The sequence below is a fragment of the Clostridia bacterium genome, from assembly GCA_017410375.1.
Lineage (GTDB): Bacteria > Bacillota > Clostridia > RGIG6154 > RGIG6154 > RGIG6154.
The window spans coordinates 1-57,671 of record JAFQQW010000040.1 but is presented as its reverse complement, the minus strand read 5'-3'; the positions used below and the strand labels follow the sequence as shown (position 1 = coordinate 57,671).

Here is a 57,671-nt window from a genome sequence, read left to right as displayed (position 1 = left end):
GGCAATCCGTAATGTAGTTAAAATCGGAGATGATGTATTGCGAAAAAAATGTCGTCCCGTGGAAGTGTTTGATGCAAAGCTTCATTTGCTTTTAGACGATATGTATGAAACCATGCAGGCGGCTGACGGTGTAGGACTTGCGGCACCGCAGGTCGGCATTTTGCGTCGCGTATTTATCATAGAAACAGAGGATACAGGTCTGGTTGAATGTATCAATCCTGAGATTTTGGAAACACTGGGCAAGCAAACAGGAGAAGAAGGCTGTTTGAGTGTGCCCGGAAAAAGTGGTGTGGTGGAAAGACCTGCCATTGTAAAATTCAAAGCATATAACCGTAACGGTGAACCGTTTGAGATGGTTGTGAAAAAGCTTGCGGCAAGAGCCATCTGCCACGAAAACGACCATCTGGACGGTACGTTGTATGTAGATAAAATGACAGAGGAAATTATTCATGAATAAGATAAAAGTTTTGTATATGGGAACGCCTGATTTTGCTGTCCCTGCCCTTTGTGTGTTGGCAGAGCGGGAAGATGTTACACTTGTGGGCGTGGTTACCCAGCCGGATAAACAAAAGGGAAGAGGCTATAAGTTGCTTCCGCCGCCTGTAAAAGAAAAAGCCCTGGAGCTTGGTCTTGAGGTTTATCAACCGCAGACATTAAAGGACGATGCTTTTGCGGAATTACTGCAATCGCTTGCACCTGATTTGGTGGTGGTTGCGGCATATGGAAAAATTTTGCCTCCTTTTGTGATTCATTATCCCAAATACGGATGCATAAACATCCACGCCTCCTTGCTCCCGAAATACCGGGGGGCAGCACCCATTCACTGGTGCCTAATCAACGGAGAAGAAAAAACAGGTGTAACCATCATGCAGATGGACGAAGGACTGGACACAGGTGATATGCTTTTGAAAAAAGAGTATGTTATCGATGAAACAGATACAACGGGGATCTTGTTTGACAAAATGGCAACTTTGGGCGGAGAAGCACTTGCTGAAGTGTTGGATTTATTGCAAAAGGATGCACTGAAGCCCGAAAAGCAGGATGACAGCCTATCCTGTTATTCACCCATGATTCAGAAGTCTATGTGTGGCATTGATTTTGAAAAAGATGCAAAAGATATAGTGAATTTGATTCGCGGATTGAATCCGTTTCCCGGTGCAAAGGCATATCGGGTAGACGGTAAAATGCTTAAAATCCTTTTTGCAAAGGTATGCGATGAGGTAACAAGCAAAAAGCCGGGCACTGTACTGGAGGGCAAAACAAGTATTAAGATTGCCGCAGGTAATGGTACTGTGCTTGAGGTGTTACACTTGCAGCCTGAGGGCGGTAAAGCAATGAGCAGCGTAGATTTCCTGCGTGGTCGTTCGCTCGAAAAAGGAGAAGTGCTTCGCAGCTCTATATGATTTTAAAGAAAGGTAAATGACTATGTGGTATATAGATTACTCTTACATTGTTTTTGTATTGCCGGCAATTTTGCTTGCAATGTGGGCACAAATGAAGGTGAACAGCACATTTAAGAAATACAGCAATGTTTTCTCGGCGCGTGGAATTACGGGTGCAGATGTGGCGCAAAGACTGCTTGGCGCATATGGGATTCATAACGTAAGTGTAGAGCGCGTAGCAGGCAATTTAACCGATCATTTTGATCCGCGCACCAATGTTATCCGTCTGTCTGATTCTGTGTACGGCTCTAATTCTGTAGCGGCAATCGGTGTTGCGGCACATGAAACGGGACATGCGATACAGCATCATCTCGGGTACAAACCCATTAAGCTTCGGAATGCCTTTGTACCGATAACCAATATCGGTTCGCACCTGGCAATTCCGCTGGTTATTTTAGGACTTATCTTATCTTTCCCGGGACTTGCATATTTTGGAATCATTTTATTCTCGGCGGTGGTACTGTTTCAGCTGATTACCTTACCTGTGGAGTTTGATGCAAGTCATCGTGCCATTAAAGTTTTAGACGAACAGGGAATACTGGAAAACGAAGAACTGAAGGGTGCAAGAAAGGTTCTTTCAGCAGCGGCGATGACCTATGTGGCGGCAGCAGCTGTTGCAATCGGTAATTTGCTTCGTTTACTTTCGATTGTAGGAAACAGAAGAGATTAATATGAATGCACGGGAAAAAGCAGTGCTGATTTTAGCACAGATTGATAAAGAAAAAAGTTATGTGGGTCTGGTTTTAAAGCATGCGTTATCGGATGTTCCGGATGCGCGGGAAAAGAGGCTTGTAACCGAGTTGGTTTACGGCTCTGTCCGCTATAAAAAACGTCTGGATTATATTCGGGATGTTTTTTCGAATATCAAGGTATCCAAATTACATCCTTTAACGGTACAGATTCTTCGCATTACGTTGTATCAGATTCTGTATTTGGAGAAAATTCCGGAATCTGCGGCTTGCAATGAAGCGGTTGCACTGACTAAAAAGCTGGTGAATGCCGGCGCGGCAAAATTTGTTAACGGACTGATACGGACGGTAATTCGTCAAAAAGACAACCTGCCTTGTCCCGAAACAGAGATTGAAGCTTTGGGGATGGAAACCTCCTTTCCGAAAAGCATTTTAGATATCTGGATTTGTGATTACGGCTTAGAACAGGCGAAACAAATTGCAAGACAGTCCAATATTCCGAAAAAAACGGCGTACCGTATAAATAAGTTGAAGGCGGGCGCAGATTTTGTGATGCCCGATGAACCGGAATCACCGCAAAATGAAAAACTATTTCAGCAGGGCGTTTTAACTGTTCAGGATATGGGCTCGCGGTATGCGGTAGAAGCACTTGCACCAAAAAAAGGCGCAAAGGTACTGGATTTATGTGCAGCACCCGGCGGAAAAAGCTGTTATATGGCAGAATTGATGGGAAATACGGGTGAAATTATCGCCTGCGATATACATGAGCACAGACTGAAACTGATTGAAGAAACTGCCAATCGTCTGGGTGTACAAATCGTTTCTGCTGTTTTGAATGACGGTACGGTTTACCGTGCCGAATGGGAACAAAGCTTTGATTTTGTACTGGCAGATGTTCCTTGCTCCGGGCTGGGGGTTATCTCCGGAAAACCGGACATTAAATGGCGCAAGCAGGATTACAATACATTATGTGCATTGCAGTTTGATATTTTAAATCAGGCTATGCGCTATGTCAAGCCGGGCGGGCGATTGGTTTACAGTACCTGCACGGTACATAAAGCGGAAAACGACTGTGTGGTGGAAAGGGCGCTAAAGGCACATCCTGAATTTGAGATGGAGGAGGCACCTGTTCAGCTTTTTCCAACAGAAACACATGATGGATTCTATATTTGCAAAATGAAAAAGAGGTAGTAATGGGAAAAGTCAGATTAAAAGATTTAACATTTGATCAGCTAACTGAATATTTATGTTCTCTGGGTCTGTCTAAGTTCCGTGGCAGACAGGTTTTCGAGTGGTTGTACAGAGGCGTCACTTCCTTTGATGAAATGACAAATCTCTCAAAGGATTTACGGGCACAGCTTGACGAATTGTGTGAAATCACAACCCTTGAGGTAGTCACAAAGCAGGTTTCGTCAGACGGAACGATAAAATATCTGTTCCGCCTGATGGACGGGGAAACCGTTGAGAGTGTTCTGATGGATTATAAGTACGGACATCCTATTTGCATCTCCACGCAGGTGGGCTGCAATATGGGATGTAAGTTTTGCGCATCCACCATCGGCGGTAAGGTCAGAGATCTGACAGCAGGTGAAATCATAGACCAAATTTTGTTTGCACAAAAGGATAGTGGCGAGCAGGTGTCGAATATTGTACTTATGGGCATCGGAGAACCGATGGACAATTACGAAGCGGTGACCACTTTTATTCGCAATGTAAACCACTTTGCCGGCTTAAATATTGGTGCAAGACACATTTCACTTTCGACCTGCGGACTGGTTGACGGTATCCGCAGACTTGCAGATGAAGGAATTCCGGTTACCCTTTCGGTTTCTTTGCATGCACCGAATAACGAATTACGTTCTTCGCTGATGCCGGTCAACCGGAAGTATCCCATTGAGGAACTGATGCAGGCGATTCGGGACTACATAGAAAAAACGAACAGACGTGTTACCTTTGAATACTCTTTAATAGAGGGTGTAAATGATAATAAGGAGCAGGCTTTTGAACTGGTAAAGCTTACAAAAGGAATGCTGGCGCATATTAATCTGATTCCGGTTAATCAGGTCAAGGGTAAAACATATGTAAAAAGTAATCCGGAGAGAGTACAGGCTTTTCGGGATATATTAGAGCAAAACGGATTGACTACCACGGTCAGAAGAGAGCTTGGTAGCGATATAGAAGCCTCTTGCGGACAGCTGCGACGTGAGAACAGCAGAAAGCAGGATGCTTGAAAAGGGAGGGATGTGGAAATGCATATTGCAGGCAGGACAGATGTCGGACAGGTCCGAACGCACAACGAAGACAATTACTGCGTGGGTGCAAACTTTGCGGTGGTTGCGGATGGTATGGGCGGACATAATAAAGGGGAAGTGGCTAGCAGTATGGTGGTAGAACTTCTGGAAGCTGCCTTCTCGAAGGACGCATTCAAAGCATCTGCACAAAGTATAAAAAAAATTATTCGTGATGTTAACAGAGCGGTGTACAAGCAGTCGCTGAGTGAAAGCACATATAACGGTATGGGTACAACGCTTGTTGCTTGTATCTGGAATCAGAATACGGTTTATGTCGCAAACATCGGAGACAGCCGATGCTATCAGATTACAGATGAGGGTATTTTGCAAATTACGAAAGACCATACACTGATTCAAAAATTATTGGATGACGGACAAATTACGAAAGAAGAAGCGTTGCATTCTCCAAACCGTCATGTAATTACAAAAGCCATTGGCACAAATAAGGAAGAAGAGGCAGATGTGGCTGAGATTCAGTTGAAGGAAAACATGAAGGTTTTCCTTTGCAGTGACGGTTTAAGTAACCATGTTTCTGACGAAAAAATATTGGAAATCGTATCCCAAAGTGCGGATGTGGACGAAGCGGTTGAACGGCTTGTGGACAACGCAAATTCAAACGGCGGTACGGATAATATAACAGCAGTTTTGATTCAGTTTTGATATAACCATTTTGGAAAGGTGGAGTTTTGAATGGTAGGAAAGCTTCTTGGACAGAGATACGAGTTGCTGGAATTAATCGGTAAAGGTGGTATGGCAGATGTTTACAAAGCCAGATGTACGCTTCTGAACCGAAATGTGGCAATAAAAATCTTGCGTGAAGAATTTAAAAATGATGAAGATTTTTTAAAGAGATTCAATGTTGAATCCCAGGCAGCAGCAGGACTTTCGCATAACAACATTGTTTCGGTTTACGATGTAGGTGTGCAGGGAGAAATGCACTATATTGTGATGGAATATGTAGAAGGCATTACCCTTAAAGAGTATCTGAATAAGCACGGTCGCTTAAGCTGGGAAAAGGCAGTGCACTTTGCCTGTCAGATTGCATCCGGCTTACAGCACGCACATCGTAAAGGTATTGTGCACAGAGATATAAAGCCTCAGAACATTCTGGTTACAAAAGATGAAACATTAAAGGTTACCGATTTTGGTATTGCCAGAGCGGTTTCAACAGTAACCATGAAGGTGGACGACAGCTCCATGGGTACGGTGCATTATTGCTCTCCCGAGCAGGCGCGTGGCGGTTACACGGATGAAAAGTCCGATATTTATTCGTTGGGTGTCGTGCTGTATGAAATGGTGACCGGCAAATTACCTTTCGAAGGTGAGTCTTCTGTATCGGTGGCACTAAAGCATATTCAGGAGGAGGTTCGTTCTCCCAGAGAATTTGTGCCGGACTTGCCGGAAGCATTGGAAAATATCATTTTGCATGCCATGAAAAAGGAACAGGCAGAGCGTTATGCAAATGTCAGTGAAATGTTTATTGAATTGAATATGTTGAAACAAGGAAAGAATTACACAGTGCCGACTGTGGAGGAGGAACCCTCGGGTGAAACCAAAATTTTCTCTCCTAAAGAGGTAAAAGAAGCAGCGGAGGCGTTGAAAAAAGTGGATAACAAGAAAAAAGAAACAACCCGTAAAAAGGGTAAGGCTACAAAAGAAGATAAAATTGCAACCTGGGCAGGTATAGGCACAGCATTGTTGTTGGTTGTGATTCTTGCGGTGTTCCTTGTACAAGGTGTTGCACCGAGTGTTTGCAGTGACAAACAAAGTTCTGACATTGAAGTGCCGAATCTTGTTGGTTATGATTTTGAAAAAGCGAAGGAAGCTTATCCAAACCTGAATATTATCAAAGATGACGAAGCTTTTTCTGATGAATACGAAGCCGGCGAAATTATTTCACAGAAGACAAAGGCGGGCATGAATGTAAAAACCTCTTACCCGATTTATGTAGTGGTAAGCCGTGGCGCGAAGACTATTACCGTTCCGAATGCTGTTGGCAGAAACTATCGTTCTATTGAAAAACAGCTGGATAAATTGGGCATTGTGTATATTACCGAATTGGTAAGAAGTGAAGACGTTCCGGAAAATGAGGTTATCTCTATTGATCCGGAGGCAGGCACCGAGGTGATTGCAGACGAGGACATTATCACACTGACCGTAAGTGCCGGTGTTGCCGGTGAAACCTATACCTACAGCAGTAAGGATAAGCCGGAGGAAGAAGAGGAAAAAGAGGGCGAAGAAGGAGAAGAGCAGGAAAATGGTGAAGCCGGAACAGAGCAGAATGGCAATACAGATGAACCGGCTAATCCCGGTACCGAACAGGTACCTTCAACATCTAATCCGACTCCGACTCCCGAGCCGACTCCTGCACCCACTCCGACACCTGAACCGACCCCGACTCCCGAACCTACACCTGCTCCGGCACCCGCACCTTCACAGAGTGGTACGGTGGATGATTCGTGGATTTAATGGAAGGTATTATTATTCAGGGCGTCGGCGGATTGTATCGGATTATGCTTCAGGATAATTTGATAGTTGAAGCCATTGCCCGTGGCAGAATTAAAAAAGAAGGCGTAAAGCCTGTTATCGGTGATAGAGTTTGTCTGGAAAAAGAGGCAGACTCTTTTGCCATTACAAGGGTTTTGGAACGGAAAAATGCGTTAATCCGACCCGCGGTTGCAAACATTGACCAGATGATTACGGTAATTGCTGCCGCTGAGCCTGACCCAAATTTTAAACAGACAGATAAGCTTTTGACGCTTTTGGAACATAAAGGGTTGGACATCATTTTATGTATCAATAAAACGGATTTGAATGATGGAAAAGCATTTGGCTCGGTTTACGAAAAAGCAGGGTACAAAGTGATTTATGCCAGCGGAACAGAAAAGTGCGGTGTGGAACGGCTTAAAGAAATTATGAAAGGCAAAATTACTGCGTTTTCCGGATGCTCAGGCGTCGGGAAATCTAGTCTGATCAATGCCATTGAACCTGATTTACAGCTCGAAACGGGTGAGGTCGGGAAAATTAAGCGCGGAAGACATACCACAACACATGCACGGCTCATTCCGCTTTCGTTTGGTGGGTTTATTGCAGATACACCGGGATTTAGTGTGGTGGATATCAGCGAAATTCCCAAAGAAGAACTTTATACCTGCTTCAAGGAAATGCGAGATTTGGCATCAGATTGCCGTTTTATGGGTTGTGCACATATCAATGAGCCGGATTGTGCTGTCCGTCAGGCGGTTGATTCGGGAAAGATTCCCAAAGAACGTTATGAAAGTTATGTTTCTTTTTACGAAGAACTGGCATCTATCTATAAATATTGAAGGAGAAGGATTATGAATAAGAAAATCATTGCCCCCTCGATTTTATCGTCGGATTTTGCAAAGCTTGCCGAGCAGGCGCGAATGGTGGTTGACGGCGGTGCGGAATATCTGCACATCGATGTAATGGATGGTCACTTTGTGCCGAATATTACATTAGGTCCTGTGGTGGTTTCTAGTCTCAGACCCTATACAAAGGCAGTTTTTGATGTGCATCTGATGATTGAAAATCCCGAAAAATACGTGGATGCCTTTGCAGATGCCGGTGCAGATATTATTGTGATTCATTTGGAATCCACAAAATGTCCCGACAAAGTTTTGGATAGGATTCATGCAAAAGGTATAAAAGCCGGACTGACCGTAAAACCCGGTACGCCTGTTGAAGATATGCTCCCCTTTATGGATAAGGTGGATATGGCTCTGATTATGACGGTTGAACCGGGCTTTGGCGGACAAGGCATGATTGAAGAATGTCTTGAAAAGGTTAAATTCCTTCGGGAACACTATCCTGATTTAGATATTGAAGTGGACGGTGGTGTTAAAACTTCCAATATCGACAAGGTGTATGAAGCGGGTGCGAATGTCATTGTGGCAGGCAGTGCTGTCTTTTTAAGTGATGATCCGGCAAAGGTTATTGCCGAAATGTTGAGCAAATGAAAGTTTTAATTGTTTTAAACGGAGAGTTGGAGTCTGCGGAATTTTTAAAAAGGCTTGCAAGTCAAGCGGATTATATTATTTGCGCGGACGGCGGATATGACAAGGCAAAAACGGCAGGTATACTGCCCGATTTGCTTTTGGGAGACATGGATTCTGTTGTTGCAAAGGATTATCACGGAAAAATATTAAAATATCCTGCTGAAAAGGACTGGACCGACTGTGAGCTTGCTTTACAGACCGCAACCGAAATGGGCGCAACCGAAATTACGGTTACCTGTGCCTTAGGGGGCAGATGTGACCATCAGATGGCAAACCTTTATGTGTTGTCTATGTTTAATCAGGCACGCATCTGCGAGCCGTCCGTCTCTGTTTATGCTTGTGAAAGCAAAACAGAGATTTCGGGAAAGGGTAAAACTTTTAGTTTGCTACCCTTGTCAGATGCGGTTATCTCAATCGCAGGCGCGAAATATCCCACAGAAAAAGCACTTTTCAAGGTAGGGAGCAGTTTCGGAATCAGCAACGAAATGACGGAGGATGTCACTCGTATTGTTGTGCACAGCGGTAAGTGCTTACTTTTTGTCAATGAATTGTAGCCGGTAACAAAAAACGCACTTTTGCTATATACTGATAATGAAGAAACGTAAAAAAGGATGGATCAGTATGTTCAGAAGGTGCAGGTGGTGGAGTTATTTAATTGTAGGGCTTGCGGCAGGGGTGCTGGTGTATTTGATTTTGCCCCTGAAGTGGCTTACCATGTTTCTTTGCGCTTTATTGCTCTACATAGGTTGTCAGGTTATGTTTCATTGAGGAGGGATTTTTGTGAAAATCGTTGTGGTTAAACCTTCGAAATTCTGGAGCAGAATACTTAAGACCTTATTTAAAATTTAAATTGTTTCGCGGAGGAAAAAATGGCGGATTCCTATTATACAGTTGAAAAGCAGGCAACGGGAGAGCTTACTGAAAAGCGCTCCCGGTTTATTGCCACCGTTCTTCCGGTACAGACGCAGGAAGAGGCAATGCAATACATTGATGCATTGCGTTCTAAATACTGGGATGCAAGGCATAATGTTTATGCCTATACATTGCTTGACGGACAGGTTAAGCGTTATTCGGATGACGGTGAACCGCAGGGTACGGCAGGGGTTCCGGTTCTGAATATACTTGAAAAAATGGAATTGCAGAATACATTGGTGGTGGTAACCCGATACTTTGGTGGTATTCTGCTTGGTACAGGCGGATTGGTGCGGGCTTATTCGCAAACCGCAAAGCTTGGAATTGAACAGGCAGGTGTAGTCAAGCGCTGTCTTTGTAATGAAATCAAAATTACCTGTGACTATAATCTGCTCGGAAAAGTACAGAAGTTTATTGAAAAAAATGAAATAAAGCTGAAAGAAATTTCTTATGCCGATTCGGTTTTTGTATCTGTTTATCAGAAAATTGAAGAAACGGACAAGCTGGTCGCACAAATCACCGAGCTTACCGATGCAAAGGCAACCTGTGAAACGGTGGGAGAGGCATACATCGACTTTTGAGAACGGGAAAACGGAGTGGGCGAACTTCGTTTTTCTTTTTTATAATTATTGGAAAAAAAGATTGACTTTAATTGAGTTCTGTATTATAATATTACTATGTGAAAAAATAAGGAGGAAACAAAACTATGGGTAAGAGTATAGCAAAACTGTTGGTTGTATTGCTCTTGATTGCCGCACTTTTAGCTGTTGCATTCGTAGACTTTACACTGATGGGCTATGACAATTACGGTGCTTTCAACAAAGAGCACGGCGTAAAAAGAGGTTTGGACTTAACAGGCGGTGCATCGCTCACATTTGAAGCGGATGCAGAAAGCGCAACTGCAGAAGAAATGAACACAGTTGTAAAAGTTATGAGAAACCGTCTGGACAGATTAAACTACACAGAAGCAAACGTGTCTAAGCAAGGGGACAAGCGTGTATATATCGAAATCCCTGATGTAGCAAACCCGGATGAAGCGAAAGCGCTTTTGGGTCAGACTGCACAGCTCACGTTCTGCGATGCAGATGAAAAGGTTGTTATGACCGGTAAAGAAGTTAAGTCTGCAAAGAAGATGTACGGTCAGTACAACGAAATGGGCGCGACCGGTAACTACATTGAATTAAAGCTTACACAAGAAGGCGTAAAAGCATTTTCTGAAGCAACTGCAGCAGCGGCTGCAAGAACCGACGGCAAAAACTACATCGCAATCAAACTGGACGATGAAGTCATTTCCGCTCCGTTTGTTGAAACCGCAATTACCGATGATACTTGTATCATCACAGGCGATTTTACTGCTGAAGCTGCTGAAAACTTAGCAAGTCTTATTTCTGCAGGTCAGTTGCCCTTTAACCTGAATCTGATTGAAACACGTACTGTTGGACCTACTTTGGGTGCAAATGCTTTGGAATCTTCCATGAAAGCAGCTGCAATCGGTATTTTAATCGTGTTGATTTTCATGATTATCATGTATCGCATTCCCGGCTTAGCAGCAAGCATTGCCCTTTGTGCGTATGTTGCAATCTTAGCATTTGTTATGGGTCACTTGCATTTAAACCTCACACTTCCGGGTTTTGCAGGTATTATCCTGTCCGTAGGTATGGCGGTTGACGCAAACGTTGTCATCTTCGAAAGAATCAAAGAAGAAATTAAGCTTGGAAAAACTATTCGTGCGGCTGTAGGTGCAGGCTTTAAGAGAGCTTTTACTGCAATTATCGACTCGAATATCACAACCCTTATTGCAGCGGCTGTACTGTACTTCTTCGGTACAGGTACCATTAAAGGCTTTGCGACAACATTGGGCTTAGGTATTATTGTCAGCATGTTCACAGCAATTGTAATCACAAAATTCATTTTGAACCAGTTGGTTGGTATCTGCGGTACAAACAAGGTTTTGTATGGCGGTAAGAAAAATAAGGAGGCTGAATAAAATGTTGAATATCGTTAAAAACAGATTTATCTATTATTCCATTTCGGCCGTAATTATTTTAATCGGTGTAGTTATGGCTTTTGTAAACGGTGGCTTCAACTTAGACGTTGAATTTGCCGGCGGTACAGAAATTTATGTTGAATTGGGCGAAAAATTCGATGCCAATGCAATGCAGAAAGCAGTGGATGCTGTAACAGCAAAAAATGCGAAAGTACAGACCGTTGACGGCACAAACGCATCCATTAAGCTTGCTGAAATTTCCGATGCGGAAATCACTGCAATCCGTGACGTTTTGGTTAAGGATTTCGGTGCGGACGAAAAAGCAATTTCCGAGAACACCATCAGCGAAACTGTTGGTAGTGAATTGAAGAAAAATGCTTTGGTTGGTGCATTGATTGCGGTTGTACTGATGCTCATTTACATCTGGATTCGTTTCGAACTGTTATCGGGTCTTGCTGCAGTTTGTGCCTTGATTCATGACGTTTTGATTATGATTTCCGCGTATGCAATTCTCCAGATTCCGGTTGACACCAGCATGATTGCGGCAATCCTGACTATCTTGGGTTATTCCATTAACGCAACTATTGTTTTGTTCGACCGTGTTCGTGAAACCACAAGATTGAAGCCGAAAATGGCATTTGAAACAGTTGTCAAAGATTCTGTAAAGGATACTATGGGTCGTTCCATCAATACTACTGTTACAACCCTTATCGTTTTGGCTGTACTTTGGATTTTGGGCGTTGACTCCATCAGAACTTTCACATTGCCGATTATTGTAGGCGTTGTTGCTGGTTTCTATTCTTCTGTATTCCTTTCGGGCAACTTCTGGATTATGTTCAAGAAGCTCCGCAAGGACAAGAATGTTGTTGCACAGGACTGATTGTTTGAATGCAAAAGGTTGTAAGCTTAAAGCTTGCAACCTTTTTTGTTCTATTTTTTTGCCTCTCCACATAGTATGTACAAAAACAAGTATGGAGGAGAAGGTATGGAGAATATTTACCAGGATATTGCAATGCGTACCGGTGGAGACATCTATATTGGTGTGGTAGGGCCGGTGCGAACAGGCAAGTCCACATTTATCAAGCGGTTCATGAATACTTTGGTGCTTCCCAATATGGATGATGCATACAAAAAACAAAGAGCAACGGACGAACTGCCCCAGAGTGCAGGCGGTAAAACCATCATGACCACAGAACCTAAATTTATTCCAAACGAGGCGGTAGGCATTTCTTTGAATGATGGTTTGAATTGTAAAGTAAGGTTGATTGACTGTGTGGGTTATGTGGTAAACGGTGCAACCGGACATATGGAAGATGGTGTACAGCGTATGGTAAGTACGCCCTGGGCGGATGAGCCTGTTCCGTTTGTACAAGCGGCAGAGCTTGGAACAAGAAAAGTTATTGAAGAACATTCTACTATAGGGTTGGTAGTAACAACAGACGGTTCAATTACCGAGATTCCGCGTGAGGATTATATTGAAGCAGAAGAGCGGGTTGTACGGGAACTTAAAGCTATAAAAAAGCCGTTTATTATGCTCTTAAACAGCACGGACCCGTATTCTGCTAAAACACAAGCGTTAGCTGAAGAACTGTCTGATAAATACGCAGTGTCGGTCATGCCGGTGAATTGCAGTACGTTAAGCGAGCAGGATATCCAAAAAATCATGGAAACCGTACTGACAGAATTCCCGGTCAGCGAAATCAAAATTCGTTTTCCTGCCTGGGTGGACGGTTTAGAGGACGCCCATTGGTTATGCACATCCTTAATGGACGCGGTAAAACATTCATTAGATGGCGTGAAAAAAGTACGGGAAATCAAACAGATGACCGATGTACTTTTGCAAAATGAATGGGTTGATCGGACCTATGTTCGTTCTATGGATTTAGGATGCGGTGCGGCAGATATTTCGGTTTCTGTTCCTGAAGCACTGTTTTATAAAATACTTGGGGAGTCCTCCGGTTTTGCAATTGACGGGCAGGCCGATCTGATTTCTTTGATGCGGTCTTTAGCAGATATGAAGAAAGAATATGATAAAGTGGCAAATGCGTTGCAGGAAGTCAAACAAAAAGGGTATGGTATCGTAACACCATCCATTGAGGAACTGCATTTGGAAGAGCCTGAAATTATCAAGCAGGGCGGAAGGTTTGGTGTGCGTCTCCGCGCCAGTGCACCCTCCATTCACATGGTGCAAGCTGTGGTAGAAACCGAAGTGAGTCCGATTGTAGGTACGGAAAAGCAATCGGAGGAGCTTGTGCATTATCTGTTGCAGGAGTTTGACAATGAGCCGACCAAAATCTGGCAATCCAATATTTTTGGTAAAACCTTGCATGAGCTTGTAAACGAAGGCTTGCACAATAAACTTTCGCACATGCCGGATGATGCGCAGATGAAGCTGCAGGAAACCTTACAGCGCATTATCAATGAGGGAAGTGGCGGACTGATTTGTATTATTCTTTAAAAAAGGCAATTTTGAACAAGAAAACGCGTTTTTAAACATTGCGGAAAGCGTTTCTTTGTGTTACAATAACAGTAACATGAAAAATGGGAGATGTTTATTATGCGCAAAAGACAAGTACATCTGGATTTTCACACCTCGGAACATATAGAAAATATTGGTGTGAAATTTTCTAAAGAAAATTTTCAAAAAATGCTTAAAACAGGACATGTGGATTCCATTACGATTTTTTCTAAGTGTCATCACGGCTGGGCATACCATCCGTCCAACGCCAATCAAACCCATCCGCATTTAAAATTTGATTTGTTGGGCGCCGAGATTGAAGCGGCAAAGGAAATCGGTGTAAAAACACCTATCTATTTGTCTGCAGGGCTGGATGAAAAGTATGCAGTTTCTCATAAGGATGAAATTGCATTGGGAATTCCGGATACCGAGCCGGACTTTTCTTTCCCGCACTATCACAGACTATGTATGAATACGCCTTATTTAGATACGTTGCTTGACCAGATTACTGAAGTGCTTCAGCGTTATGACGGAGACGGTATTTTCTTAGATATTGTGGGCGTACATAAATGCTACTGCAAAAGCTGTCTGCAAACTATGCAGGAACGGGGTTGGGCAGTAGAGGATGAAGAAAAAGCACAGGCGCTTGCTGAAGAAGTATACGCAAATTACACCCGTCGTGTGCGTGAAACGATAGATGCAGTAAAACCGGGGCATCCCGTGTTCCATAATGCAGGACACATTACAGCAGGTAAGCGGTACATTGCAGAAATGAATACACATCTGGAACTGGAAAGCTTGCCTACCGGCGGTTGGGGGTATGACCATTTTCCGTTGTCTGCCGCTTATGCAAGAATTCTCGGTATGGATTATCTGGGAATGACAGGCAAATTCCATAAATCCTGGGGTGAGTTTGGTGGTTTTAAACATCCGAATGCACTTCGGTTTGAAGCGGCACTTTCTATTGCAAACGGTGCCTGTGTTTCGGTGGGCGATCAGTTGCATCCCTCGGGCGAAATGGACGAAGCAACATATAAAACTATAGGTGAAGCTTATGCCGAAGTGGAAGCAATTGAGCCCTGGCTTCAGGAAGGGGAATTCTGTTCTGAAATTGCTCTTTTATCCCAGGAAGCGGTTATGGAATACTATGATCATCCCGATTTTGATAAAATCGGCAGAAATTTCAACGGAAATTCCGGTGCAGGACGTATTTTGCTGGAAGGGCAATACCTTTTTGATGTAGCAGATACCGACACGGACCTCTCCAAATACAAGGTGGTTATTTTACCTGACACCATTTTGCTGGACGAAAAACTTGCTGCAAAATTAAAAGAATTTACAGCCAACGGCGGTAAAGTGCTTGCGACGGGTATCTCGGGCGTGAACAAAGAAAAAACGGCATATGCACTTGATTTTGGTGCGAAATATATATGTGAATCGGAATACAACCCCGACTACCTGCGTGTAAAAGAAGATTTGAAAACCTTATATAAAACCGACTATGTCATTTACAGTCAATCACAGAAAATTGAGCTTGCCGGTGGTGAAGAACTTGCAGGGCATATCAAGCCGTTCTTTAACAGAACCTGTGAACATTTCTGTTCACACCGTCATTCGCCGTCTTCAGGCGAAAGCTACGGTGCAGGCGTTGTAGAGGGAAAAGACGGTATTGTTATTCCGTGGAACATCTTTGAAGAATATGCGGTGCATGGCGCACTGATTGCAAAGGAAATTGTGCATTTCGCCTTAAATCGTCTGCTTGGCGATAATAAGCGCGTGCAGACCAATCTTCCATCCAAAGGCATTACCACTTTAGTAGATTGCGGTACATTTTTCAGAAATCATCTTTTGTATGCATCGCCCATTAAGCGCGGTGACGGCATTGAAATTGTAGAAGAAATTCTGCCTGTTTACAATGTGGATGTAAGCGTTAAAGTGGGAGATAAGAAGATTCAAGCGGTGTACACCGTACCGCAAAAAGAAAAAATTTCATTTGTGCAAAATGGTGATACGGTTTCTTATACGCTACCAAAGCTTGAAAATCATCAGGTTGTAATACTGGATACAAAAACATTGGGTTAAAACCCAATGTTTTTTTTGACTTTTTTTCCATATTGTGGTATACTGACTATATAACTATCGGGAGGCGAAAACAATGTTAAGAGAGACAACTAAAACCAATTATTTTGCGTACAAAAAAGAAGAGGAACAAAATCCCTATATCGGTTTTTGCAGTTTTCAGCATTTCAGAGGTGAAAAACTGTACTCTGATATTGTGGTAAAGCCTGAGAACAATATGTGTGAAACCGAGGATGTGGAATGTTACCCAATTCCCGAATGGGTGCCGGAAAACGGCAGAGAAGAGGGATATTATCCTGACACCTCTATCGTGTACATCCGTATTCTTTGGAAAGAATTTGAACCGGAGCAGGGGAAATATAATTATCAGTTTGTGCAGGATATTTTAGATACGGCAAAGGCGCATAATCAAACGGTTGCGTTCCGTTTGATGGCACACAGTACCCGTGATATTGATGATGTGCCGGATTGGTTGAAAGAAATCATTCCGTGTCCTGCAAGACCTAAGGGCAAGCGCGTAAAGGATTCACCAACCGATCCGAAATTTTTACAGTATTTCACAAAGGCGGTGCGCGCGTTTGGCGAAAAGTTTGACAGCAATCCTGTTTTAGATACCATGGATATTTCTCTTCCCGGCTCCTGGGGAGAGGGACACAACTTAGAGCTTTATCCCGAAGAAGACATTGAAAATCTGTTTGACATGCATACTGAAGTGTTTAAAGAAACAAGACTTATCGGACAGCTCACAAAGCCTGGAATTGCCAAGCGTGCCAGCAAGGTTGTGCCGGTGGGCTTGCGCGGAGACGGCTTAGGTAATCCGTATCATTTACATGAAGTGTACGGCAAACAGTTGGAACAGTTCCCGGATGCCTGGAAATCGGCGCCCATTTCCTTTGAAGCCTTTTGGTGGCTTTGCGAATGGCAACGTAAGGGTTGGGACATTGATGAAGTGATTCAAATGACCTTAGGGTGGCATATCAGCTCGTTTAATGCGAAATCCATTCCCATTCCTTTTGAATGGAAGGACAAAATTGATTACTGGGTAAGCAAAATGGGATATCACTATGTCATTGATTACTTTAAATTCCCTGGTGAAGCAGAAGCGGGGGACGAGATTACATTAAAGCTTGGTATTGATAATGTAGGTGTTGCTCCTATTTACAGAAAGCTTCCTTTGCATATTCGTTTTATTGATGGTGAGAAGGAATACCCATTGGAAAATGATGTGGACATCACAAAGTGGATGCCCGGTAAAAATGCGGAAAAAGCCACTTTTGTTTTACCTGAGAACATGAAAAAAGGCACATATGCTATTGAAATCGGTATATTTAATCAGGACATTCCTGTGGTGTATTTTGCTTCCGATGCCAAACGAAGCGGTGCATATTATAAGGTGGGTGAGATAACCGTAAAGTAAGGAGACTTTTATGATAGAACGAGAATATACCTTTCGTTACAGCGATATTGATAAAAACGGACAGATTCGTTTAAGCTCTGTGATGGATATATTGCAGGATGTGGCAATTTATCATTCGGATACAAAGGGATATACATTAGAAGCGCTTTATTCTTTGCATATTGCATGGCTTTTGCAGGGCTGGCGAATTCGTTTCTTAAAGCCACTGGATGCCACAAAGCCGATTCTGGTTAAAACGGGCATTATGAACATTCACAAATTTTCCTCTGCAAGAAAGTCTGAAATCTGGCAGGACAGAGAGTTAAAAAGCATTGCAACTGCAGACTGGTTTACGGTAGATACTGAGCGCATGCGGGTGATTTTGGTGCCTGAACAGATTTTTAAGAATTATGAATCGGTTCAGGAGGAGGATAACGAATTGCCTTTTATCAAGCTCCGTCCCGAAAAGGATGTACAGATGCTTTCGGAGACGCGTGTTGAAAAGAGAGATCTGGATACCAACAATCACATGAATAACGTAAAGTCTGCGGAGGTTGCCATGGAGCTTCTGCCCGAAGATTTTGAAGTGAACGAACTGCAGATTACTTACAGAAAGGCGCTTTTGCCGGACGAAACCATTAAAATGTGCCGGAAAATCACCGATAACGGCATTTGGGTAGAGCTTAAAAACGGAAATGAAGAGACTTGCGTACTTCTTTTTGCAAAGGAAAAGAAAAAATAAAAAAACATTTGCTTTCTAAGTGGTAATGTGATATAATACTATAGATAATTTATAATTAGTTTTGGAGATGAAATTATGCAGTATATGGGCTTGAATGAATTAAGAGAAAAATTCCTTGCTTTCTTTGAAACCAAGGACCATTTACGTTTGCCGTCTTTTCCGCTGATTCCGAAAAATGACGCAAGCTTACTTTTGATTAACTCGGGTATGGCTCCCATGAAGGCTTGGTTTACCGGTGCGGAGGTTCCGCCCCGTAAAAGAGTAACCACCTGCCAGAAATGTATCCGTACCGGTGATATTGAAAATGTAGGTAAAACTGCCCGTCACGGCACCTATTTTGAAATGCTGGGCGACTTTTCCTTTGGCGATTACTTCAAGAGAGAAGCAACTGCCTGGGCATGGGAATTCTTTACAAAGGTTCTGGAAATTCCGACAGATAAGCTTTGGTGCTCTATTTATGAAGAGGATGACGAAGCATTTGAAATCTGGACCAAGGAAGTGGGCGTTGCGCCCGAACGTATTGTACGTCTCGGCAAAGCTGATAACTTCTGGGAACACGGTACAGGTCCATGCGGTCCTTGCTCTGAAATCTATTTTGACCGCGGTGAAAGCTACGGTTGCGGTTCTCCCGATTGTGGCGTAGGCTGTGAATGTGACCGCTTTATGGAAGTATGGAATCTGGTGTTTACCCAGTTCGATAAAGATGAAGACGGAAACTACAATCCTTTAGAGCATCCCAACATTGATACAGGTATGGGCTTAGAGCGTTTAGCAGTTGTTATGCAGGGTGTGGACAACCTTTTTGAGGTAGACACCGTGCAGGATGTTATGAAGCACATCTCTAAAATTGCAGGCGTGGAATATAAAACGGATGAAAAGAAGGATATTTCGCTCCGTGTTATTACCGACCACATCCGTTCTACTGTTATGATGGTATCTGACGGCGTTATCCCTTCCAACGAGGGCAGAGGCTATGTACTCCGTCGTTTGCTCCGTCGTGCGGCACGTCACGGAAAGTTATTAAACATCAACAAGCAGTTCCTGTTTGAGGTTGCGGAAACCGTGATTGAAACCTCTAAATCCGCTTATCCCGAACTGGAAGAAAAGAAAGAGTATATCACCAAAATCATTCAGAAAGAAGAAGAACGCTTCGATGCAACCATCGATAACGGTCTTATCGTTCTGAATCAGTATATTGAAGAAGTAAAGAACGCAGGCGGCAAGGCACTTACCGGCGACCAGGCATTTAAACTGCATGATACCTACGGCTTCCCGCTGGATCTGACCATTGAAATGGCAGAAGAAAAAGGCCTTTCTGTGGATGTAGACGGCTTTAATTCGGCTATGGATGCACAGAAAAAAGCTGCGCGTGATGCACGTGCAGACGGTTCGAGCTGGGATGCGGACGCAACCTATACTTTTGAAAATGCAGAGCCTACCGTGTTCTGTGGCTATGAAGAATTGTCCTGCAATGCAACCGTTAAGGGTATTGTAAAAGAGCAGGAGGTTGCACAGGTAATTTCTGCCGGTGAAAACGGTTTCTTAGTTGTGGACAGCACCTCTTTCTATGCAGAAATGGGCGGTCAGGTAGGCGATATTGGTGTGGTGCTTAAAGACGGCAAGGAAATTGCAAAGGTTGTAAACACCACTAAAACCGGTGACGGCTACTACATGCATGAAATTGAAGCAAAAGAAGAAATTAAAGTGGATGACAAGATTGTTATGGCGGTTGATACTGCAAACAGAAAAGCAATCATCTGTAATCACTCTGCAACCCATCTTCTGCAGCAGGCATTGCGTGATGTGTTGGGCGATCATGTTGCACAGGCAGGTTCGTTTGTATCTGCAGACAGACTCCGCTTTGACTTCTCGCACTTTACTGCGATGACAGCGGAAGAAATTGCAAAAGCAGAACAAATTGTCAATGAAAAAATCTTAGAAGCAATCCCTGTGTTAAAGCAGGAAATGTCTATTGAAGAAGCAAAGAAAACAGGTGCAAAGGCACTGTTTGGTGAAAAATACGGCGAAGTGGTTCGTGTTGTATCCATGTCTGATTATTCTATCGAATTCTGCGGTGGCTGTCATGTAAATAACACCAGCGAAATCGGCTTATTTAAATTGCTTTCTGAAAATGGCGTTTCTGCAGGTGTCCGCCGTATTGAAGCGGTAACATCCAAGGCGGTTTTGGATTACCTCAAGGAAAAAGAAGCACTCATTCAGCGTACTGCAGAACAGCTGAAAGCAAATCCCGCTGAAATTGATCTGAAAGCGGCATCTGTTGTTGCGGAAGGTAAGGAATTACAGAAGAAGATTGATACGTTCCGGGAAAAACTTGCAAAAGGCATGACTGATAATTTATTGGTTGGCGCAAAAGTTGTTGGAGATATCCGTGTTGTAACAGCAGATCTTGGAGAAGGCACAATGGACGAACTCCGTGTTACAGGCGACCAGCTGAAAGATAAAATGAAGAATCCGGGTGTGATTGTCCTTGCAAATCATATGGATGACAAAATCAGCTTTGTGAGCCTTGCAAACAAAGAAGCGATTGCACTTGGTGCACATGCCGGCATGATTATGAAAGAAATTACTGCAATTGCAGGCGGTAGTGGTGGCGGTAAGCCTGATTCTGCACGCGGTGGTGGTAAGGTTCTGGAGAAGGTTGATGATGCACTTGCTGTTGTCGACGAAATTGTTGCAAAACAAATCGCAAAATAAGAAAGGGGGAGCAGATGACAAATGGAAAACTGTCTCTTTTGTAAAATTGCAAATAAAGAAATACCGTCCTCGGTGGTTTATGAGGACGATAAGATTTTAGCATTTAACGATATCAATCCTGTAGCACCTGTGCATATTCTGGTGATTCCGAAAAAGCACATTGCAGGTGCGGATGCGATTGAAGCAGAAGATGCGGAAATTTTAGGATATATCTGGACCAAAATCCGTGAGATTGCAGAAAAAGCAGGCGTTGCGGAAAAAGGCTTCCGGGTTATCAACAATTGCGGTGAGGATGGCGGTCAGACTGTACGTCATTTGCACTTCCATATCATTGGCGGTGTGAAACTTACCGAAAAAATGATTTAATTATTTTGCAAAATCCTCTTGACATACCGCAAAATATGTTGTATAATATCTAAGTAATTCTTTTACGATGTAGTTATGTCCGTTCGAAAGGACGGCTTGTAAAGCGGAGGGAGGGAAAATAATGTCTGAGGTTAAAATTAAGGATAATGAGTCTTTGGATAGCGCTCTTCGCAGATTTAAACGTCAGTGTGCAAAAGCAGGTGTTCTTTCTGAAATCAGAAAAAGAGAACACTATGAAAAGCCCAGCGTAAAAAGAAAGAAGAAATCCGAGGCTGCAAGAAAAAGAAAATTCAGATAATGAAATCCTGCAAGATGCTGATATACTCAGCATCTTGTTCTTTTTTCGTAGATTTCGTACATGGATTCCCAGTTTCCCTCGGGCAGAGCGTAAGGATATCGCCAGTAAATACCGCTAAAACCGTTCTTTTTAATCAGATTGTGTTTTTCGGCAATGCTTCTGGTGTTTTCCAGCCACACAAGATGCGTTTCGTCTGCTTTGTATGTAAAATAGGCGCAAGCCGTGAGCGGATCATAGAATATCGGAGCACCTTTTAAAGAAGCTTTTAAAACTGCCTGGTTTCCGTTCATGGGAATGGAGAACCCTTTATCCAGATTAAAATCCTCTGCCATGGGAGATAATTCAATGAGTGTTTTTTCTTTTACTGAGTCAAAGTCCTTAAGAACCGCCTGAAGCTGTTGCAAGGTAACATAAGGGGCGTTTTGGTATCTGAAATGACGGAATGTAACAATGATTTTATCTGTTTTTTCGATATAAGATGCCCATGACGAAAAGCAGGGCGGGACAAGCGGAAGCATATCCTCCTGAAAAAAGGTTTTTGTAAAATATCGGAACAGTCTTTCGTTGCGTCGGTCATCTCTTTTAAAGGTTCCCCAAATTTCAAACATAGTAAATCCTTTCAAAAAGGTTGTTTTTTGTTTATAAATATGTTATAATAGTCAAAAATAGTACTTAAGAGGTGCAAAAGTGCGAAAATTCAAACCCACTCTGTATTACAAAACCATAGAAGACATAGATGTGTCTGTGTTGCAGGAGAAAGGCATCAAAGCCCTGATTTTAGACATTGACAATACTTTAGTGCCGCCGCATACGCCGGTTTGTGATGCGCGCGCTAAAGCTTTTGTGGATAAAATGCAGACAAAATTTAAAATTTGTATTGTATCCAATAACATCTATGCGCGTGCAAAAAAATTTGCAGATTCTTTTCCGGTGGATTTTATTTGTGACGGCAATAAGCCTGCCAAAAAGCCTTTTTTGCTTGCCCTCGAAAAACTACAGGTAAAGCCCGAAGAGGTGGCTGTAATCGGTGACCAGATTTTTACCGATGTGTGGGGTGCAAACCGTATGCATATGTGCGCAGTACTTGTGGACCCCGTTTGTGATAAAGAAGGGAAATTTGTAAAATTCAAGCGGATATTGGAAAATATTGTCTATAAGAGAGGATAATCAAATGGTACGATTCGGTACATCCGGTAACCCGGACAATTTTTATACCAGCGGAAAAAAGAAAAGCATAGAAATGCCCGGTTGGCTGAAGGAAATCGGGCTTTCTGCTTATGAATACCAATGCTCCAAAGGTGTTAAAATAACACAAAAGACAGCAGAAGAGTTGGGCGAAAAGGCGAAAGAAAATGACATTTATATGAGCATCCATTCGCCTTACTATATCAGCCTGTCTTCTGTAGAATCCGAAAAACGGGACAACAGCATCAATTACATTCTAAAAACCCTGGAGGCGGCAAAATTCTGTGGTGCAAAGCGTATTGTGGTGCATGCAGGCTCCTGCAGTAAAATGAGCAGAGAAGAGGCGCTTTCGCTTGCATGCGATACCTTGAAAAGAGCCTATGATGCGGCAAAAGATATGCATTTAGATGACATTCATATCTGCCCCGAAACTATGGGGAAAATCAATCAGCTGGGAACGGTTGACGAGGTGCTTGAAATGTGCAAGGTCAGCGAGAATTTTGTGCCCTGTATTGATTTTGGACATGTGAATGCCAGAGAAATGGGAAGCCTTAATGCGTTTTCGGATTTTGAGAACATTGTAAATAAAATCCATAATGTGCTGGGCGAAGAAAAGGCGAGAAAATTTCATGTGCATTTTACCCGTATTGCCTTTACGGCAGGTGGCGAGAAATGCCATATTCCTTACGAGGATGAAAGCTTTGGTCCTACGTTTGACCCTTTCGCAGAACTGATTTTAAAGCGGAATTTAGAGCCGGTTATCATTTGTGAATCTCCGGGCATGCAGGATGTGGATGCTTTGACCTATCAGTCTATTTTAGGAGCGATGGGCAAATGAGGATACAGAATTTATTGAGCAGGCTTCCCGAAAAGGCAGTTATCATGCTTTCCGACCCTGCGGATATGCGTTATTACGCATCCTTCTCGGGAGAAGGCTATGTCTTGCTATCGGAAAGTATCAGGCGTATTTATACCGATGGCAGATATACAGAGAATGCACAAAGAGAAGCACCTTCATTTGAAATCTGTGATATCCGCGGATTCTGGAAAGAGGTTAAACATTTAAATTGTCCTTTGTTTTTTCAGGAAGCGCATCTGGTACACAAAACCTATCTTGGTGCTAAAAAGCTTGAGATAGAGCTGATGCCCTCAGATATTCCTTTTGCGGAGCTTCGTTCTGTTAAAGAGGAAGCCGAGGTTGAAGCATTAAGACAGGCGGCATCCATTGCAGAAAAGGCGTATCAGGAGACTTTGAATTTTATCCGACCCGGTCAGAGCGAGCAGGAAATTGCGGCATATCTGAATTATAAAATGGCATGCTTCGGTGCGGAAAAACCGTCATTTGATACCATTTGCATTTCAGGTAAAAACACTTCCTTGCCCCATGGCGTTCCTACCGCTAAAACCGTGCAGGAGGGCGAATTTCTGACCATGGATTTCGGTGCTGTATATAACGGTTACTGCTCGGATATGACAAGGACGGTTGCGGTTGGCTATCTTTCGGATGAAATGGAGTGGGTGTACGATATTGTGCTTCGGGCGCAGGATACCTTGGAAAGGACCGTAAAGCCCGGTATGACAGCCGGTGAGGCAGATGAGATTGCACGAAAGATTATTGTAGATGCCGAATACGGACAGTATTTTGTACATAGTACCGGTCACGGGGTAGGACTTGAGATTCATGAGTTTCCGAATCTTGCACCAAATCGGGATACGGTGCTTAAAGCAAATCAGGTCGTTACCATTGAACCCGGTATCTATTTGCCCGAAAAATTCGGTGTCCGAATTGAAAATACGGTGGTTTTGCGGGACAATGGATGTGATTCACTGCAAAAATCCGATAAAGAATTGATAATTCTTTAAAAAATTCGCAAAAACACTTGCTATTTTTTCCATTTTGTTGTATGATATTAATATAAATATATTTGGAGGTATTAAATATGATTTCAGCAGGCGATTTCAGAAATGGCATTACTTTCGAAATGGAAGGTAACGTATTTCAGATTGTAGAATTCCAGCATGTTAAACCCGGTAAAGGTGCAGCGTTTGTAAGAACCAAGCTCAAAAACGTAATCACCGGCGGTGTTATTGAAAAAACATTCCGTCCCACAGAAAAACTGGAAAAAGCACACATCGAAAGAAAGGATATGCAGTATTCTTATTCTGATGGTGATCTTTATTATTTCATGGATCAGGAAACCTTTGATATGGTTCCGATTTCCGCAGACAGCATCGGCGATGCTTTGAAATTTGTTAAAGAAGAAATGATTTGCAAAATCCTTTCTTACAAAGGCTCTGTGTTCGGTATTGAACCGCCTACATTTGTAGAACTTTTGGTAACTGAAACCGAACCCGGCTTCAAAGGTGATACAGCAACAGGCGCAACCAAGCCCGCTACACTCGAAACCGGTGCAGTGATTAACGTACCGCTCTTTATTGAAGAAAACGAAATGATTCGCGTAGACACCAGAACCGGTGAATACATGGAAAGAGCATAATTGATTTTAAAAACATTACAGAAGGGAAGGGTATGAAATGAACACTTTAAAAGAAGGCGCATCCTATATCTTGGGTCTTGCAGAAGGCATGGAACTTGATGCGGACAAGAAAGAAACAAAATTGATTTTAAAATTAGTTGATTTGATTGACGAAATGGCTGAACGCATTGATGAGCTGGAAGCTTATATTGATGAACTGGACAGCAAGGTTGACGAAATCGATCAGGATCTCGGCGATTTGGAAGAATTCTGTTATGACGACGATGATGACGAATACGACGAAGAGTATGACGATGAAGATTTCAACGATGAGGATGTATACGAATTCACCTGCGATTCCTGCGGTGAAGAAGTGTATGTAGACGGTAGCCTCTTAGATGATGACGCACCGATTTCTTGCCCCAACTGTGGCGAAGAACTTAAAATCGATTTGGATTGCGAATAACCAAAAAGAATAAACCAGCATGTCCTTTACGGACATGCTGGTTTTTTATGCTTCTGTTTTTTGAACAAAATCCTGCATGACTTCTGAAATTTTGATTTCCTGCGGGCAAAGTGCTTCACAGGAGCGACAGGTAATGCAGGAGGCAGGCTGGTTTTCTTTTGGGATATCTTTCAGGGCATCCTGCGGAATACAGCCCTTGTTAAAAATCTGATTGTTATAGATTTTAATCATTTCGGGAATGTCAATCTGCGAAGGACAGACATCGGTACAATACCGACAGGCGGTACACGGCACGGTGTTTAACAAATCGTTTGCAATGGTGTACAGCACGGACATTTCTTTTTCGTTCAGCGGACGCTCAGATGAAAAGGTTTCCATATTGTCTTTAAGCTGTTCCATGTCAGACATGCCCGAAAGCACCACCGATACACCCGGTATGGATTGCAGGTAACGGAACGACCAGGCAGGTATGCTCCATTCGGGATGTAATGCTTTTAGTACTTTTTCGTGCGTTTCAGGGAGAGAAGCAAGCTTTCCGCCACGAACCGGCTCCATAACCCATATGGGAATGTTGCGTTTGTTTAAAAGTTCTACCTTTGCTTTTGCATCCTGATAGTCCCAGTCCAGCCAATTGAGCTGCAGTTGGCAAAAATCAATGTGTGGTGCATGGGTATCTAAAAAACGGGTCAAATCCTCTAAAGAAGCATGAACCGAAACACCGATGTAGCGGATTCGTCCCTTTTTCTTTTGCTCTAAGATGTAGTCCATCAGGCCGTATTTTGGGTCGGTATACAACTCTACATTCGAACCGGACAGGCAGTGGAATAAATAAAAATCCACATAATCGGTCTGCAGTTTTTTCATCTGCTCTTCAAAGATTTCTTCTTTCTTTTCCACATTTTCTAAAGTGAAGCCCGGGAACTTGGTGGCAAGATAAAAGCTGTTTCTGGGATATTTCTTTAAAATTTCACCTATTGCAATTTCGGACTGATGACTGTGATAACCCCAGGCGGTGTCAAAGTAATTCAAGCCGTTTTTTAAGGCGTAGTCAACCATTTCGGCAGTTTTCTCCATGTCGATTTCACCGGTAAAACGACCACCACCGGGCAGACGCATACACCCTAAGCCCAGCATGGAAAGATTTATGTCTTTAAAAGGTTTGTAAATCATTTTTTTAGCTCCTTTAATGTTTGTTGGATGGCAAAAAGTGCTTCGGTTGGGTCAGTTATTTGTAAAACCGCACTTTCAATGGGACAAAATCCGGTTTTCTCCCGATTCAGTATGCGATTAACAACCGACCTGGCATATACAGGGATGCCGTATTCTGTCAAAACCGCTTTCGCACTTTCGCTTAAAATCTCGGCATACAGCTCCCGTATGCCTAAAAGCACATACATAAATGCAGCACCTTTTCCCACAACCTTGTCTGCAACATAAAAATCAGAAAGCAGGGTGTTCTTTTCGTATTGTTTAAGAAGCGGTGCGATGCCCCGGTCGTAACTCGTATAAACGGTGTTGCCTTTGCAAAACACGCATGTGTAGTTTTCGGCTTTCAGTTGCCCGATTGCTTTTTGTAAATCCGGGTGCATTCTTTAACCCTCCTCGTTTGACAAAGTGCATCGGATGTGCTAAAATCATTATACAAATAATATAGAAAAAAGTCAAGAGAGGATTGTTTATGGAGCTGTATTTTGCACCTTTGGAAGGAATTACCACCAGAATATACAGAAATACGCATTTTAATATGTTTGGTGAAGCAGACCTGTATTATGCCCCTTTTATTAATCCCGGTGCGGAAGATAAGATAACTTCAAAGCTGATTAAAGACGTTCTGCCCGAAGAAAATGAAGCTCCCATTGCGGTACAGATTCTTTGTAATCAACCAAAGCCGTTTCTCAGTCTTGCGGAAAAGCTTCAGGAAATCGGATACCGGGAAATTAATCTGAATTTAGGCTGTCCCTCAGGAACGGTGGTCAGCAAAAACCGTGGGGCAGGCTTTTTAAGGCGAAGGGATGAATTGGACCGTTTTTTGGATGCGGTGTTTTCTGCTTGTCCGATTCCCATTTCTGTAAAGACCAGAATCGGTTTTTCTTCAGCAGAGGAAGCGGAAGCGTTATTGACAATTTACAACCGTTATCCTATATCCATGCTGATTGTGCATCCCAGGGTGCGGGAGAATTTTTATAAAGGCACACCGGATATGGAAACCTTTCGGATGTTTTATGAAAACAGCGTAAATCCGCTTTGTTACAACGGAGATGTACGAACCAAAGCGGATTACATACACATTTGTAACCGCTTTCCAAATTTAAAAGGTGTCATGATTGGCAGGGGAGCTGTGCAGAATCCTGCACTTTTCCGTGAAATCAAAAACGGGAAAAGCTTAAGCAATACAGAACTCATTGTGTTTTTGGAACAGCTATGTACAGCATATAACAGTGTCTTAAAATCAGATACGTTTACCATGCACAAATTAAAAGAAATTATGATGTCGGTAGTTTTAAACTATCCCGAGGATAAACGACTGTTAAAAGCCGTAAAAAAAACAAACAAGCTTTCGGATTTAATGGCGGTTATACATAACTTACCACCTTTGGAAAACTAAAAATGCAGCTTCTTCGGAAGCTGTATTTTTTAAAAGTCAGAAAAAGTCAAAAAATTTTCAAAAAACTATTGACAAATGGAAAAATTAGTGGTAATCTATTATCAGATGTTAGCACTCCTTGTTGGTGAGTGCTAACAAAAAGAGGAGGTATCGTATGGGAAGCATTGATGACAGAAAACGAAAAATTCTGCAGGCGATTATTGATGACTATATTGATACCGCCGAGCCTGTAGGTTCAAGAACTATCGTAAAAAAATGTGATTTAGGTTTAAGTCCTGCAACCATCCGTAATGAGATGGCAGACTTAGAGGACATGGGATTTTTAAAACAGCCGCACACCTCTGCCGGGCGAGTACCTTCCTTGATTGGGTATCGCTACTATGTGGATGAACTGATGACCCAGTACAGTCTGACGTTAGAGGAAATCAACACCCTTCGAAACACATTGGAAATGAAAATGGATTATCTGGAAAAGGTGATTGCAAAAACCACACAGGTTTTATCCAAGCTTACCAACTACACGGCGGTGATTTCGGCACCGACCTTAACATCGGGAAGCTTAAAACAGCTTCGTTTAATCGGAATTGATTTGCATTGGTGTCTTGTGGTGGTCATCACTAACCAGGGCGTTGTGCGGGATAAAAAGATTCAGTTTCTTTCGCCCGTAACCGAAGAGAAAATTGCATTGATGGAAAAAATGTTAAACCGTGCATTTGCCAATGTTCCCTTTAACAGCATAACGGTTGACAATTTGTATGCAATTTCCGAAGAAACGGGACTTGAAATGGAATTGCTGTTTCCGATTATTGATTTCATGCGTGCCTGCGTGAAAGACAGCGAGGATACAGAGGTTTACATGGACGGTACCACCAACATGTTAAATTTCCCCGAGTATTCGGATTTAAACCGTGTAAAACGGTTTTTAAATGCAGTAAATGACCGAAAAGATGTGATGCGCACCGTAAGTGCCATTCAAAGCGCGAATGATGACATCAACATCCGTATCGGTTCAGATAACGCAGAGGACGGATTCTCCGATTGCTCTATCATTACCTCCCGATATAAAATCGGTGACAGCATGGAAGGCATTATCGGTATTATCGGTCCTGTGCGTATGGATTACAAAAAGGCTGTGTCGGTGATCAAAAATACTACCGCGATGCTGAATCAGAAAATGCTTGAAATTACGGATGAGAATCCGGATAAAACATGAGAGGAAGTGTGAATATGGCGAAGAAGAAAGAAGATGTGCAGGAAGAAGTTGTAGAAGAAACAACTGCACCGGCAGAAGAAGCGGAAGCGCCTGTTCAGAATGACTGGCAGGATAAATACATTCGTCTGATGGCTGATTTTGACAACTACAAGAAAAGAACCACCAAGGAAATGCAGGCATCCTATAAAAACGGTTTAATTGCGGCGGTGGAGGAATTGCTCCCCGTTGTGGATAATTTTGACCGTGCGGTTGCGGCAATGCCGGAAGATTCCAAAGACGGAGAAGGCATTCGCATGATTGCAAAACAGCTTTACGATGTGTTTGAAAAATTAGGTGTAAAGCCGATTGAAGCCGTTGGTCAGCCCTTTGATCCGAACATCCACAATGCAGTTATGCACATAGAGGATGATTCCTTTGGAGAAAATGTGGTTGCAGAGGACTTCTTAAAGGGATATATGTGTGGGGATAAAGTGATTCGTCCCAGCATGGTAAAAGTAGCAAACTAAGCTTTTTATTTGAAAGGAAGGAATAAATTATGGCAAAGATTATTGGTATTGACTTAGGTACAACAAACTCCTGCGTTGCAGTTATGGAAGGTGGCGACACCGCTGTTATCACCAACGCAGAAGGCGCAAGAACAACCCCTTCGGTTGTTGCATTCACAAAAGAAGGCGAACGTCTTGTGGGTGAAGTGGCAAAGCGTCAGTCTATCACAAACCCCGACAGAACGATTATCTCCATCAAGAGAGACATGGGCTCTGATAGAAAGGTTGCAATTGACGACAAAAATTACACACCTCAGGAAATTTCTGCAATGGTACTGCAAAAGCTTAAAGCAGATGCAGAAAGCTATCTGGGCGAAACCGTAACGCAGGCAGTTATTACCGTTCCTGCATATTTTTCAGATGCACAGCGTCAGGCAACCAAGGATGCAGGTAAAATCGCAGGTCTTGAAGTACTTCGTATCATCAACGAACCTACTGCTGCAGCACTTGCTTACGGTCTGGATAAAGAACAGTCCGAAAACATTATGGTTTATGACTTAGGCGGCGGTACATTCGACGTATCTATCCTGGAAATTGACGACGGTGTATTCGAAGTTAAAGCAACCTGCGGTAACAACCACTTAGGCGGCGATGACTTTGATAAGCGCTTAATCGATTACATGGCAGAAGAATTCAAGAAGGAAAACGGTCTGGATTTAAGAAACGACAAAATGGCGGCACAGCGCTTGAAAGATGCGGCAGAAAAAGCAAAAATCGAGCTTTCCTCTGCAATGTCTTCCAACATCAATCTGCCTTATATTTCTGCAGATGCAACCGGTCCGAAGCATTTGGATGTGACCATTACCCGTGCAAAATTTGACGAATTAACCGCAGATTTGGTTGCGGCAACTATGGAACCTACCAGAAAAGCACTTTCCGATTCCGGTCTTTCTGCAAGCGAAATCAGCAAGGTTATCTTAGTTGGCGGTTCTTCCAGAATCCCGGCTGTTCAGGAAGCTGTTAAGAATATTATGGGTAAAGAACCTCATAAAGGCGTAAATCCCGATGAATGTGTAGCTATGGGTGCTGCAATTCAGGCAGGTGTATTAGGTGGCGACGTTAAAGGCTTATTGCTTCTCGACGTAACTCCGCTTTCTTTGGGTATCGAAACCTTAGGTGGCGTTTGCACAAAGCTGATTGAAAGAAATACCACCATCCCGACCAAGAAGAGTCAGATTTTCTCTACTGCGGCAGACAGCCAGACCTCTGTAGATATCCATGTTCTGCAGGGTGAAAGAGAAATGGCGCAGGATAACAAAACCTTGGGCAGATTCCAGCTTACCGGTATTGCACCGGCACCCCGCGGTGTTCCGCAGATTGAAGTTACCTTTGATATTGACGCAAACGGTATCGTAAACGTATCTGCGAAAGACTTAGGTACAGGTCAGGAACAGAAAATTACCATTACTGCAAGCACCAACCTTTCGGATGAAGATATCGACAAGGCTGTAAAAGAAGCTGAAAAGTTTGCAGAAGAAGATAAGAAGAGAAAAGAGGGTATCGAAATCCGCAACCAGGCAGATGCTTTGGTATATCAGTCCGAAAAGGCTCTGGAAGAACTCAAAGACAAGGTTTCGGAAGAAGATACTTCTAAAGTAAAAGCAGCTTGCGAAAAGGTAAAAACAGCCCTTTCCGGCACCGATAATGATGCAATCAAAGCAGCTACTGAAGAATTGCAGAAAGAATTCTATGAAATTTCCGCAAAGCTTTACCAGCAGGCAAACCCCAACGGGGCAGAAGGTCAGCCCGGTACAAACGAAGCCCAGGGCGAAGTAATGGATGACGAATAAACAATAAATTTCATAAGGCAAAGCAGAGCGGTTTCGCTCTGCTTTACCCACTTTCGAGAGGATAGAATATGGCAGACAAACGAGATTATTATGAGGTTTTAGGCATTCAGAAGGGTGCAGACGAAGCAACCATCAAAAAAGCCTATCGCTCCATGGCAAAAAAATATCATCCGGACATGAATCCCGGTGACAAAGAGGCGGAAGCCAAATTTAAAGAAGCTAACGAGGCTTATGAAGTGCTGTCTGACCCCGAAAAGAAAAGTCGCTATGACCAGTTCGGTCACGCAGGTGTTGACCCGAATATGGGTGGAGGTGCAGGCTTTGGTGGCGGATTCGGTGGTTTTGGCGGATTCGGTGACATGGGTGACATCTTTGAAAATATTTTCGGTGGCGGTTTTTCTTCGTCATCGGCACGCAGTAATGCACCCCGTCAGGGCAGTGATATCGAAATTGAAGCGGAAATCTCTTTTGAAGAAGCCGCTTTCGGTGTGATGAAGGAGCTTTCCTTTAAACGCATAGAAATGTGCGGTGAGTGTAGCGGCAGTGGTGCGGCAAAAGGCACTTCGCCCGAAACCTGCTCCGAATGTCGCGGTACCGGTCAGGTTAAGCAGGTACAGCGTACTATGCTTGGTAATATGATGACCTCGCGTCCCTGTACCCGTTGCGGCGGTAAGGGTAAAATTATTAAAACACCCTGTAGTGTATGTAACGGCAGAGGTGTTGCACAGAAAAATAAGAAAATCAAGCTGGATATTCCGCAGGGTATTGACCACGGTCAGTATCTGCAAAAGCGCGGATTTGGTAATGCAGGTGCCAATGGCGGACCGTATGGCGATCTTTTAATCGGCATCCGTATTAAACCGCATCCCATTTTTAAGCGCAAGGGTGCAGATGTGTTCTGTGAAGTTCCCATTACATTTACAGAAGCGGCTTTGGGCGGTGATATCGAAGTGCCGACCATTCACGGCAAGCAAACCTATAAAATACCCGAGGGTACACAAACCGGAACGCGCTTCTGTATTAAAAACAAAGGTATCAAGAAAGCGTTCGGCACAGGTGAACATTATTTTACCGTTGTAATTGAAGTGCCACGCAATTTGAGCGGAAAGCAAAAAGATCTTTTGAAAGAGTTTGCATCGCTGGATAAGGACGAAAATTTTGCCAATAAGAAAAGCTTTATGGATAAAGTGAAGGAACTGTTTAAATAGAGAGGATTAAGAAATGAACTGGACTGAAGTTAAGATTTCCACCAATAAAGAAGGCATTGAGCCGATTACCGGTCTTTTGTTGAATCTGGGCATTAATGGAATTCAGATTGAAAATCCCGAGGATTTTAACGAATTTTTAGAAGGTACGCAAACCTACTGGGATTATGTGGATGAAAGCCTGATGCATTTGAAAGAAGGCGAAACCCGTGTGATTTTGTACATTCCCGAAAATGCGCAGGGTGCAGAAATGTTTACCGGTTTAAAGCAAGGTTTAAAAGAGCTTGGCGACAGCTATGGCACACTTGCTCTTACCGTGAACAACGTTTGCGAAGAGGATTGGGAAAACAACTGGAAAAAATTCTTCAAGCCTTTTAATGTGGGTGAAAAGCTTTTGATTAAGCCAACCTGGGAAGAAGTGGACAACAAAGAAAATCGCAAAATTTTGGAAATCGATCCAGGTTCCAGCTTCGGTACGGGTACACACGAGACCACAAAGCTTTGTCTCGAAAATATGGAAGGTATCGTAAAAAATAACGATTCTGTGCTGGATTTAGGTTGTGGCAGCGGTATTTTGTCCATTGGGGCGTATCTTTTGGGCGCAACCGATTTAACTATGGTGGATATCGACTTAAACTCCGTTCGGGTTGCCAAAGAGAATCTTTTGCAAAACAAAATTCCGGAAGATATTTTTAAAGCATACTGTGGGAATGTTATTTCGGATGCAAACTTAAAAAAAGAGCTTTGTGTACAAAAATATGATTTGGTTGTGGCAAACATCGTTGCAGATGTTTTAAAGGCTATGAGTCCGCATTTTGGCGATTTTGTAAAGGATGACGGCACTTTGATTATTTCGGGTATCATCAGCGAGCGTTGCAAAGAAGTGGTGGATGTTGTAACCGAAAAAGGCTTTTATGTGGTGTCCGAAAAAGAAGAGGGCGATTGGTCCTGCGTAATTTTGAAAAAGCGGGTGTAATATGACAGCAAAAGAATTTTATGAACCGCTTTATGCGTTGTTGCAGGACGTAACACCTTTAAAAAAGGATTGCGGAGTTTTGTGTGACGGCATTTGTTGTAAGGACAGTGACGAGCCGGCAGGTATGCTGCTTTTTCCGGGGGAAGAACAGCTATTAAAAGATGTGTCGTTTGCAGAGGTAATTGATTCAAACTGTGAATACGGAGAAACAGGTGTTGCGAAACTGATGCTTTGTAAAGGACAGTGTGACCGTGCATTGCGTCCGCTTGCGTGTCGTATTTTCCCGTTGTTGCCTTACAGACATAAAGGAGAAAAGCTTCAGATTATCATGGATCCTCGTGCAAAAGGGATGTGTCCGCTTGCAAGAAGCTTACAGCCCGAGCAACTCGAACCGCTTTTTTCAGAGTGCGTACGGCAGATTGCGTATCGTATTTTGCAACTAAAAGACGGCGCAGAGTACTTAGATATGTTAGCAGATATTGCAGATGATGCAGACTTTTTAAAATAAGCAAAAAACTTGAATTTTTTCAAAAAAACTATTGACAAATCGAGCAAAAAGTGTTATTATATATCTTGTTCGAAATGCAGGTGTGGTGGAACTGGCAGACGCGCTGGACTCAAAATCCTGTGGTAGTGATACCGTGTGGGTTCGATTCCCACCACCTGCACCAAAATAAACAGGGCATCCTAACGGATGCTCTGTTTATTTTGGTGCAGGTTAAAAAGGAAAGAGAACATGCGAAGCGTGTTCGTCGGAGCAGCCGAAACACCGCGAGAGGTGTTTCGGACTGTGAAGTCTCGAGTAAGGCAATCCCACGGTAACGCCCGGGGCGTTCGTGGGATAACGAGACGCAGAGTTTCCCGTAAAAATAAAAGTAAAAATGAAAAAAAGGAAAGCAAGAATGCATCCGTTAGGATGCCCTGTTTATTTTGGTACAGGTTAAAAAGGGAAGAGAACATGCGAAGCGTGTTCGTCGGAGCAGCCGAAACACCGCGAGAGGTGATTCGGACTGTGAAGTCTCGAGTAAGGCAATCCCACGGTAACGCCCGGGACGTTCGTGGGATAACGAGACGCAGAGTTTCCCATAAAAATAAAAGTAAAAATGAAAAAGTAAAGTAAGAAGGCATCCGTTAGGATGCCCTGTTTATTTTGGTGCAGATTAAAAAGGAAGAATATGTTTTGTTTTCATCCTTTACATTGACATCTTATTTTCTATATGGTAGAATATAAAAAACAAAAGTAAAGGGGAGAAACTAAATGGAGCTTAAGTCGTACACTTTAGGAAATGTACTGGTGCATTACCTTATCAATGACGAGCAAAATGTAAATATGATACTGATTCCGAAAGGGACGGAGGATATGGTACAGAATCCCTGGGAATGGGATAAAAGCTTTGATTTCCGTGCTCGGTATAACCGTAACTGGAATTTGGGAAATCTTGTATATTATCATGTAGAAGGTGATTCGCTGAGTTTTCCCGGCTTTACTATGCGAGAAGACATGAATTCGAAAAAATTGAAATTCGATGCACAGACGGTTGAAAAAGATGATGAACAAACAAAAATTATTACAACCTTAAAAAGTGAAAACGGATATCAGGTGTTACATACGCTTACTTTTATCGAAGGGTTGAAAGGCTTTGTTTGTGAAACGGAGTTTTTTAACGAGACGGGTGAAGATGTGAATCTGGATATGTTATCCTCCTTTACGCTTGACAATTTAGGTCCTTATGCGAAAGATGACGGCCCGAACCGATATTACTTGCATCGCTTTTACGGCGGCTGGAGCCTGGAGGGAAAGCACAGCTGTCAGTCAGTTGAAGAGTTGGGCTTGGAAAAAAGCTGGGCAAGCTATAACAATCCGGTAGAACGGTTCGGGAGCTTAGGCAGTTATCCTGTTCATCGCTATTTCCCGACCGCTGTGGTTGAAGACCGTAAAGCCGGTGTTTTGTGGGGCGCACAACTGGCGCATAATGCAAGCTGGCAGATGGAGCTTGGTCGTATGCAGGACAGCTTTTCTTTCTCAGGCGGACTGGGTGATTATAATTTCTGCGGTTGGAGCAAATGTATAAAAACGGGAGAAAGCTTTAAGGCACCTACTGCTTATATTTGTGCCGTGCAGGGTGATATATATGATGCCTGCAGTGCTCTTTGTGATATGCAAAAGCCTGCCTGGCGTGCATATGGCGAAAAGGGACTTGCACCTGCATTTAATGAATACTGCACCACATGGGGCAGACCAACGCAGGAAAAAATGCTCTCTTATTGTAAGAATTTAAAGGACCTTGGTGTAAAGTATGCGGTCATTGATGCCGGCTGGTGTGTGGAAGGTCAGGAGCAGAGCGGCAACGGTGAATGGCCCATTGACAAAAATATTTTCCCGGATATGAAAGCTATGAACAAAACCATTCGCGAAATGGGCATGATTCCCGGTGTCTGGTTTGAATTTGAAGTAACGACCAGAGGCTCAAAAATGTTTTTACCTGAGTATGACCACATGCATCTTACGCATAACGGCAAGGTGATAAAAAACCATACAACCCGTTCTTACTGGGATTTCAGACGGAAAGATGTGCAGGAATACCTTTATGAAAAGGTTATCAAAATGCTCAAAGACAATGATTTTGGCTATATCAAGGTTGATTATAACGCAAACATCGGTCACGAGGTGGACGGTGCGGAATCGGGTGCAGAGGGTTTGCGTCAGCATTTAGAATGCGTTAAAGATTTCTTTAAACGAATGAAACAGGAAATTCCTGATTTGGTTATTGAAAATTGTGCTTCGGGCGGTCACAGACTAGAACCTTCCATGATGGGTATATCTGCGGTTTCGTCTTTTTCGGATGCGCATGAAGCGGTGGAAATTCCGTATATCGCGGCCTCACTTCATAACCTTATGTTACCGCAACAGTCTCTGATTTGGGCGGTACTGCATACCGATGACAGCGCAAAACGCCTTTGCTATTCTCTTGCGGCAACTTTCCTTGGACGAATTTGTTTGTCAGGTCAGATTGATGTGTTGGCGCCCTGGCAATTGGAAATTGTGCAAAAAGCAATTGATTTTTATAAAAAATGCGAAAATGTTATTTGCGACGGTCAAAGCCGTATTCACGGTAATCGCGGAAAAAACACCAGATATCCTACAGGCACGCAGGTGGTGGTACGCAAAACCGATTCGGAAATTTTAGCAGTTTGTCACGCCTTTGATGATGCCTGCGCATCTATCGCGATTGACATCCCCGAAGGTTTTACAATTGCAGCCAGATTTAATGCAGATGGCGTTGCTGTAACCGGTAATCAGCTTGTTATTCCTGCTATGGAAGATATGTCTGCCTGTGCGGTGCTTCTGAAAAAATAAAAAGTAAAACGCCTCATACGAGGCGTTTTTTCTTAAAAATATAAACAGTTGTGAAAGCAATGGCAACTCCGGATAGCAGCCCGCCCAGGACATCTGTGGGGTAGTGTACACCAAGATACAGTCTTGAAATACTGATGAGTACAGCAAGAATCAATGCGGGAATACCGAATTTTTTTGGTAAAGTCATATACAAAACGGTTGCCGTAGCAAACGAGCTTGCCGTATGCCCTGACGGAAACGAAAAGTCATGAGGGGCATCTATCAGAATTTTCAAGCCTTCAATGACTTCGTAAGGACGGATTCTGGCAATCAGATTTTTTAAAATGAGGTTGTTGATTACCAGAGAGGCAAGCAGTGCAACAGCACACATCCATCCAACAGTTCTTGTCTTTTTGAAACATAGCAAAAGCACTGTACAAAGAATCCAGATAAAGCCTGCGTTGCCCAAGGCGGTAATCCCTTTAAAAACCGAATCTAAAAGCGGTATTCGTAAGTATTCCTGTATAAATAATAAGATGTTTGCTTCTATGACAATCACTCCTTTTAGCTTATTATATGCATATTTTCGGGAAAAGTCAATGGTTTTTGTTTGACAGAATGAGAAAAAGGGTATATAATGTATGGAGTAACAAGGAGGATATGCGATGAAAAAGGTTCTCTTTATCGTAAATGCATCTGCCGGAAAGAATCGTCTCCGTGGTCATTTTACGGACATCTTTGAACAGTTTGGTTTGCACGGCTACAGTATAGAGGTTGCCGTTACTCTGCGCGCCATGCATGCAGAAGAGCTGGCATTTGAAGCGACTGAGCAGGGCAAGGACCTGATTGTTTGCTGTGGAGGCGACGGGACTCTTAATGAAGTTATAAGCGGTGTTATCCGTTCCGGGAAGCCTGTTGAAATTGGTTATATTCCGTCCGGCAGCACAAATGATTTTGCACAGAGTGCTGAAATTTCCTTTGACGTACACGAGGCAGTTTCAAATATTTTAGCTGAAGAATGCCAGAATATGGATGTTGGTGCTTTTAACGGAAGACATTTTATTTATATTGCATCTTTTGGTGCGTTTACGGCTGTATCGTATAAGACTCCCAAAAGTATGAAAAAGACTTTCGGGCATCTTGCATACCTGTTTGAAGGCGTCAAGGACTTGGGAAGCATCGCACCCCATCAGTTAAAGCTTGAAACTGCTGACCGGATTATTGAAGGTGAATTTTGTTTTGGTGCAATCGGAAATTCCAAATCCATCGGGGGGATTTTACACATCTCTGAGGATATTGTCTGCATGAACGACGGGCTTTTTGAAGTGTTGCTGATTCGTGCACCAAAAACGCCTATGCAGCTGGCTTCTGTTGTATTTGGCTTGTCTCAGTCGGATTTTTCGGGAGATATGTTTGAATTTTTCCAGGCAGACAGTATGACCATTGAGTCAAACGGTGAATTTGACTGGACATTAGATGGTGAGCATGCCAAAGGTGCAAGAACGGTTCATATTAAAAATCTGAAAAATGCATATAAATTACGAATCCAAACGCAGAAAAATCCGAAACAAATAACAGAATAAAAAAAGACCGCCGAGCGGTCTTTTTTCTTGCTATTTTTTACAAAATATGATATACTGAAAACAGAACTATAAAAGGAGATACACATGAAACAGTATATTTTGAATTTTTTAAAATATAAAAACCTGCTTGGCGCATTGGTGCAAAGGGATTTGAAAACAAAATACCGCCGTTCTTTTCTGGGAATTGCGTGGAGTGTTTTGAATCCGCTTTTAATGATGCTTGTTATTACAGCGGTATTTCAGAATATGTTCAAAAGCAATATCGAGCATTTCCCGATTTACTATTTAACGGGTTTTCTGATTTTTTCATTTGTAACAGAAGCAACCAATACATCCATGGGCTCGATTGTGGATGCATCGGCGCTGATTCGTAAAGTTTATATTCCAAAGTATTTGTTTCCGCTTGAAAAGTGCATTTTTTCATTCGTAAACATGTTGTTTGCATTTGTGGCAACCATTCTGGTGATGCTAATCTTAAAGGTTCCCTTTAAAATTACGTTTCTGGCGTTTCCGATTCCCATGCTGTATGCCTTTGTGTTTGCTGTGGGCTTAAGCTTCTTTTTATCGGCGGCAAATGTGTTCTTTAGAGATATTGGGCACCTTTATGGTGTTTTCACAACCGCCTGGCTGTATCTGACACCTATTTTTTATCCGACAGAAATTCTGCCGTCTGCAATTTTTAAAATTATAAAATTCAATCCGCTGTATCATTATATCCTGTATTTTCGTGCTCTGGTACTGCAGGGACACATTCCGGATTTGCATTCCAATTTAGTTTGTGCAGGCTTTTCGCTGGTGATGCTTGTATTCGGTCTTTACTTCTTTAAGCGGAAGCAGGACAAGTTTATTTTGTATATCTAAGAAAGGGATATTTCATGCAAAACGTAATTACGGTGGAAAATGTCACCATGAAATTTAATATGTCAAAAGAGAAAATTGACAGCATTAAAGAATATTTTGTTAAGCTCGTAAAAGGCAAGCTTATGTATAGTGAGTTTAAAGCCTTGTCTAACGTTTCCTTTACTGTAAAAAAAGGGGAAGTGTTTGGCATTGTGGGCTTAAATGGCTCAGGCAAAAGTACAATCTTAAAAATTGTATCGGGCATATTAAAGCCTACCGAGGGAACGGTTTCGGTAAGCGGAACCATCTCACCGCTGATTGAGCTTGGTGCAGGCTTTGATATGGATTTAACAGCCAGAGAGAATATTTTCTTAAACGGTTATGTTCTTGGCTATACCAAAGAATATATCAAAGAAAAATTTGACGAAATTGTTGCTTTCTCGGAGTTGGAGGAGTTTTTGGATGTACCCATTAAAAATTTCTCGTCGGGTATGATTGCACGACTTGGATTTTCCATCGCGACACTTGTACGTCCCGACATTTTGATTGTAGACGAAATTTTATCTGTGGGCGACTACAAGTTTCAGGAAAAGTGCGTAAAACGTATCGAAGAAATGATGTCGGGCGGCACAACCGTTTTGATTGTGTCCCATTCCATTGAACAGATTGAACGCCTTTGTGACAGAGTTTTGTGGTTGGAACAAGGCGTTGTAAAGAAAATTGGCGAAACTTTACCCGTTTGTGCGGAGTATCAGGAAAGATAAGGAGTTTTACGGTGCAGAAATTACCCCTGGTTTCCATTTTAGTGCGCACCTGTGGCAGACCCAAGGTGCTTAAAGAATGCTTGGAATCCATTAAAAACCAAACCTATCCGAATATTGAAGTTTGTGTTGTGGAGGACGGTGCGCCGTTGTCTGAAGCATTGCTGTCCGGAGAATTCTCCGGTATGAGCATAAAGTATAAAGCTTTAGGGGAGAAAAAGGGCAGAAGTGTTGCAGGAAATGAAGCGCTGGCTTTGGCATCCGGTGAATACCTGAATTTTCTGGATGATGACGATTTGTTCTATGAAAAGCATGTGGAAATTATGGTACAAACAGCTCTGACAATGCCTGAACAGTCGATTTTTTACGCAAAGGCAGATGAAGCGGTAACCGATATACAAAGCACCAATCCGTATGTTTACGAGACAATCAGTGTTACGCAACGTCCGTTTTTGCATTATTCTAAAGAAAATTTGCTTGTGCATAACATATTTCCGATTCAGACTGTCTTTTTCAAACGTGAGGTGTATGAGGCGCATGGAGGCTTTCGCACGGATTTAGAGTACCTAGAGGACTGGGAGCTTTGGCTGAAATATGCAGGACGGTATGAATTTGTTGCGGTGGAGGAAACGACCTCTTTGTACAGAGTGCCTGCAAATCGGGATGCGGTTGCACACAGAGAAGCGCTCTTAAAGCAAAATGAGGCAGAAATACGGCAATCGTATGTAAGAAAGCTTTTAGATTTAACGGAGCCGTCTCCGGTGCCCGATGCAATGCAGAATCGCACTGTGCGGTATGCCATAGACAGTATGTCTAAGCAAGGAAGCTTTTTTATCGCATACGGCTGGTGTTGTATGAAAAATGTGCCTTCCGAGACGGCTTCTGTATTTGTTTTGTTGACGATGCCGGATGAAACGAAGCGTATTTTACCGGCATTCCGTTATGACAGACCTGATATCGAAACAAAGTATAACGATTTAAAATACCGTAAGAGCGGGTTTTTTGTGTGTGATGTGTTGAATCAGGCGGAATATTGTAAAGCAGAAATCCTTGTCTGCCATGACGGTAAATTTTATCGGAACAGGCAGGGCAAGCTTTGGCAAAAGCTGTTTGGATTTAATAAATAAAAAGTGTTTTCTCATTTCGAGAAAACACTTTCAAACATCGTTCTGATTTTGGATAAAAATGGCATACCGAGTTGTGCAAGCTTGTGGATAAGCGATTGCTTCCAGAAACCGTAGCGGATGATGATTGTAACCCGTTTAAAAGGTTTTGCTTTGGGAACGGTCGCAAATTTGCTGATAGCATCTTTTTTGTTTTCTTCAAGCTTTTCAGCAAAGCTTTTGATGAAATAAAGGGCTTGTACATAGGTTTTGTCCAGACTTTTCTGTAAATCCTTTTCACCGCGTCTGACCATCCGAAAGCTTTGGGAGAAGCTTTTGGCACCTACAGAATTTTTGCCGTGCTGACGGTATAAAATGGTGGGCGTTTTTATGGCACGAACATTGCCAAAGCCTGCGGCAATTACCGCGAGCCACCAGTCGTGCATAATGATATCTTTGTGGTTTGTATGCTTTGCCATGTCGCAAAGACATTTGTTTATCATGGTTGTACAACCGGTCACTGTGTTTTGGGACAACGCCTTGTTTAAGGTCAGCTTCATGGCACGCTCATAGTGCTGCATACGGTAAAAAGAATTGTTTACAGGCTTCAAATTGCCGTCTGCAACCGTTAAATCGGTGTGAACCAGTGCAGGTTTATCCTGTGGCAGCTGTTGCATTTCGGACAACGTCATTTCAATCTTTTCAGGTAGCCAGAAATCGTCCTGATCGCAAAACATAATAAAATCTGCGGTTGCATCCTGCATCAATAAAAAGAAATTGTCTTTTGCGTTGCCGGTGGGCGGGTTATTGACTTTAATTTCTAACCGACCCGGATATTTTTCGGCATATTCGTTTAAAATAGATAAAGTGTTGTCGGTAGATCCGTCATCCCTCGCAAGAATTTTAAAATCCTGAAAGGTCTGTGCGAAAAGCGAATCTAACTGTTCTTTTAAATAATTGCCACCATTATAAGTGGCAAGCAGAATCTGAATCATATTATCACCGTTTATAAGTGTATCACGAAACGGCAAAAATGTCAATGCGAGGTGAAAAAATGAAGATGTTGGTAACCGGTGCCAATGGGCAACTTGGTCGGGAGATTTGTAAACTGTTAGGCGAAAATGCCATTGCAACCGATTTGGATGCGTTGGACATTACAAAACCGATAGAGTTCAGCGGTGCATGCGACGGAATTATAAACTGTGCCGCATATACCAATGTTGACGGTGCGGAAACGGACGAAGAAAATGCGTATCGTTTAAATGTGCTCGGTGCACAAAATCTTACCGAATTTGCAAAAAAACGGAACATCCCTTTGGTACATGTTTCTACGGATTATGTATTCGACGGAACTGCAAATACGCCATATACGGAATCGGATGCGGTTTGCCCGACAAGCGTGTACGGCAAAACAAAAGAGGCGGGCGAGCAGGCTGTGCGTCAGTATGAGAAGCATTTTATCGTGCGCACCGCCTGGCTATACAGCGCGCACGGCAAGAATTTTGTAAAAACCATTATGAAAGCTGCAAGAGAAAAAGGCGAACTTAAAGTTGTGGCAGACCAGATTGGTTGCCCTACAAATGCCAAAGATCTTGCAAAACAGATTTTAAAGCTTGTGCAAACTAGAGAATACGGTACATATCATTGCACGGGAAGCGGAATGTGCAGCTGGTATGATTTTGCAAAAGCAATTACGGAATTTGCAGAAATTTCGTGTATTGTAAATCCCTGTAAAACAGGAGAATTTCCGACAAAAGCAAGCAGACCGGCTTACTCCGTTCTGGATAACAGCAAAGCGGAAAAAGTAATCGGATTTAGAATGCCGGATTGGCAAGACAGCCTTAAAACTTTTTTATTGACAGAATTGAAGGAAGGATGACAGAATATGTTGATTGATTTTCACACCCATTGTTTCCCTGAAAAAATAGCGCAAAGAGCTATGGACTCGCTTGCGAAGGCATCCGGCGGACTGATACCGCAGACAGACGGTACCGTTACGGGACTTAAGGAGAGCATGAAGCGGGATGGGGTAGACATAAGTGTGGTGCAAAGCATTGCGACTAACCCGAAGCAGATGCAAAGTGTGAATGATTTTGCTGCCTCTTTGGCTTGCAACGAAATTGTGCCGTTTGGCTCGATTCATCCTGAAGCTGAAAACTGGGAAGAAGAATTAGAACGCATTAAGGCTTTAGGCTTAAAGGGTATAAAATTCCATCCCGAGTATCAGAACTTTTATGTAAACGACCCAAAAATGAAGCCGATCTATAAAAAAATAGGCGAACTGGGTTTGATTACTATGTTTCATGCCGGACGGGATTTGGGATTTGCACCGCCTTTTCACGGTATGCCCGATCATTTCGTTGAGGCGGTTAAATGGTTTGATTCGCCTATTGTTTTAGCCCATTTCGGCGGAGCGTTTTCGGGTGAAGAAGTGCTTGAAAAGCTTTGCGGATTGCCTTTATACATTGATACCTCCTTTAGTTATTCAGTGATTCCGCGTGCAACAGCGCAGGCGATTGTGGAAAAACACGGAACAGATAAAATTCTGTTTGGCTCGGATACTCCCTGGCACAGACCGTTCTGGGAAGTTCGTCTGATTGAGCATTTAGATATGTCAGAAGCCGACAAACAGAAAATTTATCATGAAAATGCCGAAAAATTACTAAGCAGATAACAAAAAGACTTGTGCATTGCACAAGTCTTTTTGTTATTTTTTTGGTACAAGTTTTACAGCCGTTGCCCGACAGTTGGTACCGTTGCTTATGTAATAAATATAACCGTTCGGATCGGAAATGGTGTGATTGCCGAGTAAAATCCATCCGGGCTTGGCGGTTTCGTTTTCGGCAAGTCTAAGAGCCACCGAACCGCAAAGCGCGTTCTTACCATGTTGTGTTAAAATCATGTCCATTTGCCGGACGTTAAACTGGTGCGGTGTGCGCCAGATATAAATGTCATAGTTTCCGCTTGAAATACCTTTTAGAGGATATCTTACCACGGCATTAGGCGTGCTTGACCAGTAATGCTCGCCACCGTTGTAATTGGGAATTGCGGTGGATTTGGACCAGTCGCCTTCAGTTACACACGGAATAATGATTTCTCCGGGATAGGCGGTGTTGTCAATAGTCTGCTCTGCGACAGAGACGATTTTAATATCCTTTAAGACATTGGTGTCGGTTTCAACAGATCCCGGTTTTTCACCCGAGGGGGAGACGCCCTCTAATGGCATTCCCTTGATGGTGCGATCAGGATTGTTTGCATCTTTTTCTTTCTGCCATACACGAACATAATCCACGACCATAGCCTTGCCACTAAGCTCATCTACGATAGGACCTGCCCAGTCTAAAACTGCAGTGGAAAGATAGGGGACGATGGCTACATCTGCGTGTAAGCCTTTGGTGTTGTTGGCTTTTACTGCTACCACTTCACCGTCAAAGTAATATTTCAGCTCCTCTTCGCTCCATTCAATACCGTAGGTGTGATAATCTTCGGATAAATTGTATTCTGGTTTATCAATTTCACCGTTTGATTCGTTGTTACCACCAAATCGTGCATGATAGTTGGTGTTGATTTCGTTCGGGAAATGTCCTTCGTTGATATCTAACTCATAATGCTTTTCCATGGGTAACCCGTTAAGGGGCTGCGTGGTAATCCAGAAAGCATTGTTTAAGCCGGAAGCCGGGGCGTACTTATAACGCGCTTCCCAGTAGCCGTAGCTTTGTCTGAAAAATTCCGGACGTACCCATACGCTTGCAGAGGTCCATTCCGCACCGCCCATTTGTTCTTTTCGGGTAATTAAGTGCAGATTGCCGTCATACATTTCTACATTTTCGGGCCAGCGGGAGGAAAGAATGTGCGAAGGGAAAGCAGCTTCAGACCGCCAGATGCTCCAGTCTAATTCATTACCTGAAAATTCATCATTGAAGGTCATAACCCAATTCTCGCCTTTAGGCGGACCTGCCCATACAAACTGTTGCATAAACCGCTTTAAGATAACAGTGCCCTGGGCTCTGGTTGCCGTTTCTTTGGGTGAAACAGTTGTGTCGGTTGTGCCTTTTATAATGTTTGTGCGCGTTAAATAAGACATTGCTTCCTTTGCCCATTCGGATACAGCATCGGTATCGGTGAAAGAAGAATACACGTCCGGGAAACTGCTTATCCATTCATCGTTTGTTCTGGTCTGCAGGATGGCATTGTATGTGAAAAGAGCCATTTCTTCGCGGGTTATTGGCTGATCGGGCTTAAAGCCGTCATCAGTGGGCAAGCCTTTAAGCAATCCGCCTGCTTTGGCAGTGGCAACATAGGGTGCATACCAGGCATCAGGAGAAACATCACTGTATGATCCGCCTTTATAAAGTTCAAGCCCTAAAGCTCTGTCTAAGATGGTTACATATTCTGCTCGGGTGATTTGTGCTTCGGGGTCAAAAAGAGAATCTTCAACGCCTGAAACAAGTCCTTCATTTGCCATGTATTCCACATCATAACGCGCCCAGTGGTTTTCCATGTCCGAAAATTTATTTAAGGGCGCAATAGAAGCACCGTTCAGTGCATTTTCTACCGTGTAGTTTGGTGCAACATAAAAGGTTTCATTGCTTGTGGTAAAGCGCATTGCCGAGGCTCTTGTGTTTGCGCCCGGTATTTGACCGGGCATACATACAAGGCGAACAAATTCCCGTTCCTGATCACCCTTAAAATCAAAGGTGCCTAAATTTTTCCAACAACTTTCGGTCAAAGTAGAGGGGTCTAAGATAAACGTGTCTACTTTTCCGTTGTGATGCACTTCGTATTTAACACGATTATTTTGGTGCTGATGCCAGTAAAGCAGATATACATCTATGGATACCTCGGACGGATATGTGATTTCGGGATAATAGGTAAGTGTTGCTTCGCTTCCGACACCGTTAATCCAGAATGTTTCACCCGCGTGTTCAAACGGACCTTTTACGGCACTGCTTGTTTTCCAGTCGCCAACCCAGGAACAGTAGCCGGAAAAAGTGGCATTGTCCTCAGCATAAACTGGCAAAGCTACGAGTGTCATGGATAAAACTAACAAAAGAGATATAAGTTTACGCATAATTTCACCTCATCTTTATTATAGCAATATTCATGTCTTTTTTCAAGGGAAATATAAAAAGAATACTTGCAATTTCAATAAAAATGTGTTATACTCTAAATACACGCGGATATAGTTCATCGGTAGAATGTCAGCTTCCCAAGCTGAACAGGTGGGTTCGACTCCCATTATCCGCTCCAAAAGCACCCCGAAGAGGGTGCTTTTTTTGTGAGCCGGGAGTTATTAACGCACAAAAAATTTTTTCTGGTGTCGCCGAGACGGTCGAAATGTGTATAAACGGACAGAATGTAAAAAACTATTGACGAATTATAAATTTAATGATATAATATGCGTAATGTAGAAAGGAGAAGAGGGTGAATGTCCAATAATACGGAACAAAAAAAGAAATCTAAAAAGACGCTTGTATTGATTCTGATTGCTGTGCTTGTGATTGCAGCACTTGCATTGGGATTATATATTGTAAATAAAAGTGATGGCTCATGTGATTTGGTATGGGGCATGGGTACGGAACAAGCATCTGTAGAGCTTGTCCGAGATTTAAAGGCTTCCCGGCTCAGCGGTAGCGACATTTACGAAATGAATCGCGTCCCCGGCATGATTAAAGCAGATACGATGATTCTTCTTTATTTTACAGAGTCTGACGAATTATATCAGGTGCAGATGATGACCGGCATCGGGGATTACTCGGGTGCGGATTTGCAGAAAAAAATTATGAAATACCTGAAAAAGCATTTTGGCGAAAACTATGAGGAAGTTTCAATTAATGAAGATTTAAGTTATAAGGTGTGGAAGCAGGAAGATATTGTTGTAACATACAGTAACGGCAGTAGCATATTCTTCTACAATCCCAAAGCAGATACGGAAGAAGTGAAATCCAGCAACATTAAATACGGCATTGTAGAAGCGGATTCAGAAACAGTAACCGAATAAGTCTAAAAAACGACCATGTAGCTGGTCGTTTTTTTTACAGTAAAACATGGAAATTTTGGTGGTTTATTTGACAAAAGTTTTTTTGCATGCTATAATTAAAAAAGGAATTTCTTTTGAAAGGAACAGGTGATTTGTTCATGGTAGATGTGCATACCCATTTTTTGCCGGGCATTGACGACGGGGCTGAATCAGTGGATGAAAGTCTTGAAATGTTAAGAACTGCTTATGCACAAGGAATTCGTTTTGTTGTGGCGACACCACACTGTCATGCTAATATTGATGAGGATATTGAATTTTTTATAGAAGCGCGGAATAGGGCGTTTGAAACGTTGAATTATGCAATGCGCAACGAGGAAGGTCCGTTTCCGGAAATTATTCTGGGTGCGGAAGTTGCACTGAATCAGTATCTTCCTAGTTTGAAACAGCTTGAAAAGCTTTGTATCGGAGATACAAAATATATTTTGCTGGAGCCGTTATTTGAAAATATGAGTGAAGCCGTGAGTGAATGGGTTTATGAAATCGGGTTAAAGGGCTTGAAACCAATCATTGCACATGTGGATCGCTATAAGGAGGATATATTAGAGCGAATCGGGATTTTACAGCTGGACGTTGTGTTTCAGCTGAATGCATCGGCATTTTTGTTTTTATCCGGGACCCGTCGTATCCGTAAATACCGGATGCAGAATCGCATACTTGTTGCAGGAAGTGATATGCATAATATGCATATACGGAAATGTGAACTGGAAAAGGCTTATAAGCGTTCAAAAATTTTGAACGGTTCGATAACAGACGATTGGTTTGAAAATAATGCCCGGATGCTTTTGGGCTTGTAAAAAAGTTTTGAAAAGAGGGTGCGTTGTGCGGAAAAAGAAAAAAACAGGCTCTTTTTTAAAGATTTTTATATGCATTCTTATTGTTGGGATTGCTTGCTTGGGGTATTGTTATTTTCAAAAAAATACAAATGCTCCCAAAAAAATATACGGAACGGAGGACAACACTCTGCAGACCGATGAACAGAATGAAGATTTTGCAGAGGATTTTATTCTGTCTTTGAACATGTCCCGCGACAGAGCAGAAGAAATCCTTTTGGAGACATGTGGCGGTATTCCGTGCGAGTCATATACCGATGTTAACACCGAGCACAGTGCATTTATGGTTGATTCTTTAGGGGCGTTGGGGGAGCAGTCGGCAAAGATATTTCTGGAGTTTGACCGTGACGGCTTATATTGCATTGAACTTTTTTTCATGGATGGCAACAAAGCAGGGATATCCTATTTACACAAGGCGTTCGGCGATTCCTTTACCGAGATTACAAATTCAATGGGCGAAACATACAATGTGTTCTGCAGGCAGGACGGTTTAGTCGTGCTGTATGATTATGCAAGCAGGGTGATTATCTATGATGCACTTCGCCAAAATGTCTGGACGGAAGGGCGAAATTCAGAGTATAAAATCCGTTTAAATGATTTGACAAATGCCAATTGATATGGTATTATAATATTAATGATTATTTGTAGGAGATGAAAAAATGGAAGAAAAAGAAAAGATTCTGACTCTGCAGGATATTTTTGCGGTTCTCTGGCGTTACAAAGTTTTAATATTGGTGATGGCGATTGCTGTTTCCTCTTTGCAGTATGTGCGAACTGTATTGCAACCGGATGTATATGCTTCCGACGGTCGCTTATATGTTACAAATTTGAATGCAGCTGCTTTTGAAAAAGAAGCATATATCAGTCAGTTCGATATTGAATCCGCCAGAATGCTCAGTACTTCTTACATAGAAATCTTAAAGGGGCGCTCTTTCCTGACAAATGTCAGCCGTGAAATTGATGAGAAATACTCTTGGCAGGAATTAAGCAGAATGATTAATATTCAGCTTGTGAATGAAACTGAATTGCTGTCAGTTACTGCGACAGCTCCCAATGCACTGGATGCATATTTGATTGTACAGAAAGTTCTGGCGAAAGCACCTGAACAGCTGATGAATGTGTTTACAGTCGGTGAAGTAAAGATTATCGATGAACCGATTAAACCCTCCGCACCCGTAGCAAAAGGTGAAGTGACAAGTGCTGTTATCGGCTTCATTATTGGCGCAATTTTGGGTGTTGTTCTTGCGTTTGTGTTGAAAGCAATGGACAGAAAAATTCACAGTGCTGAAGCATTATCGGAACGGTATGAATTCTCCATCTTAGGCGAATTGGATTAAGCTATACGGAGGTAAAAAATCGTGAAAAAGAGAATGAAAAAAGAGGCTCTTGTGGATTTGGGTAACATTTTATCCGAACACACTAATTTTGAGACTTCTGAAAATTATAAAACACTGCGTACAAGTATTATGTTTTCTTTGCCGAAGTTAGAGGGAGGCAAAGTAATTGGTGTAACCAGCGCAATTCCGGGTGAAGGCAAAAGTACTACGGTTGTGAATTTGGGTATTGCCTTTGCACAGATGGGTGCAAAAGTAATTGTACTTGACTGCGACCTGCGTAAGCCTAAAGTGCACCGCTATTTGCAGACAGACCTCGGCGAAGGTATGACCAATGTAATCTGTGGTTTTGTTACACTTGACGATGTTATCCGCAAGGATATCCGACCCGGGCTTGACTGCATCACAGCAGGTGAAATTCCGCCCAACGCGGCAGAAGTGTTATCCTCGCAGGCATTTACCGATATCATTAATGTATTGAAAACCAAATATGACTACATCTTTGTAGATACGCCGCCGGTAACTGTTGTAACCGATGCAGCGGTGGTTTCCAAGCGTTGCACAGCGATGGTTTTAATTGTGAAAAACAATTACACTACATTTGATATGGTGGACGAAATGATTCGCCGTCTGAAAAAAGTACAGGCGAAAATTATCGGCTTCGTAATGACCAGCAGCGACAGCAAACACAGTCGCTATGGCTCTTATGTGGGAAGATATAAGTATAAATACGGTTATAAATACGGATATAAATAAAAAAATGCCACGTTTTAACGTGGCATTTTATTTTGTGTTTACTCTAAAGGTTGTGCAGGGTATTGCGGGCAGGGGATAGCTTCATCAATTCTGTAAGTGGGTTTTGCCCAGCGTACTGCATTTTGTAAAATTTTCTGAATGTAGGGGTTGTAGTATGCTCTGTTGGTTTCGTGGCCGGGCTGGAGATAGAAAATTTTACCGTAGCCTCTTTGCCAGGTGCAGGCGCTGCGGAACACTTCATTTGTTGCATAGCATCCGATTGCTAAAAGCTCATCCGGTGTCGGAATGTCAAAGCGTTCGCCATACATTTCTTCTCTTTCTAAATCAAAATATTCGCAATCTACGCCTTCCATGATGGGGTGTGCAGGGTTGATAATCCAGATTCTTTCTTTTGCACCGTCTCTCCACTTTAAGTTACAGGTTGTACCCATAAGCTTTTTGAAAGGCTTGGAATGGTGGCCCGAATGCAGGAAGATAATACCCATACCGCGCTTAACATGCTCGCAAACACGGTCAGCCACTTCATCCGGAACAGTCTGGTGACGCATGTGACCCCACCACAGTAAAACATCGGTGTCTCTTAACACTTCTTCGCTTAAATTGCAGTCGGGTGTGGGCTGGAGATTCTCGTCATACAAAGGAGCAAGACGAACCTTTACTTCATCGCAGGCCAAAAAATCAGCAATGGCAACATGGATACCCTTTGGATATACTTCTCTTACATGATCTTCTGCCTGTTCATGATAAAACTCATTGAAAATTGTTACTTTAATCATAGTTATTTATCCCTCCGATTAAAATTCTTTAAAATAAGTATAGCATTTTTTGGAAAGATATGCTATACTATTTTTAAATAAAAAATATCGAAATTCTGATATTGGAGGATGTTATGGCAATAGATGAGGGCTTGGCTGTCCGTAACGGAGAGAGCTTGAATGTGCAATGTATTTTACGGAAAGGCAAAAAAACAACCGGTATGAACAAGGAGCGTTATCATTTTCATCGGTATATTGAGTTTTTGTATGTACTGGATGGTAAAATCCTTGCGTCAGTCGGAGAAACGGAATATGTTTTGAAGGATGCCGATTTAATGATTATTTATCCGGGTGAAATTCACAGAACTCTTTTTTTGGAGGATGCAGAATTTATTGTGGTAAAATTTCTGCCTGACATCTTATACAGCTTTGGGCAGACCTCCAGTGCTTTTGAATATATGTTTAATTTCAGTGCGGATCGAGTCGGTGCAAGCCGTATCATCAGTCAGAATGCAGAAATAGACAGGCTATTGAAAAACGCCATGCAGACTTTTTTGGACAAAGGGTATGCAGATGAACTGTTTGTACGTGCAGATATTACAAAAGTTTGTGCAGAAATTCTGAAAATTCGTAAAGAGAATAACGAAATCATATCGGTGGAAAGCTCTATCAGCCGTGAAAACCTGATGCTGTTGCAAAAAACCATGCAGGTGGTTAAAGAAACCAACGGAAACCTAAAAACGCACGAGGCGGCGCTTTTGTGTAATCTGAGCGACGGTTATTTTTCAAGGCTTTTTCGTACCGTGATGAATATGCCGTTTACCAAGTATGTGAAGTCGGTAAAGCTTGCGGAGGGGGAGCGGCTTCTGATTTGTACGACCGATTCTGTAAGCAGCATTGCACAAGCTTTAAACTATGTATCTACCAGCCACTTTATTGAAGACTTCCGAAAAGCCAAAGGCATTTCTCCCAAACAGTATAGAAATAAATATACAAAAAATGTGTAAAAATACTTGATTTTTTCGCAAAGCAGTGATATAATATATGTTAATTATTTAGAAAGGAATGATTGACATGCACATGACATTCGAAAGAAAATTGCCGACAGCAGAGGAGATTAAAATTCAGTTTCCGCTGTCCAAAGAACTGGCAGAAGCTAAAAAAAATCGTGACAAGGAGATTGCAGATGTCTTTACAGGCAAGTCTGACAAAATGGTGTTGATCATTGGTCCTTGCTCTGCGGATAAAGTAGATTCTGTTATGGATTATAATTTCCGCCTTGCAAAACTGCAGGAGCAAGTAAAGGATAAAATTTTGATTATCCCACGTATTTATACAAACAAACCCCGTACAACGGGTGATGGTTATAAGGGTATGGTGCATCAGCCTAACCCCAACGAAAAGCCGGACATGCTAAAGGGCATTTTAGCAATTCGTGACCTGCACACCAAAGTGATTACCGAAACCGGATTTTTCTGCGCAGACGAAATGCTGTATCCCGAAAACTACAGTTATTTATCCGACATTTTGTCCTATGTAGCTGTCGGTGCCCGTTCTGTAGAAAACCAACAGCACAGACTGGTTTCCAGCGGTATGGATATCCCGGCAGGTATGAAAAACCCTACCAGCGGTGACTATTCTGTAATGCTTAACTCCATTATTGCCGCAACCCATTCCCACACCTTTATTTATAACGGTTGGGAAGTACAAACCAAGGGAAATCCGCTGGCACACGCAATTTTAAGAGGATATGTGAATAAGCACGGCCAGTCTCAGCCCAACTACCACTACGAAGATTTAATTCGTCTTTACAATGCTTATGCAGAAAAAGAAGTAGACAACATGGCGCTGATTGTGGATGCAAACCATGCAAACTCCAATAAGCAGTACGGTGAGCAGGTTCGTATCTGCAAAGAAGTGTTGCACAGTTGCCGCCACAGTAACGACATTAACCGCCTGGTAAAAGGCTTTATGATTGAAAGCTATATCGAAGACGGTTGCCAGAAGATCGGCGAAGGTATTTACGGCAAATCCATTACCGACCCCTGCTTAGGCTGGGAAAAAACCGAACGTCTTGTTCTGGATATGGCAGATTTAATTTAAAAGAAAATGTAAAAAAGGACTGTATTACAGTCCTTTTTTGTTATCGTTTTCCAAGGGCCATTCGTTGTGACATTCCAGGCAGGTGTGGCGGTCGGAGAGGGTATAGACACCGTCTTTTTTGCAAAATGGACAAAGCGAGTTCAAATACCTTAATAAATTGATATCCACAATATCAGGCAGATTCCATTGTGGTTTCGGTGGTTTTTTCATTTCATTCATCTCCTTTGTTGTTATTATATCACATAAATTTCTAAAAAGCAAGACAAATGAAAGACGAATGAAAAACATCAGAGGTGCATACTGTAACGCAATATGTATATATAATAGTGTTACAAGGAGATGAGTGTATGAGAAAATTTAAAATACCATCCATACCACCCACGACAAGCAAAAGTATTCGCTTTCCGAATGATATCATTGAGAATGTGGAAAAGGCGATAGAGGGCAAGGATTGCACCTTTACGGCATTTGTGGTGGAAGCGGTGCGTGTCGCATTGCAAAGCTTAGAAGAGGAATAAAAAAATGCTGTCTCACTTTTAGGTGAGACAGCATTTTTATATCTTTTTTATTTGTTATAATCGGTCTGGTAAACTCTTACATAGTCAACAACCATAGACTTGCCGTCTAAGGCATCTGTTACTTTGCCTGCAAAGGTGGAAACAGCGGTGGAGAACCGAACAACCGATTCTGTGTCTTCCATAGCGGTATCCTTAACACTTGCACGTCGGGTTTCTTTGCCGTCCACATAGAAGATAATTTCTTCGGGTGTCCATTCGCAAGCGAAAATATGGAAATCTCTTGCATAGTTTTCCCGGGAGTCTACGGCATAGCCCGAATCCACACGGGTTTCCTTGGTTTTGTCATAATAGTGCAGATTGTGTGTAGAGCGGTTGGGGTAGTGACCCTCGTTGATGTCGATTTCGTGCTCACCGGGGTACAAACCGTTGGTTTGTCCGTCTGTCATCAGCCAGAACGCATTGTTTACGCCCGAAGCATCATTGTATTTGTATCTTGCTTCAAAATAGCCGTATTTCTGCTTGAATTCCTTGGTCCAGATGTAAGCGGTCGACCATTCGTTTTGCGGGTCGGGGTTGTTTTTCTTGGTGTGCATGTAAAGATAACCGTCTTTCACTTCCAGATTTTCAGGATAACGGGAAGAGAAGATGGCAGACCATCCGTTTGCCTTGTTTTCGGATACCCAAACGTTCGTGTCTATCGCATCGCCGTTAAAATCGTCTGAGAAGGTCAAAGTCCATTGCTTGCTCATGTCCACAGGACCTGCCCAGAGCACCTGTTCTAAAAATCTTTGGAGCATAACGGTGGCCTCTGCACGGGTTGCGGTGTTCACGGGACGGAAAGTGTTGTCCTCGTAGCCGGTAATGATTTTGTTGTCAATGACATACTGACATGCAGAGGTTGCAAATGCGCTGACCGATGCGCCATCTGTAAAGTCTGTTACGGTTTTGGTGGTTTCGGGAGCGATAATGGGTTTGTTTTTAGCCTTGCCTGCGTTTGCAATCATCAACGCCATTTCTTCACGGGTAATGGGCTTGTCGGGATAAATTTGATTGTTTTCGATGGGTAAGCCGTTGAACAAATCTGCTTCAACTGCTGCAGCTAAGTAGCCTTTGTACCAGCCTTCGCTGTCTGCAAAGGTTGCTTTGTCCACTTCAGCAAGCTCCAAAATGCGGGTTAAAAGGGTCGTAAATTCCGCTCTGGAGATATTGCCGTCGGGATTGAATACATCTTCACCGACGCCTTTAACCAAGCCTCTGTTAGCCATGAGCGAAATGTTGGCTTTTGCCCAATGGTCGGTGGTGTCCGAAAATTCAGTTACCATAAAATAAATCGGTGGGTCATTGTCTACAATAATATAACGTTTGATATTGTTGTTGATGGCTTCGTCATCGCTGACTGCAATAAATTTTACCGCATCGGCGCGGATATAGGATTCATAATCGGTTTCTTTGTCTTTGGTTACGGTTACATATTCATCACCGTTGCCGGAAAATTTAAAGGTGCCGAGGCAATGCCAGCCGGTAGTGCCCTCCTTAAGATTTACGCGGATATCTTCCACCTTGCCGTCATGGTGTACCTGATACAGTGCATCGTTTACATTGTTTTCATAAACCAGCTTGTAAATGTAGATGGTAACCATGTTGGGGGTATCTAATTGCGGATCCCATTTTGCAGAACCGCCAACCTCTCCGCAATAAGCGGAGCCAGTTTCGCAAAAACCGCGAAGCTGAGAGGTCAGCCATTTGCCCGATACTGTTTCAAAGCCTTCCATTTTGATATTTGCCATATCATCCCCTTCAAAAGCTTCGGGAGGAATCACAACTTCTTCTTTCACCGTGATTTTTTCTTCGGTAGGTACAAAACGAACCTCTGCAACACGAGCGTAACCGCCACTGCTGTTTTTGGTAAAGCGAATGCCTTCGCCCTCTGCACCGGTAAAGTTAAATATACCTAAATTTACCCAACCTTTGGGCACCTGATTCTGGTCAATTTCCTGACTATATACCTTGTCACCGTCATAAATAACCTCTAAAAGTCCGTCGGGGGCAGAGCCTTCCTGAATGTTAAAGAAAGCAACCTTTGCATTACCGCTTGTAACGGGTGCTTTATAAAATACGGTCGCACCCTTTTCGGTGGTATTTACGGATTTCTTATCTGTAAAACCGCTTAAGGACGATTCTTTCCAGTCACCGGTCTTTTCGCTGTTATCCAGTGTCAGTACAATTGCGTCAGGATTGTCTGCATCAAGGTCTTTTTCCTGCTCTTCGTTTTCTTTAGTTTCTACCTTTTCGGCTTCTTCACCCTGAATGCTTACAGCATCCTTGGTTTCGGTAAAGCGAACACTGTTGATGCGGGTGTTGCCGAGACCGCGGATTACGGTTACACCTTCGCCTTCTGCCGCATCAAAATTGTACACACCAAGATCAACCCAACCGTCGGGTGTTTTGGTCTGGTCGATGGAAATAGCGGTGGTTTTGTCGGTGTTGTAGGTAACCTGGATGGTTAATTTCGGGTCAGAGCTGTTTGAGATGTTGTAAAACTCAACCTTTGCATTACCTGCTGTTTTCAACGGGGAAGCAAAGGTTGCGGTGGCAGCACCTTCCTTAGAATACATGGAAGATGTGCCATCAGCGCCCTTTACGCCCGAGGCGAGCCAGGCACCGCCCGAGGAAAACCCGTCGTCCGAAATGCCTACGGTGTAGCTTTTCGCATATGCAGTAACACTAAGCAACATGCACATACAAAGCAAAACACTTAATAATTTTTTCATAGTTCATCTCTCCTTTTTTATTTCTTTAAATTTATTGTAGCATTTTTTTGAAAAGTATGATATAATGAAACGGCTATCATTCTTATACTTTTTGGTGAAGGGGTGCAGATATGGAAAACAGTATTTTATTTATGTTTAAAAACTTTCATAAACCGCGCACAAATTTTAAAGCCCATAACCATACCTACCATGAAATTATCTATTTTATTAAAGGGGCAGGGCAGACTAAGGTGGGAGAAGATATTTTTCCGTACAAGCCGGGTGATATCTGCTTTACGCCTAAGGGGATATATCGGAATCAGCGAGCCGAAAAAAGAAGCGAGTACTTGTGTCTGGGCTTTTTGTGTGACAAAAAAATAAGTCTTGGCAGCGGTGTATATGCCTGCGAGCAGGATGGAAGCATTTTAAAATTACTGCTCGATATTTTAGAAGAGTATACCCAAAAGAAAGCACGCTACAAAGAGGTTTGCGACCATAAGATATCCGAGCTTTTAATCAAAATCAGCAGACTGCAACAAAAGGACGGGGACGAAACATCTATGTGGAGCATCATTCGTGAGATTGATAACAATCAGGTGTTTAATATCTCTATTGAAGAGCTTGCTGAAAAATCCTCTTACAGCTATGATCATTTTCGTCATGTTTTTAAAAAACTGACCGGGCGTTCTCCTATGCAATATGTGATGCAAAAGCGATTGGAACAGGCAAAAAAGCTTCTGAAAGAAGATAACTATTCCTGCACACTTGTTTCGCAGGTGTGCGGATTTTCTACACCTGCACAGTTCAGTGCAGTGTTTAAAAGAGAGACGGGCATGACACCCATCGAATATAAAGAGCATGCAATCGGATGATTGCATGCTCTCAGACTGTCGAAAAAGTCGTTCTACCGCTAGCAAAGAACTATTTGTTATTCTGAGCGAAGCGAAGAAGCTCCGGTTTGAACAGATGTTGAATGGAGCGGAATCCATCGAGGATTCCGCTCCATTGCTTGCTTTTTGTCAATTTGAACTCTACCGTACCTCTGTACGCCGACGAATTCAAATTGACAAAATATAACTTCCTTTTTCTTAAGTCTACAGCGTGT

58 protein-coding genes and 2 tRNA genes (1 of these 60 running past the window's edge) are annotated in these 57,671 nt (G+C 42.7%); 51 read left to right on the top strand and 9 right to left on the bottom strand.

Annotation, left to right across the window (positions count from 1 at the left end):
* The 21 genes from def to IJE10_05665 all read left to right on the top strand — a co-directional run.
* Positions 1 to 457, top strand: the 3' portion of a protein-coding gene (gene def, locus IJE10_05765; GenBank protein MBQ2967607.1) for a peptide deformylase. It extends 2 nt beyond the left edge of the window; the window shows 457 of its 459 coding nt (coding positions 3-459); its start codon straddles the left edge of the window (only 1 of its three bases is visible, at position 1); the stop codon is at positions 455 to 457.
* Position 458: 1 nt separating this feature from the next.
* Positions 459 to 1,403: a methionyl-tRNA formyltransferase gene (gene fmt, locus IJE10_05760; GenBank protein ID MBQ2967606.1), complete on the top strand. Its 945-nt coding sequence runs from the start codon at positions 459 to 461 to the stop codon at positions 1,401 to 1,403.
* 22 nt (positions 1,404 to 1,425) lie between these two features.
* Positions 1,426 to 2,112, top strand: a complete 687-nt coding sequence (locus tag IJE10_05755; protein ID MBQ2967605.1) for a zinc metallopeptidase — start codon at positions 1,426 to 1,428, stop codon at positions 2,110 to 2,112.
* Between the two features lies 1 nt (position 2,113).
* Positions 2,114 to 3,322 (top strand): 16S rRNA (cytosine(967)-C(5))-methyltransferase RsmB, encoded by a 1,209-nt coding sequence (gene rsmB, locus IJE10_05750; GenBank protein MBQ2967604.1) that lies wholly within the window; start codon positions 2,114 to 2,116, stop codon positions 3,320 to 3,322.
* Positions 3,323 to 3,324: 2 nt separating this feature from the next.
* Positions 3,325 to 4,362 (top strand): 23S rRNA (adenine(2503)-C(2))-methyltransferase RlmN, encoded by a 1,038-nt coding sequence (rlmN, locus tag IJE10_05745; protein MBQ2967603.1) that lies wholly within the window; start codon positions 3,325 to 3,327, stop codon positions 4,360 to 4,362.
* A gap of 18 nt (positions 4,363 to 4,380) precedes the next feature.
* Positions 4,381 to 5,082 carry a Stp1/IreP family PP2C-type Ser/Thr phosphatase gene (locus IJE10_05740; GenBank protein MBQ2967602.1) on the top strand — a complete coding sequence of 234 codons (702 nt, stop codon included), beginning with the start codon at positions 4,381 to 4,383 and terminating at the stop codon, positions 5,080 to 5,082.
* A 30-nt stretch (positions 5,083 to 5,112) separates the two neighbouring features.
* On the top strand, positions 5,113 to 6,891 hold the full coding sequence (pknB, locus tag IJE10_05735; GenBank protein MBQ2967601.1) for a Stk1 family PASTA domain-containing Ser/Thr kinase: 1,779 nt from the start codon (positions 5,113 to 5,115) through the stop codon (positions 6,889 to 6,891).
* A complete protein-coding gene (gene rsgA, locus IJE10_05730; GenBank protein MBQ2967600.1) occupies positions 6,882 to 7,748 on the top strand; it encodes a ribosome small subunit-dependent GTPase A in 867 nt (288 codons plus the stop codon). Before pknB ends, rsgA begins: the two co-directional genes overlap by 10 nt.
* Before the next feature lie 12 nt (positions 7,749 to 7,760).
* Positions 7,761 to 8,402, top strand: a complete 642-nt coding sequence (gene rpe / locus IJE10_05725; protein MBQ2967599.1) for a ribulose-phosphate 3-epimerase — start codon at positions 7,761 to 7,763, stop codon at positions 8,400 to 8,402.
* Positions 8,399 to 8,995: a thiamine diphosphokinase gene (locus IJE10_05720; GenBank protein ID MBQ2967598.1), complete on the top strand. Its 597-nt coding sequence runs from the start codon at positions 8,399 to 8,401 to the stop codon at positions 8,993 to 8,995. Before rpe ends, IJE10_05720 begins: the two co-directional genes overlap by 4 nt.
* A gap of 67 nt (positions 8,996 to 9,062) precedes the next feature.
* The gene (locus tag IJE10_05715; GenBank protein ID MBQ2967597.1) at positions 9,063 to 9,209 is read left to right on the top strand and encodes a hypothetical protein; all 147 of its coding nucleotides are present in this window, start codon (positions 9,063 to 9,065) and stop codon (positions 9,207 to 9,209) included.
* A 101-nt stretch (positions 9,210 to 9,310) separates the two neighbouring features.
* Positions 9,311 to 9,934: a YigZ family protein gene (locus tag IJE10_05710; protein MBQ2967596.1), complete on the top strand. Its 624-nt coding sequence runs from the start codon at positions 9,311 to 9,313 to the stop codon at positions 9,932 to 9,934.
* A gap of 125 nt (positions 9,935 to 10,059) precedes the next feature.
* Positions 10,060 to 11,340 (top strand): protein translocase subunit SecD, encoded by a 1,281-nt coding sequence (gene secD, locus IJE10_05705; protein ID MBQ2967595.1) that lies wholly within the window; start codon positions 10,060 to 10,062, stop codon positions 11,338 to 11,340.
* A 1-nt stretch (position 11,341) separates the two neighbouring features.
* On the top strand, positions 11,342 to 12,220 hold the full coding sequence (secF, locus tag IJE10_05700; protein MBQ2967594.1) for a protein translocase subunit SecF: 879 nt from the start codon (positions 11,342 to 11,344) through the stop codon (positions 12,218 to 12,220).
* A 105-nt stretch (positions 12,221 to 12,325) separates the two neighbouring features.
* A complete protein-coding gene (spoIVA, locus tag IJE10_05695) occupies positions 12,326 to 13,798 on the top strand; it encodes a stage IV sporulation protein A (GenBank protein ID MBQ2967593.1) in 1,473 nt (490 codons plus the stop codon).
* 99 nt (positions 13,799 to 13,897) lie between these two features.
* The gene (locus IJE10_05690; GenBank protein ID MBQ2967592.1) at positions 13,898 to 15,880 is read left to right on the top strand and encodes a beta-galactosidase trimerization domain-containing protein; all 1,983 of its coding nucleotides are present in this window, start codon (positions 13,898 to 13,900) and stop codon (positions 15,878 to 15,880) included.
* Positions 15,881 to 15,953: 73 nt separating this feature from the next.
* Entirely contained in the window at positions 15,954 to 17,294 is a 1,341-nt protein-coding gene (locus IJE10_05685; protein ID MBQ2967591.1) for a DUF4832 domain-containing protein, read from the top strand.
* A 10-nt stretch (positions 17,295 to 17,304) separates the two neighbouring features.
* Complete coding sequence (locus IJE10_05680; GenBank protein MBQ2967590.1) at positions 17,305 to 18,015, top strand: hypothetical protein; 711 nt, start codon at positions 17,305 to 17,307, stop codon at positions 18,013 to 18,015.
* A 75-nt stretch (positions 18,016 to 18,090) separates the two neighbouring features.
* Positions 18,091 to 20,730, top strand: a complete 2,640-nt coding sequence (alaS, locus tag IJE10_05675) for an alanine--tRNA ligase (GenBank protein ID MBQ2967589.1) — start codon at positions 18,091 to 18,093, stop codon at positions 20,728 to 20,730.
* 21 nt (positions 20,731 to 20,751) lie between these two features.
* Complete coding sequence (locus IJE10_05670) at positions 20,752 to 21,096, top strand: histidine triad nucleotide-binding protein (protein MBQ2967588.1); 345 nt, start codon at positions 20,752 to 20,754, stop codon at positions 21,094 to 21,096.
* 121 nt (positions 21,097 to 21,217) lie between these two features.
* Entirely contained in the window at positions 21,218 to 21,394 is a 177-nt protein-coding gene (locus tag IJE10_05665) for a 30S ribosomal protein S21 (protein ID MBQ2967587.1), read from the top strand.
* A gap of 26 nt (positions 21,395 to 21,420) precedes the next feature.
* Here the strand turns inward: IJE10_05665 and IJE10_05660 are convergent, their stop codons facing one another.
* Positions 21,421 to 22,002, bottom strand: coding sequence for a hypothetical protein (locus IJE10_05660; GenBank protein MBQ2967586.1), 582 nt, complete (start codon positions 22,000 to 22,002; stop codon positions 21,421 to 21,423).
* Between the two features lie 79 nt (positions 22,003 to 22,081).
* Here IJE10_05660 and IJE10_05655 point away from each other — a divergent pair, with 79 nt between their 5' ends.
* From IJE10_05655 to IJE10_05635, 5 genes are all read left to right on the top strand, one after another.
* Entirely contained in the window at positions 22,082 to 22,561 is a 480-nt protein-coding gene (locus IJE10_05655) for a YqeG family HAD IIIA-type phosphatase (protein ID MBQ2967585.1), read from the top strand.
* Positions 22,562 to 22,565: 4 nt separating this feature from the next.
* Complete coding sequence (locus IJE10_05650) at positions 22,566 to 23,417, top strand: TIM barrel protein (GenBank protein ID MBQ2967584.1); 852 nt, start codon at positions 22,566 to 22,568, stop codon at positions 23,415 to 23,417.
* Positions 23,414 to 24,442 carry an aminopeptidase P family protein gene (locus tag IJE10_05645; GenBank protein ID MBQ2967583.1) on the top strand — a complete coding sequence of 343 codons (1,029 nt, stop codon included), beginning with the start codon at positions 23,414 to 23,416 and terminating at the stop codon, positions 24,440 to 24,442. The genes IJE10_05650 and IJE10_05645 overlap by 4 nt, the downstream gene beginning before the upstream one ends.
* A gap of 77 nt (positions 24,443 to 24,519) precedes the next feature.
* Positions 24,520 to 25,077 (top strand): elongation factor P, encoded by a 558-nt coding sequence (gene efp / locus IJE10_05640; GenBank protein MBQ2967582.1) that lies wholly within the window; start codon positions 24,520 to 24,522, stop codon positions 25,075 to 25,077.
* A gap of 37 nt (positions 25,078 to 25,114) precedes the next feature.
* A complete protein-coding gene (locus tag IJE10_05635) occupies positions 25,115 to 25,522 on the top strand; it encodes a hypothetical protein (protein ID MBQ2967581.1) in 408 nt (135 codons plus the stop codon).
* A gap of 45 nt (positions 25,523 to 25,567) precedes the next feature.
* On the opposite strand, the gene IJE10_05630 is transcribed toward IJE10_05635, so the two are convergent.
* The gene (locus tag IJE10_05630) at positions 25,568 to 26,692 is read right to left on the bottom strand and encodes an aldo/keto reductase (GenBank protein MBQ2967580.1); all 1,125 of its coding nucleotides are present in this window, start codon (positions 26,690 to 26,692) and stop codon (positions 25,568 to 25,570) included.
* Positions 26,689 to 27,111 carry a DUF1893 domain-containing protein gene (locus IJE10_05625; GenBank protein MBQ2967579.1) on the bottom strand — a complete coding sequence of 141 codons (423 nt, stop codon included), beginning with the start codon at positions 27,109 to 27,111 and terminating at the stop codon, positions 26,689 to 26,691. The genes IJE10_05630 and IJE10_05625 overlap by 4 nt, the downstream gene beginning before the upstream one ends.
* An 89-nt stretch (positions 27,112 to 27,200) precedes the next feature.
* Here IJE10_05625 and IJE10_05620 point away from each other — a divergent pair, with 89 nt between their 5' ends.
* The 9 genes from IJE10_05620 to IJE10_05580 all read left to right on the top strand — a co-directional run bounded on the left by IJE10_05620 (position 27,201) and on the right by IJE10_05580 (position 37,214).
* The gene (locus tag IJE10_05620; GenBank protein MBQ2967578.1) at positions 27,201 to 28,127 is read left to right on the top strand and encodes a tRNA-dihydrouridine synthase family protein; all 927 of its coding nucleotides are present in this window, start codon (positions 27,201 to 27,203) and stop codon (positions 28,125 to 28,127) included.
* A gap of 154 nt (positions 28,128 to 28,281) precedes the next feature.
* Entirely contained in the window at positions 28,282 to 29,340 is a 1,059-nt protein-coding gene (hrcA, locus tag IJE10_05615) for a heat-inducible transcription repressor HrcA (protein MBQ2967577.1), read from the top strand.
* A complete protein-coding gene (gene grpE / locus IJE10_05610; protein ID MBQ2967576.1) occupies positions 29,337 to 29,846 on the top strand; it encodes a nucleotide exchange factor GrpE in 510 nt (169 codons plus the stop codon). The genes hrcA and grpE overlap by 4 nt, the downstream gene beginning before the upstream one ends.
* Positions 29,847 to 29,875: 29 nt before the next feature.
* On the top strand, positions 29,876 to 31,675 hold the full coding sequence (gene dnaK, locus IJE10_05605; protein MBQ2967575.1) for a molecular chaperone DnaK: 1,800 nt from the start codon (positions 29,876 to 29,878) through the stop codon (positions 31,673 to 31,675).
* A 68-nt stretch (positions 31,676 to 31,743) separates the two neighbouring features.
* Positions 31,744 to 32,883, top strand: a complete 1,140-nt coding sequence (gene dnaJ, locus IJE10_05600) for a molecular chaperone DnaJ (protein MBQ2967574.1) — start codon at positions 31,744 to 31,746, stop codon at positions 32,881 to 32,883.
* A 13-nt stretch (positions 32,884 to 32,896) separates the two neighbouring features.
* Positions 32,897 to 33,856 (top strand): 50S ribosomal protein L11 methyltransferase, encoded by a 960-nt coding sequence (gene prmA / locus IJE10_05595; protein ID MBQ2967573.1) that lies wholly within the window; start codon positions 32,897 to 32,899, stop codon positions 33,854 to 33,856.
* A gap of 1 nt (position 33,857) precedes the next feature.
* Positions 33,858 to 34,364 (top strand): hypothetical protein, encoded by a 507-nt coding sequence (locus IJE10_05590; GenBank protein MBQ2967572.1) that lies wholly within the window; start codon positions 33,858 to 33,860, stop codon positions 34,362 to 34,364.
* 76 nt (positions 34,365 to 34,440) lie between these two features.
* Positions 34,441 to 34,527 (top strand) — tRNA-Leu (locus IJE10_05585).
* Positions 34,528 to 35,114: 587 nt separating this feature from the next.
* Positions 35,115 to 37,214, top strand: coding sequence for an alpha-galactosidase (locus IJE10_05580; protein ID MBQ2967571.1), 2,100 nt, complete (start codon positions 35,115 to 35,117; stop codon positions 37,212 to 37,214).
* 13 nt (positions 37,215 to 37,227) lie between these two features.
* On the opposite strand, the gene IJE10_05575 is transcribed toward IJE10_05580, so the two are convergent.
* Entirely contained in the window at positions 37,228 to 37,752 is a 525-nt protein-coding gene (locus tag IJE10_05575) for a phosphatase PAP2 family protein (protein MBQ2967570.1), read from the bottom strand.
* 106 nt (positions 37,753 to 37,858) lie between these two features.
* Between IJE10_05575 and IJE10_05570 the strand changes: the two genes are divergently transcribed.
* The 4 genes from IJE10_05570 (at position 37,859) to IJE10_05555 (ending at position 41,504) form a co-directional block, all read left to right on the top strand.
* Positions 37,859 to 38,776, top strand: a complete 918-nt coding sequence (locus tag IJE10_05570) for a diacylglycerol kinase family lipid kinase (GenBank protein ID MBQ2967569.1) — start codon at positions 37,859 to 37,861, stop codon at positions 38,774 to 38,776.
* A gap of 84 nt (positions 38,777 to 38,860) precedes the next feature.
* Positions 38,861 to 39,637 (top strand): ABC transporter permease, encoded by a 777-nt coding sequence (locus IJE10_05565; protein MBQ2967568.1) that lies wholly within the window; start codon positions 38,861 to 38,863, stop codon positions 39,635 to 39,637.
* Positions 39,638 to 39,651: 14 nt separating this feature from the next.
* Complete coding sequence (locus tag IJE10_05560; protein ID MBQ2967567.1) at positions 39,652 to 40,380, top strand: ABC transporter ATP-binding protein; 729 nt, start codon at positions 39,652 to 39,654, stop codon at positions 40,378 to 40,380.
* Positions 40,381 to 40,391: 11 nt separating this feature from the next.
* A complete protein-coding gene (locus IJE10_05555) occupies positions 40,392 to 41,504 on the top strand; it encodes a glycosyltransferase (protein ID MBQ2967566.1) in 1,113 nt (370 codons plus the stop codon).
* Positions 41,505 to 41,515: 11 nt separating this feature from the next.
* On the opposite strand, the gene IJE10_05550 is transcribed toward IJE10_05555, so the two are convergent.
* A complete protein-coding gene (locus IJE10_05550) occupies positions 41,516 to 42,475 on the bottom strand; it encodes a glycosyltransferase family 2 protein (GenBank protein ID MBQ2967565.1) in 960 nt (319 codons plus the stop codon).
* Positions 42,476 to 42,534: 59 nt separating this feature from the next.
* On the opposite strand from IJE10_05550, the gene rfbD reads away from it, so the two are divergent.
* Entirely contained in the window at positions 42,535 to 43,359 is an 825-nt protein-coding gene (gene rfbD, locus IJE10_05545; protein MBQ2967564.1) for a dTDP-4-dehydrorhamnose reductase, read from the top strand.
* 6 nt (positions 43,360 to 43,365) lie between these two features.
* Entirely contained in the window at positions 43,366 to 44,154 is a 789-nt protein-coding gene (locus IJE10_05540) for an amidohydrolase family protein (protein ID MBQ2967563.1), read from the top strand.
* A 33-nt stretch (positions 44,155 to 44,187) separates the two neighbouring features.
* Here the strand turns inward: IJE10_05540 and IJE10_05535 are convergent, their stop codons facing one another.
* A complete protein-coding gene (locus tag IJE10_05535; GenBank protein ID MBQ2967562.1) occupies positions 44,188 to 46,551 on the bottom strand; it encodes an S-layer homology domain-containing protein in 2,364 nt (787 codons plus the stop codon).
* A 105-nt stretch (positions 46,552 to 46,656) separates the two neighbouring features.
* On the opposite strand from IJE10_05535, the gene IJE10_05530 reads away from it, so the two are divergent.
* The 6 genes from IJE10_05530 to IJE10_05505 all read left to right on the top strand — a co-directional run bounded on the left by IJE10_05530 (position 46,657) and on the right by IJE10_05505 (position 50,440).
* A tRNA-Gly gene (locus tag IJE10_05530) sits at positions 46,657 to 46,730 on the top strand.
* Between the two features lie 178 nt (positions 46,731 to 46,908).
* Positions 46,909 to 47,481 (top strand): hypothetical protein, encoded by a 573-nt coding sequence (locus IJE10_05525; GenBank protein MBQ2967561.1) that lies wholly within the window; start codon positions 46,909 to 46,911, stop codon positions 47,479 to 47,481.
* 113 nt (positions 47,482 to 47,594) lie between these two features.
* The gene (locus IJE10_05520) at positions 47,595 to 48,314 is read left to right on the top strand and encodes a hypothetical protein (protein ID MBQ2967560.1); all 720 of its coding nucleotides are present in this window, start codon (positions 47,595 to 47,597) and stop codon (positions 48,312 to 48,314) included.
* Between the two features lie 97 nt (positions 48,315 to 48,411).
* On the top strand, positions 48,412 to 48,966 hold the full coding sequence (locus IJE10_05515) for a hypothetical protein (protein ID MBQ2967559.1): 555 nt from the start codon (positions 48,412 to 48,414) through the stop codon (positions 48,964 to 48,966).
* Positions 48,967 to 49,009: 43 nt separating this feature from the next.
* Positions 49,010 to 49,687, top strand: coding sequence for a hypothetical protein (locus tag IJE10_05510; protein ID MBQ2967558.1), 678 nt, complete (start codon positions 49,010 to 49,012; stop codon positions 49,685 to 49,687).
* A 21-nt stretch (positions 49,688 to 49,708) separates the two neighbouring features.
* Complete coding sequence (locus IJE10_05505) at positions 49,709 to 50,440, top strand: CpsD/CapB family tyrosine-protein kinase (protein ID MBQ2967557.1); 732 nt, start codon at positions 49,709 to 49,711, stop codon at positions 50,438 to 50,440.
* Positions 50,441 to 50,478: 38 nt separating this feature from the next.
* On the opposite strand, the gene IJE10_05500 is transcribed toward IJE10_05505, so the two are convergent.
* Positions 50,479 to 51,216 (bottom strand): ThuA domain-containing protein, encoded by a 738-nt coding sequence (locus IJE10_05500; protein ID MBQ2967556.1) that lies wholly within the window; start codon positions 51,214 to 51,216, stop codon positions 50,479 to 50,481.
* Between the two features lie 113 nt (positions 51,217 to 51,329).
* On the opposite strand from IJE10_05500, the gene IJE10_05495 reads away from it, so the two are divergent.
* The gene (locus IJE10_05495; GenBank protein ID MBQ2967555.1) at positions 51,330 to 52,202 is read left to right on the top strand and encodes an AraC family transcriptional regulator; all 873 of its coding nucleotides are present in this window, start codon (positions 51,330 to 51,332) and stop codon (positions 52,200 to 52,202) included.
* A 67-nt stretch (positions 52,203 to 52,269) separates the two neighbouring features.
* On the top strand, positions 52,270 to 53,298 hold the full coding sequence (locus tag IJE10_05490; protein ID MBQ2967554.1) for a 3-deoxy-7-phosphoheptulonate synthase: 1,029 nt from the start codon (positions 52,270 to 52,272) through the stop codon (positions 53,296 to 53,298).
* A 24-nt stretch (positions 53,299 to 53,322) separates the two neighbouring features.
* Here IJE10_05490 and IJE10_05485 read toward each other — a convergent pair whose 3' ends face one another.
* Positions 53,323 to 53,508, bottom strand: a complete 186-nt coding sequence (locus IJE10_05485; GenBank protein ID MBQ2967553.1) for a hypothetical protein — start codon at positions 53,506 to 53,508, stop codon at positions 53,323 to 53,325.
* A gap of 137 nt (positions 53,509 to 53,645) precedes the next feature.
* On the opposite strand from IJE10_05485, the gene IJE10_05480 reads away from it, so the two are divergent.
* Positions 53,646 to 53,816, top strand: coding sequence for a hypothetical protein (locus tag IJE10_05480; protein ID MBQ2967552.1), 171 nt, complete (start codon positions 53,646 to 53,648; stop codon positions 53,814 to 53,816).
* Positions 53,817 to 53,863: 47 nt separating this feature from the next.
* Here IJE10_05480 and IJE10_05475 read toward each other — a convergent pair whose 3' ends face one another.
* Entirely contained in the window at positions 53,864 to 56,587 is a 2,724-nt protein-coding gene (locus IJE10_05475) for an S-layer homology domain-containing protein (protein ID MBQ2967551.1), read from the bottom strand.
* A 110-nt stretch (positions 56,588 to 56,697) separates the two neighbouring features.
* On the opposite strand from IJE10_05475, the gene IJE10_05470 reads away from it, so the two are divergent.
* Entirely contained in the window at positions 56,698 to 57,438 is a 741-nt protein-coding gene (locus tag IJE10_05470; protein ID MBQ2967550.1) for an AraC family transcriptional regulator, read from the top strand.
* Positions 57,439 to 57,671 lie beyond the last annotated feature (233 nt).

Bases quoted from the DNA above. Each gene is read 5' to 3' on its own strand.
- IJE10_05755 (MBQ2967605.1), top strand. From the start codon at position 1,426: ATGTGGTATATAGATTACTCTTACATTGTTTTTGTATTGCCGGCAATT.
- rsmB (MBQ2967604.1), top strand. From the start codon at position 2,114: ATGAATGCACGGGAAAAAGCAGTGCTGATTTTAGCACAGATTGATAAA.
- rlmN (MBQ2967603.1), top strand. From the start codon at position 3,325: ATGGGAAAAGTCAGATTAAAAGATTTAACATTTGATCAGCTAACTGAA.
- IJE10_05740 (MBQ2967602.1), top strand. From the start codon at position 4,381: ATGCATATTGCAGGCAGGACAGATGTCGGACAGGTCCGAACGCACAAC.
- pknB (MBQ2967601.1), top strand. From the start codon at position 5,113: ATGGTAGGAAAGCTTCTTGGACAGAGATACGAGTTGCTGGAATTAATC.
- rpe (MBQ2967599.1), top strand. From the start codon at position 7,761: ATGAATAAGAAAATCATTGCCCCCTCGATTTTATCGTCGGATTTTGCA.
- IJE10_05720 (MBQ2967598.1), top strand. From the start codon at position 8,399: ATGAAAGTTTTAATTGTTTTAAACGGAGAGTTGGAGTCTGCGGAATTT.
- IJE10_05715 (MBQ2967597.1), top strand. From the start codon at position 9,063: ATGTTCAGAAGGTGCAGGTGGTGGAGTTATTTAATTGTAGGGCTTGCG.
- IJE10_05710 (MBQ2967596.1), top strand. From the start codon at position 9,311: ATGGCGGATTCCTATTATACAGTTGAAAAGCAGGCAACGGGAGAGCTT.
- secD (MBQ2967595.1), top strand. From the start codon at position 10,060: ATGGGTAAGAGTATAGCAAAACTGTTGGTTGTATTGCTCTTGATTGCC.
- secF (MBQ2967594.1), top strand. From the start codon at position 11,342: ATGTTGAATATCGTTAAAAACAGATTTATCTATTATTCCATTTCGGCC.
- spoIVA (MBQ2967593.1), top strand. From the start codon at position 12,326: ATGGAGAATATTTACCAGGATATTGCAATGCGTACCGGTGGAGACATC.
- IJE10_05690 (MBQ2967592.1), top strand. From the start codon at position 13,898: ATGCGCAAAAGACAAGTACATCTGGATTTTCACACCTCGGAACATATA.
- IJE10_05685 (MBQ2967591.1), top strand. From the start codon at position 15,954: ATGTTAAGAGAGACAACTAAAACCAATTATTTTGCGTACAAAAAAGAA.
- IJE10_05680 (MBQ2967590.1), top strand. From the start codon at position 17,305: ATGATAGAACGAGAATATACCTTTCGTTACAGCGATATTGATAAAAAC.
- alaS (MBQ2967589.1), top strand. From the start codon at position 18,091: ATGCAGTATATGGGCTTGAATGAATTAAGAGAAAAATTCCTTGCTTTC.
- IJE10_05670 (MBQ2967588.1), top strand. From the start codon at position 20,752: ATGGAAAACTGTCTCTTTTGTAAAATTGCAAATAAAGAAATACCGTCC.
- IJE10_05665 (MBQ2967587.1), top strand. From the start codon at position 21,218: ATGTCTGAGGTTAAAATTAAGGATAATGAGTCTTTGGATAGCGCTCTT.
- IJE10_05660 (MBQ2967586.1), bottom strand. From the start codon at position 22,002: ATGTTTGAAATTTGGGGAACCTTTAAAAGAGATGACCGACGCAACGAA.
- IJE10_05650 (MBQ2967584.1), top strand. From the start codon at position 22,566: ATGGTACGATTCGGTACATCCGGTAACCCGGACAATTTTTATACCAGC.
- IJE10_05645 (MBQ2967583.1), top strand. From the start codon at position 23,414: ATGAGGATACAGAATTTATTGAGCAGGCTTCCCGAAAAGGCAGTTATC.
- efp (MBQ2967582.1), top strand. From the start codon at position 24,520: ATGATTTCAGCAGGCGATTTCAGAAATGGCATTACTTTCGAAATGGAA.
- IJE10_05635 (MBQ2967581.1), top strand. From the start codon at position 25,115: ATGAACACTTTAAAAGAAGGCGCATCCTATATCTTGGGTCTTGCAGAA.
- IJE10_05630 (MBQ2967580.1), bottom strand. From the start codon at position 26,692: ATGATTTACAAACCTTTTAAAGACATAAATCTTTCCATGCTGGGCTTA.
- IJE10_05625 (MBQ2967579.1), bottom strand. From the start codon at position 27,111: ATGCACCCGGATTTACAAAAAGCAATCGGGCAACTGAAAGCCGAAAAC.
- IJE10_05620 (MBQ2967578.1), top strand. From the start codon at position 27,201: ATGGAGCTGTATTTTGCACCTTTGGAAGGAATTACCACCAGAATATAC.
- hrcA (MBQ2967577.1), top strand. From the start codon at position 28,282: ATGGGAAGCATTGATGACAGAAAACGAAAAATTCTGCAGGCGATTATT.
- grpE (MBQ2967576.1), top strand. From the start codon at position 29,337: ATGAGAGGAAGTGTGAATATGGCGAAGAAGAAAGAAGATGTGCAGGAA.
- dnaK (MBQ2967575.1), top strand. From the start codon at position 29,876: ATGGCAAAGATTATTGGTATTGACTTAGGTACAACAAACTCCTGCGTT.
- dnaJ (MBQ2967574.1), top strand. From the start codon at position 31,744: ATGGCAGACAAACGAGATTATTATGAGGTTTTAGGCATTCAGAAGGGT.
- prmA (MBQ2967573.1), top strand. From the start codon at position 32,897: ATGAACTGGACTGAAGTTAAGATTTCCACCAATAAAGAAGGCATTGAG.
- IJE10_05590 (MBQ2967572.1), top strand. From the start codon at position 33,858: ATGACAGCAAAAGAATTTTATGAACCGCTTTATGCGTTGTTGCAGGAC.
- IJE10_05580 (MBQ2967571.1), top strand. From the start codon at position 35,115: ATGGAGCTTAAGTCGTACACTTTAGGAAATGTACTGGTGCATTACCTT.
- IJE10_05570 (MBQ2967569.1), top strand. From the start codon at position 37,859: ATGAAAAAGGTTCTCTTTATCGTAAATGCATCTGCCGGAAAGAATCGT.
- IJE10_05565 (MBQ2967568.1), top strand. From the start codon at position 38,861: ATGAAACAGTATATTTTGAATTTTTTAAAATATAAAAACCTGCTTGGC.
- IJE10_05560 (MBQ2967567.1), top strand. From the start codon at position 39,652: ATGCAAAACGTAATTACGGTGGAAAATGTCACCATGAAATTTAATATG.
- IJE10_05550 (MBQ2967565.1), bottom strand. From the start codon at position 42,475: ATGATTCAGATTCTGCTTGCCACTTATAATGGTGGCAATTATTTAAAA.
- rfbD (MBQ2967564.1), top strand. From the start codon at position 42,535: ATGAAGATGTTGGTAACCGGTGCCAATGGGCAACTTGGTCGGGAGATT.
- IJE10_05540 (MBQ2967563.1), top strand. From the start codon at position 43,366: ATGTTGATTGATTTTCACACCCATTGTTTCCCTGAAAAAATAGCGCAA.
- IJE10_05535 (MBQ2967562.1), bottom strand. From the start codon at position 46,551: ATGCGTAAACTTATATCTCTTTTGTTAGTTTTATCCATGACACTCGTA.
- IJE10_05525 (MBQ2967561.1), top strand. From the start codon at position 46,909: ATGTCCAATAATACGGAACAAAAAAAGAAATCTAAAAAGACGCTTGTA.
- IJE10_05510 (MBQ2967558.1), top strand. From the start codon at position 49,010: ATGGAAGAAAAAGAAAAGATTCTGACTCTGCAGGATATTTTTGCGGTT.
- IJE10_05500 (MBQ2967556.1), bottom strand. From the start codon at position 51,216: ATGATTAAAGTAACAATTTTCAATGAGTTTTATCATGAACAGGCAGAA.
- IJE10_05495 (MBQ2967555.1), top strand. From the start codon at position 51,330: ATGGCAATAGATGAGGGCTTGGCTGTCCGTAACGGAGAGAGCTTGAAT.
- IJE10_05490 (MBQ2967554.1), top strand. From the start codon at position 52,270: ATGCACATGACATTCGAAAGAAAATTGCCGACAGCAGAGGAGATTAAA.
- IJE10_05485 (MBQ2967553.1), bottom strand. From the start codon at position 53,508: ATGAAAAAACCACCGAAACCACAATGGAATCTGCCTGATATTGTGGAT.
- IJE10_05480 (MBQ2967552.1), top strand. From the start codon at position 53,646: ATGAGAAAATTTAAAATACCATCCATACCACCCACGACAAGCAAAAGT.
- IJE10_05475 (MBQ2967551.1), bottom strand. From the start codon at position 56,587: ATGAAAAAATTATTAAGTGTTTTGCTTTGTATGTGCATGTTGCTTAGT.
- IJE10_05470 (MBQ2967550.1), top strand. From the start codon at position 56,698: ATGGAAAACAGTATTTTATTTATGTTTAAAAACTTTCATAAACCGCGC.